Origin of the sequence: Microcoleus sp. K4-B3 (assembly GCF_036704615.1) — a bacterium.
Lineage (GTDB): Bacteria > Cyanobacteriota > Cyanobacteriia > Cyanobacteriales > Microcoleaceae > Microcoleus.
Genome location: NZ_JAUBSF010000045.1, coordinates 1 through 49,793, shown reverse-complemented (window position 1 = coordinate 49,793; position 49,793 = coordinate 1). Strand labels below are relative to the sequence as shown.

At 45.3% G+C, this 49,793-nt stretch carries 33 protein-coding genes and 2 pseudogenes; 18 read left to right on the top strand and 17 right to left on the bottom strand.

The features are described 5' to 3' along the window. Window positions 1-106 precede the first annotated feature (106 nt). Window positions 107-955: a DUF1206 domain-containing protein gene (locus tag QUA78_RS18965; RefSeq protein WP_333301335.1), complete on the top strand. Its 849-nt coding sequence runs from the start codon at window positions 107-109 to the stop codon at window positions 953-955. Between the two features lie 273 nt (window positions 956-1,228). Here QUA78_RS18965 and ftsH3 read toward each other — a convergent pair whose 3' ends face one another. Next, window positions 1,229-3,067, bottom strand: a complete 1,839-nt coding sequence (gene ftsH3, locus QUA78_RS18960; protein WP_172187434.1) for an ATP-dependent zinc metalloprotease FtsH3 — start codon at window positions 3,065-3,067, stop codon at window positions 1,229-1,231. A 629-nt stretch (window positions 3,068-3,696) separates the two neighbouring features. On the opposite strand from ftsH3, the gene QUA78_RS18955 reads away from it, so the two are divergent. The 3 genes and pseudogenes from QUA78_RS18955 to QUA78_RS18945 all read left to right on the top strand — a co-directional run. Then, the gene (locus tag QUA78_RS18955) at window positions 3,697-6,633 is read left to right on the top strand and encodes a glycosyltransferase (RefSeq protein ID WP_333301333.1); all 2,937 of its coding nucleotides are present in this window, start codon (window positions 3,697-3,699) and stop codon (window positions 6,631-6,633) included. A gap of 24 nt (window positions 6,634-6,657) precedes the next feature. Next, complete coding sequence (locus QUA78_RS18950; RefSeq protein ID WP_333301331.1) at window positions 6,658-7,986, top strand: glycosyltransferase family 1 protein; 1,329 nt, start codon at window positions 6,658-6,660, stop codon at window positions 7,984-7,986. A gap of 22 nt (window positions 7,987-8,008) precedes the next feature. Then, a pseudogene (locus QUA78_RS18945) lies at window positions 8,009-12,295 on the top strand (O-linked N-acetylglucosamine transferase family protein); the annotation flags it as partial. A 233-nt stretch (window positions 12,296-12,528) separates the two neighbouring features. Here the strand turns inward: QUA78_RS18945 and QUA78_RS18940 are convergent. Next, on the bottom strand, window positions 12,529-13,422 hold the full coding sequence (locus QUA78_RS18940; RefSeq protein WP_333301327.1) for a CNNM domain-containing protein: 894 nt from the start codon (window positions 13,420-13,422) through the stop codon (window positions 12,529-12,531). A gap of 368 nt (window positions 13,423-13,790) precedes the next feature. After that, on the bottom strand, window positions 13,791-14,876 hold the full coding sequence (locus tag QUA78_RS18935) for a hypothetical protein (RefSeq protein WP_333301325.1): 1,086 nt from the start codon (window positions 14,874-14,876) through the stop codon (window positions 13,791-13,793). A 114-nt stretch (window positions 14,877-14,990) separates the two neighbouring features. Between QUA78_RS18935 and QUA78_RS18930 the strand changes: the two genes are divergently transcribed. The 3 genes and pseudogenes from QUA78_RS18930 to QUA78_RS18920 all read left to right on the top strand — a co-directional run bounded on the left by QUA78_RS18930 (window position 14,991) and on the right by QUA78_RS18920 (window position 18,889). Continuing rightward, the gene (locus QUA78_RS18930; protein ID WP_333301323.1) at window positions 14,991-15,908 is read left to right on the top strand and encodes a YihY/virulence factor BrkB family protein; all 918 of its coding nucleotides are present in this window, start codon (window positions 14,991-14,993) and stop codon (window positions 15,906-15,908) included. Window positions 15,909-16,466: 558 nt separating this feature from the next. Next, a pseudogene (locus QUA78_RS18925) lies at window positions 16,467-17,732 on the top strand (glycosyltransferase). 101 nt (window positions 17,733-17,833) lie between these two features. Further along, window positions 17,834-18,889 (top strand): glycoside hydrolase family 104 protein, encoded by a 1,056-nt coding sequence (locus QUA78_RS18920; protein ID WP_333301321.1) that lies wholly within the window; start codon window positions 17,834-17,836, stop codon window positions 18,887-18,889. 73 nt (window positions 18,890-18,962) lie between these two features. Here QUA78_RS18920 and QUA78_RS18915 read toward each other — a convergent pair whose 3' ends face one another. Together QUA78_RS18915 and QUA78_RS18910 are read right to left on the bottom strand one after the other, a co-directional pair. Next, window positions 18,963-19,679 carry a DevA family ABC transporter ATP-binding protein gene (locus QUA78_RS18915; RefSeq protein WP_333301319.1) on the bottom strand — a complete coding sequence of 239 codons (717 nt, stop codon included), beginning with the start codon at window positions 19,677-19,679 and terminating at the stop codon, window positions 18,963-18,965. A 204-nt stretch (window positions 19,680-19,883) separates the two neighbouring features. Next, a complete protein-coding gene (locus QUA78_RS18910; protein WP_333301317.1) occupies window positions 19,884-20,264 on the bottom strand; it encodes a DUF4915 domain-containing protein in 381 nt (126 codons plus the stop codon). Between the two features lie 285 nt (window positions 20,265-20,549). Here QUA78_RS18910 and QUA78_RS18905 point away from each other — a divergent pair, with 285 nt between their 5' ends. Continuing rightward, window positions 20,550-24,518, top strand: coding sequence for a DUF4347 domain-containing protein (locus QUA78_RS18905; RefSeq protein WP_333301315.1), 3,969 nt, complete (start codon window positions 20,550-20,552; stop codon window positions 24,516-24,518). 306 nt (window positions 24,519-24,824) lie between these two features. Here the strand turns inward: QUA78_RS18905 and devC are convergent, their stop codons facing one another. Together devC and QUA78_RS18895 are read right to left on the bottom strand one after the other, a co-directional pair. Next, the gene (gene devC, locus QUA78_RS18900; RefSeq protein WP_333301313.1) at window positions 24,825-26,009 is read right to left on the bottom strand and encodes an ABC transporter permease DevC; all 1,185 of its coding nucleotides are present in this window, start codon (window positions 26,007-26,009) and stop codon (window positions 24,825-24,827) included. Between the two features lie 64 nt (window positions 26,010-26,073). Beyond that, a complete protein-coding gene (locus QUA78_RS18895; protein WP_333301311.1) occupies window positions 26,074-27,501 on the bottom strand; it encodes an HlyD family efflux transporter periplasmic adaptor subunit in 1,428 nt (475 codons plus the stop codon). Window positions 27,502-27,616: 115 nt separating this feature from the next. Here QUA78_RS18895 and QUA78_RS18890 point away from each other — a divergent pair, with 115 nt between their 5' ends. Next, the gene (locus QUA78_RS18890) at window positions 27,617-28,225 is read left to right on the top strand and encodes a TetR/AcrR family transcriptional regulator (RefSeq protein ID WP_333301310.1); all 609 of its coding nucleotides are present in this window, start codon (window positions 27,617-27,619) and stop codon (window positions 28,223-28,225) included. An 86-nt stretch (window positions 28,226-28,311) separates the two neighbouring features. Here the strand turns inward: QUA78_RS18890 and QUA78_RS18885 are convergent, their stop codons facing one another. The 5 genes from QUA78_RS18885 to QUA78_RS18870 all read right to left on the bottom strand — a co-directional run bounded on the left by QUA78_RS18885 (window position 28,312) and on the right by QUA78_RS18870 (window position 32,053). Beyond that, window positions 28,312-29,496, bottom strand: a complete 1,185-nt coding sequence (locus tag QUA78_RS18885; protein ID WP_333301308.1) for a flagellar assembly protein H — start codon at window positions 29,494-29,496, stop codon at window positions 28,312-28,314. 211 nt (window positions 29,497-29,707) lie between these two features. After that, the gene (locus QUA78_RS18880; protein ID WP_333204125.1) at window positions 29,708-29,944 is read right to left on the bottom strand and encodes a hypothetical protein; all 237 of its coding nucleotides are present in this window, start codon (window positions 29,942-29,944) and stop codon (window positions 29,708-29,710) included. A gap of 40 nt (window positions 29,945-29,984) precedes the next feature. Further along, window positions 29,985-30,167, bottom strand: coding sequence for a hypothetical protein (locus tag QUA78_RS18875; protein WP_333301339.1), 183 nt, complete (start codon window positions 30,165-30,167; stop codon window positions 29,985-29,987). 221 nt (window positions 30,168-30,388) lie between these two features. Beyond that, the gene (locus QUA78_RS32930) at window positions 30,389-30,565 is read right to left on the bottom strand and encodes a transposase (RefSeq protein ID WP_445302341.1); all 177 of its coding nucleotides are present in this window, start codon (window positions 30,563-30,565) and stop codon (window positions 30,389-30,391) included. Between the two features lie 99 nt (window positions 30,566-30,664). Further along, complete coding sequence (locus tag QUA78_RS18870) at window positions 30,665-32,053, bottom strand: mechanosensitive ion channel domain-containing protein (protein ID WP_333398965.1); 1,389 nt, start codon at window positions 32,051-32,053, stop codon at window positions 30,665-30,667. A 1,111-nt stretch (window positions 32,054-33,164) separates the two neighbouring features. Between QUA78_RS18870 and QUA78_RS18865 the strand changes: the two genes are divergently transcribed. Together QUA78_RS18865 and QUA78_RS18860 are read left to right on the top strand one after the other, a co-directional pair. Continuing rightward, on the top strand, window positions 33,165-36,905 hold the full coding sequence (locus tag QUA78_RS18865; protein ID WP_333301304.1) for a PAS domain S-box protein: 3,741 nt from the start codon (window positions 33,165-33,167) through the stop codon (window positions 36,903-36,905). Window positions 36,906-36,910: 5 nt separating this feature from the next. Then, entirely contained in the window at window positions 36,911-38,239 is a 1,329-nt protein-coding gene (locus tag QUA78_RS18860) for a response regulator (RefSeq protein WP_333301302.1), read from the top strand. Window positions 38,240-38,258: 19 nt separating this feature from the next. Here QUA78_RS18860 and hpsU read toward each other — a convergent pair whose 3' ends face one another. Then, window positions 38,259-38,936 carry a hormogonium polysaccharide biosynthesis acetyltransferase HpsU gene (gene hpsU / locus QUA78_RS18855; RefSeq protein WP_333301300.1) on the bottom strand — a complete coding sequence of 226 codons (678 nt, stop codon included), beginning with the start codon at window positions 38,934-38,936 and terminating at the stop codon, window positions 38,259-38,261. A gap of 55 nt (window positions 38,937-38,991) precedes the next feature. Here hpsU and QUA78_RS18850 point away from each other — a divergent pair, with 55 nt between their 5' ends. Continuing rightward, window positions 38,992-39,789: a cation diffusion facilitator family transporter gene (locus QUA78_RS18850; protein ID WP_333301298.1), complete on the top strand. Its 798-nt coding sequence runs from the start codon at window positions 38,992-38,994 to the stop codon at window positions 39,787-39,789. 40 nt (window positions 39,790-39,829) lie between these two features. Continuing rightward, the gene (locus QUA78_RS18845; RefSeq protein ID WP_333301296.1) at window positions 39,830-40,438 is read left to right on the top strand and encodes a hypothetical protein; all 609 of its coding nucleotides are present in this window, start codon (window positions 39,830-39,832) and stop codon (window positions 40,436-40,438) included. Between the two features lie 133 nt (window positions 40,439-40,571). Here the strand turns inward: QUA78_RS18845 and QUA78_RS18840 are convergent, their stop codons facing one another. After that, window positions 40,572-41,489, bottom strand: a complete 918-nt coding sequence (locus QUA78_RS18840) for a glycosyltransferase family 2 protein (RefSeq protein ID WP_333202266.1) — start codon at window positions 41,487-41,489, stop codon at window positions 40,572-40,574. On the opposite strand from QUA78_RS18840, the gene QUA78_RS18835 reads away from it, so the two are divergent. Beyond that, entirely contained in the window at window positions 41,416-41,628 is a 213-nt protein-coding gene (locus QUA78_RS18835) for a hypothetical protein (protein WP_333301340.1), read from the top strand. The genes QUA78_RS18840 and QUA78_RS18835 overlap by 74 nt on opposite strands. Before the next feature lies 1 nt (window position 41,629). Here the strand turns inward: QUA78_RS18835 and QUA78_RS18830 are convergent, their stop codons facing one another. Next, complete coding sequence (locus QUA78_RS18830) at window positions 41,630-42,598, bottom strand: glycosyltransferase (RefSeq protein ID WP_333301295.1); 969 nt, start codon at window positions 42,596-42,598, stop codon at window positions 41,630-41,632. Window positions 42,599-42,784: 186 nt separating this feature from the next. Between QUA78_RS18830 and cobU the strand changes: the two genes are divergently transcribed. From cobU to QUA78_RS18815, 3 genes are all read left to right on the top strand, one after another. After that, window positions 42,785-43,360: a bifunctional adenosylcobinamide kinase/adenosylcobinamide-phosphate guanylyltransferase gene (gene cobU, locus QUA78_RS18825; RefSeq protein ID WP_333301293.1), complete on the top strand. Its 576-nt coding sequence runs from the start codon at window positions 42,785-42,787 to the stop codon at window positions 43,358-43,360. Window positions 43,361-43,637: 277 nt separating this feature from the next. Then, window positions 43,638-44,060, top strand: coding sequence for a hypothetical protein (locus tag QUA78_RS18820; protein WP_333301291.1), 423 nt, complete (start codon window positions 43,638-43,640; stop codon window positions 44,058-44,060). A gap of 271 nt (window positions 44,061-44,331) precedes the next feature. Beyond that, window positions 44,332-46,401: an AarF/ABC1/UbiB kinase family protein gene (locus QUA78_RS18815; protein ID WP_333301337.1), complete on the top strand. Its 2,070-nt coding sequence runs from the start codon at window positions 44,332-44,334 to the stop codon at window positions 46,399-46,401. Between the two features lie 83 nt (window positions 46,402-46,484). Here the strand turns inward: QUA78_RS18815 and QUA78_RS18810 are convergent, their stop codons facing one another. Continuing rightward, the gene (locus QUA78_RS18810; RefSeq protein ID WP_333301289.1) at window positions 46,485-46,880 is read right to left on the bottom strand and encodes a hypothetical protein; all 396 of its coding nucleotides are present in this window, start codon (window positions 46,878-46,880) and stop codon (window positions 46,485-46,487) included. 130 nt (window positions 46,881-47,010) lie between these two features. Continuing rightward, entirely contained in the window at window positions 47,011-48,120 is a 1,110-nt protein-coding gene (locus QUA78_RS18805; protein ID WP_333301287.1) for a hypothetical protein, read from the bottom strand. Window positions 48,121-49,145: 1,025 nt separating this feature from the next. On the opposite strand from QUA78_RS18805, the gene QUA78_RS18800 reads away from it, so the two are divergent. Continuing rightward, window positions 49,146-49,793, top strand: a 648-nt coding sequence (locus QUA78_RS18800; protein ID WP_333301285.1) for a reverse transcriptase N-terminal domain-containing protein, incomplete at its 3' end; no start/stop codon positions are given.

The window sequence follows — 49,793 nt, the reverse complement described above, 5'->3', positions numbered from 1 at the left end:
CTAATTATGAAATGGAACCGAAAGATAAAAAATAAAGGCAACTTAGTTAATGCAGTTTAGATGTTTAACAGCTTACCCAACTCAGTCTAAATTATTGTAGAAAAATATGACCGATCGCAACTCACCAACTGATAGCATTAAACAATCAGTCCGACGCGCCACCTCTGACTCTCGGTTCGAGCGACTGGCAAGACTGGGATATGCCGCCAAAGGCTTTGTTTACTTTATTATCGGTTTTCTAGCCGCCCAAGCAGCTTTTGGGACTGGCGGTAGAACCACAGATAGCAGCGGTGCCTTAAGCACAATTGTCACCCAACCCTTCGGAAAATTCCTGCTGTTTCTTGTGACAATTGGCATTATTGGGTACGTCCTTTTGCAAATTGCTCAAACGATTCTCGACCCGGAACACGCTGGTGAAAAAATGGATGCCAAGCGAATTGCCCAGCGCGTTGGCTATGGTTTTAGTGCGTTAGCTTATTCAGGTTTGGCGCTGACGGCTGTCAAATTAATTATCGGTTCTGGTGGTAACAGCGGCAATGCAACTGAAGATTGGACGGCCCGATTTTTAGCACAACCTTTTGGACGGTGGTTGGTAGGATTGGCAGGGGTAATTGTTATTGGTGTCGGTTTTTATTATCTCTACCAATCTTATAAAGCTAAGTTCCGCCGCCATTTAAAACTCAGTCAAATGAGTCAGGCAGAGCAAACTTGGGCGGTGCGGTTGGGTCGATTTGGTATTGCTGCCCGCAGTATTGTTTTCGTGATTATCGGTATTTTCTTAATTCAAGCTGCCAAACTATCGGATGCCAGTCAAGCTAAAGGATTTGGTGAAGCGCTAGCAATCTTGGCACAACAACCTTTTGGTTCTTGGCTGTTGGGAATTGTCGCTTTAGGTTTGATTGCTTATGGCATATACTCCGCGATCGAAGCTCGTTACCGGCAGATTGTGCGTTGAAAAACTGGTGAATTTTCCAGTTAAACTATATTAAATCCCCACTAAGATTTGGTGGTAGTGCGGTGTTTAGTCCGCCGGTCGGAGCGGACTAAACTCCGCACTACCAACCGTTTTTTATTATGGTAATCAATCGGACACGATCTGATATGATATCACCAGCCCCCAATCCCAAATAAAAATCGGGGCGATTCCAGACAATCCCAGAATCACCCCAATTACCGATTTCAAACTTTAGATTCAATCCAAAATCCCAAATCCAAAATCCAAAATCAATTAGGCAATAGTTGCCATTTTCACATCGCTATTAGCCAACAAATTTTGCAATTCGTCCGAATCCACAGTTTCCTTTTCAACTAGCATATCTGCCAAAGCATTAAGGACGTGGCGGTTGCCGACGAGTACATCTTTAGCGCGGCGGTAAGCTTGCTCTACCAACAAACGCACTTCATCGTCGATCGTCGCTGCGGTTTCTTCCGAGAAATCGCGTTCGGCCATGATATCGCGACCCATGAACATATTGCCTTGTTGGCGACCGAGAGCTACAGGGCCTAGCCGATCGCTCATTCCGAAGCGAGTCACCATTTGCCGCGCTACTCTTGCTACTTGCTGCAAGTCGTTCGAGGCACCGGTTGTCACTTCTTCTTCACCGAAGACAATCTCTTCAGCAATGCGGCCGCCCAAAGCTACCGCCATTTGATTTTGCAAGTAAGAGCGAGAATACAAGCCAGAATCCATCCGATCTTCGCTCGGTGTGAACCAAGTCAAACCGCCAGCGCGGCCGCGGGGGATAATGCTAATTTTCTGCACCGGGTCGTAATCGGGCATCAAGGCGCCGACTAAAGCGTGACCGGCTTCGTGGTAAGCTACCAAAGTTTTGCGCTTTTCGCTCATCACGCGGTCTTTCTTTTCCGGGCCGGCGAGCACGCGGTCGATCGCGTCGTTGACTTCATCCATCGAGACTTCGGTCAAGTTGCGGCGGGCTGCCAAAATTGCTGCTTCGTTCAGCAAGTTCGCCAAATCGGCACCGGTGAAACCGGGAGTGCGGCGGGCAATTTTTTCCAAGTCCACATCTTTCGACAAAGTTTTGCCGCGGGCGTGAACGTTGAGAATTTCTAGGCGGCCTGAGAAGTCGGGGCGATCGACTACAACTTGGCGATCGAAGCGACCCGGACGCAGCAGGGCGGCATCTAGCACGTCGGGGCGGTTTGTGGCAGCAATCAGAATGATGCCAGTATTGCCCTCAAAGCCGTCCATTTCTGTCAGCAACTGGTTCAGGGTTTGTTCCCGTTCGTCGTTACCACCGCCCAAACCAGCTCCCCGCTGGCGGCCTACCGCGTCAATTTCATCGATAAATACGATGCAAGGAGCGTTCGTTTTAGCTTGTTCAAACAAGTCGCGGACGCGGGAAGCACCGACACCTACGAACATTTCCACAAATTCTGAACCGGAAATCGAGAAGAAGGGAACGCCTGCTTCTCCAGCAACTGCTTTTGCGAGCAGGGTTTTGCCAGTTCCGGGAGGGCCGACCAGCAGCACGCCTTTGGGGATTTTTGCTCCGACTGCGGTGAAACGGTCTGCATTTTTCAGGAAGTCCACGACTTCTGCGAGCTCTAGCTTGGCTTGTTCGATGCCGGCCACGTCGCCGAAAGTCACCTGAGTTTGTGGCTCCATTTGGACTCTAGCTTTGGATTTGCCGAAGTTCATGGCTTGGTTGCCGGGCCCGTTTTGGGCGCGCCGCACCAGGAAAAACAGTCCCACCAAGAGCAGGATCGGGAAGAACAGGCTGCTGAGGGCTTTTACCCAAAAGCCTTCGTCGCTTTGGGGCAGAACGGAAATGTCTACGTTGTTTTTGGTCAGGATGTTGATCAGTTCGGGGTCGTTCGGCAGGTTAACGATTACCTTGTTGCCGTCCTGAGCTGTAACCAGAGCTTTGCTGCGGTCAGAACTGATATTTATTTTGTCTACTCTCTTGCCTTCGACTTCCTGAATGAATTGACTGTACTTCCAAACTTCCCTACTTGGGGGCTGTTTGTCAAAAAATGCCGTTGCTAAGGCAATGACTACAATAGCCAGCAGTGCGTACAGGCCAGCGTTTCTCCAGCGTTTATTCACCGAGGTCGATCCTCCTAATTTTTAGTCCCTGTGATTTGGGATTTTTTATTTATGTTCATCAATCTTAACGTAATTGTAACTTGTTTGGGGCCGGCAAGTATCTTGTGAAAGAAGAAGGAGTTTAGTTATATAGGAGAGAGGGCAGAGGGCTGGGCTGGGCTTCGGCTGAAGGCTGAGGGCATTTGGAGAATTCCCGAACAGTCACGGACGATCGCACCGCGGCTTCCCAATAGTGCGCTTGTAGGCTAGATTTAATCTGCGATCGATGCGATCGAACTGTCGATCGACCTCTAAAATCTTAGTTTGTTACACCTAAAAAGTTAGTTTGTCAAGGATGCTGAAAATGTTGTGCGAGTGCGAGCTGAGCGTCACTGCTTTGCCGGATGATGCCACTTATCTTAGAAGAGTGAATCTTTATAGGAGCGATCGCCCGAAAACAAAATTGAAACAAGATCGATGACAAGTGTCTGCTCTGTAGCGAGAGATTGAGCTTAGCACCTTTCCCCATAGGGAACAAGCCAATCGGTACAAGCGTCTAGTCGGTCAAAGCATTTATTGGGTGAAATTAACTCAATCGCCGAACGCATTTTTCTATTAATATACCTTTATTTTTTTACTGGAAATTGTCAATGTCAGACTTGCAAGATACTTTTATTTTCAACGGTCAGCGCCTACAGTACAATCGACTCAAACACAATAATTTTCCTAGTTCTGAGAGAGCCGTAGAAATCCCCATAGCCTGCAATTTTCTTGCCAGATTAAAGGATAAAACCAGACTGCTGGAAGTGGGCAACGTGCTGAAACATTATGAACAACTTATCGAGCGAGATCTGGTCGAAATTCAAGCTAGAAGAATTATAGACAAATACGAAATAGCTGATGGAGTAGACAATGTAGATTTAATGGATCTTGCACCATCTGAGAAATATAGTGCTATAATTTCCATCTCTACAGTAGAACACATAGGACAAGGAGCTGAACCAAATGAAACTTACGGTGAAAAACTAGAAAAGTGCGATCGAGAAGGGCCTTTAAAGGCGATCGCTAAAATCTACGATTTGCTGGCAGATGGCGGCGAAGCATTGATTACAGTACCCTTTGGCAAACTTCTAGAAAGGGGATGGTTTATCCAATTCGATATTGATTACTTGAACCTCTTATTTAAAAAATACAATATTCCGCAAACAGCTATAAATCCAAGTTTTTTAAAGTTAGTCCAAGCCTACTACCGACCTACGCACCGTTCTGTTTGGGTACAAGCGAATCCCCTAGAACTTAGCAACGTAGAATATGATTCGCCTTTTAGTTTTGCCAATGCGATTGCTGTTCTAGAACTCACCAAAGTTCCTTCAAAAATCTCCGACTATACTCTACAAAGCCTTCCGAGAAAGCCCGAAGAACTTTTGATGACCAGCAGGCTTTGTGTATACAAAGATTTCCAAACAGATTACTATCAACACTGGATTTCCCAAATGAGGGAGCCTTTTACTCCTCGCCGCAAACAGTGGGAATTCGTGGCAATTGTCCAAGCTTTGCAAGAAAGAAACTTTCTGGGTAAGGGCAAAAAAGGTTTAGGATTTGCTGTGGGAAATGAACCGTTACCGTCTTTGTTTGCTGCTTTGGGCTGTGAAATTACAGCAACCGATCAAAGTATTGATTCCCTTAGCGCCAAACAATGGGGCGAGACAGACCAACTTTGTAAAGGGAAACAAGCTCTCAATGCCAAAGGCATTTGTCCGCCAGAACAATTTGACAGATTAGTTGAATTTCGGGAAGTAGATATGAACTACATTCCTGAAGATTTGAAGCGAGGACAATTTGATTTTATTTGGTCGTCTTGTGCTTTTGAACACATAGGTTCGATCGAAAAAGGGCTGCAATTTGTGCAAAAATCTTTAGCTTGTTTAAAGAGTGGCGGAATTGCGCTTCACACAACAGAATATAATTGTACGTCGAATACAGGTACGCTAGATTTACCCCATTTAGTATTTTACAGGCGTCAAGATATCGATCGACTAATTGAAGAATTAGAGAAGCAAGGACATTGGGTAGAGCCTGTAAACTATGACATGGGCAATCAAGAGCCTGACTTAAAAATAGCAAAGCCACCTTATACTGAGCCGCATCTAAAATTAGAAATGGGAGGTTATGTTGCCACATCTCTGCTTCTGATTATCCACAAAGATTTTCATAAAAAATCAGAAACTTTCAAATTCTCACCAGTTGGCAGCCAAAAAATAGAAAAACCGCTCAAGATTCTTTACGACATTTCTGTCCTCGGATACGGCCATCACGTAACTCGTTCTCGAACTGGTGTTGCCAGAGTTATCGAGAATATCGCATTAGGTCTACTTACCTCAACAGAATTAGAGCTATCTTTTTGTGCCACTCATTCTATAGGAGCCGTCCACAATACCCTGGATTACTTGGAATCGCAGCCAATTTTTAAAGACATACCCTTTGTACATCCCAGCTTTATTTATCAATTGCGAACCAAGCTAATTGAACTTTACAAAATGCTGGAAAATCAGAGTAAAGTTTTGATAAATAATGGCAGCGAATCAGAGGCTCTGTCTTTGATAGAAAGTTTAAAAAATCCTCTGGTTCAGGCGATGAATCTCACCGCTAATCATAACTCTATCGATTCCAATATTTTGAGCGGAACAGATATTTTTCACTCAACATTTTATCACATTCCCGACCAAGTAAGGCAAATTAAAAACCTGAAAAAAGTGACCACAATTTACGATTTGATTCCCATTGTATTGTCGGATTTATTTGTCGGCAAAAACGACGGCGATTATCAGAGAATGGTAATGTCATTACAAAGCTTAACTCCTGAAGATTCCGTAATCTGCATCTCTCAAGCTACTAAAAACGACCTACTCAATCATGTCAAAAATCTTGACCCAGCAAAAGTTTCCGTTTCCTACCTAGCAGCTAATCCAGATATATTCTATCCCTGCTATGACACCAACAAGATTGCCGCAATCCGAAAGAAATACTCCATACCTGATGCACAATACATCTTGGGTGTAAGTACGATAGAACCTCGAAAAAACATCCAACACGCCATCCGTTGTTTTGCAAAAGTAGTCCAACAGCAAGGTATTAAAGATTTGTACCTGGTATTAGTTGGTGCTCTCGGCTGGGATTACGAACAAATATTTGCAGAAATATCCCACAGCAGTTTATCAAAAGACCGGGTGATTATGACTGGTTATGTAGCTGATGAAGATTTAGCGGCACTGTACAGCGGTGCGCTAGCATTTGTTTATCCGTCGCTCTATGAAGGTTTTGGCCTTCCACCTTTAGAAGCAATGCAGTGTGGCGTTCCAGTCATTACTTCAAATACCTCATCTCTTCCCGAAGTAGTTGGTGATGCAGGAATTACGATCCATCCTCAAGATGCTGACGGACTTTGCCACAATATGCTCAAAATTTATAACAGTCCATCTTTGCGAAATGAGATGTCATTAAAGTCGCTGAAACAAGCTCAAAAATTTAGTTGGGACAGGTGTATTCAGGAGACAATTGCTGCCTACAAAATTGCTTTATCTAGCTAAAATATTAATCGATCAGAACCATATATGCTACCATCAAGCCTAGAGCCAATAAAAGTTATCTACGATATTTCAGTCCTGGGACAAGGACATTTGCATTTGCGCGCTCGCACGGGAATTTTTAGAGTAGTTGAAAGTATTGCTGAAGGATTAACCAGCTCGAAAGAATGCGATTTACTGTTTAGCGTAAATCAGTATTTTCAGTTGCTCGATGCTAGCCTCGATTATCTAGAATCTAATCCTAAGTTAGCAAAAGTTCCCCTGCTGCACTCAACTTTTCCCAGGATTTTTTACAAAAAGCTACTCGATACTTACAATCAGGTTGGGTGTCAAATAAAAAATAATGAGGCTAGCAATCCAGGGGAGGATAAGTTATTTTTAGAGGAAGTGAAAAATCATCTAGAAAACACGAGTAAAATGATTGGGGCTTACTCTAATACTCTTGACTCTCGCAGTTTAGATGAAGTCGATATTTTTCACTCTCCCTACGATGAAATACCTGCATCTGTTAAGAGAGGAAAGAAACCGCAAGTATTTCTCACTATTTATGACTTAATCCCGGTTTTATATCCCCAGTTTCTGCTGAGCGAACAAATCCCTTTACTTTACAAAAAAACTTTAGCAAGCATTTCTCATAAAGACTGGGTGATTTGCATATCGCATTCAACAAAAAACGACCTTTGCAATTATCTAAACATGGACGAGTCGAGAGTTTTCGTAACGCATCTCGCTGCGGAACCGACTGTATTTTACCCCTGCCGCGATGCGGAAAAACTTGCTTCGACTCGGAGCAAATACGGCATTCCAGATGCTCCTTATATTTTGAGTTTGGGTACATTGGAACCTCGGAAAAATCTCGACGGTGCAATTCGCAGTTTTGCTAAACTAATTGAGGAACAAAAGATTAAAGATTTGTATCTGGTGTTAGTGGGTACTCCGGGATGGAAATACGATAAAATTATGGAAGAAGTTTCTAAGCAAAACTTTCTAAAAGAGCGGATAATTTTTACAGGATACGTCCCAGAATCTGATTTGGCAGCGCTTTACAGCAGTGCTTTAGCATTTGTCTATCCGTCGTTTTATGAAGGTTTTGGTTTGCCGCCTCTGGAAGCGATGCAGTGTGGAGTACCGGTGATTACCTCAAATACATCTTCGCTTCCAGAAGTAGTTGGAGAAGCGGGAATTATGGTAGATCCAAGAGATACCGACGCGCTTTGTCATAGTATGCTGGAAATCTACAACAAATCATCGCTGCGAGAAAGTATGTCTTTAAAATCCTTGGCACAAGCTAAACTTTTTAGCTGGCAAAGGTGCACTGACGAAACTATCGCTGCTTATCGAACAGCTTTATCGTAATTTTACAGGAAATGCACCAATCATGAAAATAGTTATTGACGGCATATTTTTTCAAAGCCAGCAAAAAAGCGGGATTGCTCGCGTTTGGCAGTCTTTGATGGAAGAATGGGTAAAAGACGGTTTTGCTCAGAATATAGTAATGCTCGATCGCGCCGGCACAACACCGAAGGTTGCCGGCATTCAATATCGCTCGATTCCGGTTTACGATTACAACAAAACTGATGCTGACAGACAAATGTTGCAGCAAATCTGCGATCGAGAAAATGCAGATTTATTTGTTTCTACCTACTATACAACACCGATTTCGACGCGATCGGCATTTGTCGCCTACGACATGATACCCGAAGTTACGGGAGGCGACCTGAATAATCCCATGTGGCGAGAAAAACATCATGCTATCCGCCAAGCATCTTCCTACATCGCCATTTCCCAAAACACTGCCCGCGACTTAGTAAAGTTTTTCCCCGAAATATCTCCCCAATCAATTACTGTCGCTCACTGCGGCATTCAAAAACATTTTTATCCTTCTAGTATACCAGAAATAGAAGTATTTAAAACTGCACACCGGATTGATAAACCCTACTTTTTAATAGTGGGAGAAAGATTGGGCTTCAACGGTTATAAAAATACAATTACTTTTTTTCAAGCTTTATCGAGACTCAGCAGCAAGTCGGGATTTGATGTTGTTTGTACTAGCGGTCAACCTTCGCTAGAACCTACATTACAACAGTACACTGCTGGTTTAAACGTCCACCTGCTGTATTTGGGCGACGATGAATTAAGAGCGGCTTACTCGGGTGCGATCGCCCTCATATTTCCCTCCAAGTATGAAGGTTTCGGGCTGCCAATATTGGAAGCAATGACTTGCGGTTGTCCCGTCGTCACTTCTCCCAACAGCTCGATTCCAGAAGTAGCAGGCGAAGCAGCATTTTATGTAGGTGAAAATGATGTTAATGCACTGGGAAATGCCCTGCTAGACGTGCAAAAACCGGATATTCGCAGGTCGTTAATTGCTGCCGGACTTGGACAATCCCGCAAATTTTCTTGGTCAAAAATGGCAACAACAGTTAGTTCAGCGTTGATGCAAGCCTGCGGCAGCGGACAGCAAATCCCGGCAAAATCGCCGCAAGCCCCAATCTTATTGTCAAGCATTATCGAGCAATACCAGAAAAATTCGACCGATTTATCCGCACTAGCAAATGTCCGCCAAGCTCGAAAACAAATTGCTGCTATCTGGCTTAATTTACCAGCAGAACAAGTTGCAAGTGCCTTTGCAGGCGATCCAGGCAAACATCACCAAGCGCTGCTGGCCAGCGAGATTAGAGATGAAGCGCTAACCGATACAGAAGAGAGTTTTGTCAGCGAATTAGCCGCCAATGTGGCGAAAGGATTTAACGAGCCAAAAGCCATCAATTACCTGCTCGCAGCCATGCTGTACCGTCGGGCCCACCAATTGCCGCTCAAGTACGATCGCGCTACACTGCCTAATTGGTTCGCCAACGAATATCTGAAATTCATGTTTACTTGTCCCAACCTATTCCAAACCAGAGGAGAAGCAGAGAGTTACTATCAATTCATCCAAGGCTGGGTGGATTACGTCCACAGCAATATCTTCAAAAATCCCGATTCCCAGCTTTGGCAAAATATAGCTTTATTTTTCTCGCAAATTGCTAACTTTATCCCGCTGTACTTTACCACGGCAAACCTGCGCGATATTTACACCAAACGGGCGGAAATTATTGAGTTTGCACTCAAAAATCGCGGCTGTTCAATTGATTGTATCTTCCCGGCGCGATCGCCAAATCGGACAAAAATCCGCCTCGGCATCATCAACGACCATTTCGCGCCGCAAACCGAAACCTTCGCTACAATCCCGGTTTTCGAGCATTTAAACCGCGACCAGTTCGAGATTTACCTGTACGCGCTCAACACCAGCGGCCACCAATTAGAACAATACTGTCAAAGTCGGGCCGACAAACTGGTTGCACTCCCGAAAGACTTTGCATCGCAAGTCCAAACAATTCGCGCCGACGACTTAGATATCCTGTTTTTAGGTACGAATTTAACAGCTATTAACAAACCGCTGACTTCACTAGCAATGCACCGTTTAGCGCGGGTACAAACTACCTCTTTCTGTTCCCCCACAACCACCGGAATCCGGCACATGGATTACTACATCGCCGGTCAATTTACCGCACCGGATGCTAGTTATCAAGAACAATATCGCGAACAGTTGGCTGTTCTCGAAGGCAGCGGTTTTTGTTTCAAATACGCAACAGAGTCGGAAGTAGCTACAGTCAAACCTACGCGCCAAAGTCTCGGAATTTCCGACAAGACAACAGTTTTTATCTCCGGTGCCAACTTCTACAAAATTCTGCCGGAATTGAGGGAGAGTTGGGTAAAGATTCTAGCTGCTGTACCAGATTCCATCTTTATTTTATATCCCTTCGGGCCGGCTTGGACTCGCACTTATCCAGCCACACCTTTTGTCAACAATATGAACGCTGTCTGCGCTAAATACGGCGTGAATAACAACCGCTTGCTGTTCGTAAAACAACTGCCTAGTCGCGCGGATGTGAAAGAATTTTTGCAGCTAGCAGATGTTTATCTCGATTCCTATCCTTACGCTGGGGCAACATCGTTAATTGACCCTTTGCAAGTAGGATTGCCGGTGGTGGTTGTAGAAGGAAATGCTTTGCGGTTCCGCCAAGGTTCGGCGATGCTGCGGGAACTGCAAATGTCTGATTTAATTGCGTATGACGAAGCATCTTACATTCAGCTAGCCGTTACCCTCGGCACTAACCAGCAATTGCGGCAGCAAAAACGGCAGCAAATTCAGCAAAAAATGCAAGGCAATCCGCGCTGTTTTGACAGTGTTGCATACTCTGGGGCGATCGGCAAATTATTCCAAGAACTCTTTGGCAAATGGCAAACCAGCCACCAGGAAGCATCCCGCAGCTTACAAGATAGCATTCCCAAGCAGGCAGATTTGGGCGAGATTCTCTCGAATGCCGTCAAGCTTTACCAAAGAAACTCATCAAACATCTCAGCAATATCTGAACTGCGTCAAATTCGCAAACAAATCGCTGATTTTTGGCTGAACGTTCCCGCCGAAAACCTTGAAACCGCCTACAAAAGCGCTTCAGGTAACAGCTATCAAATCCTGCTCAAGAGTGACTTCCAACGTCAACCGATGATGGAAAGCGAACAAATATTTTTGCAGGAATTAACCCAGATTAGCAAAGGATTAGTGCATCCCAAAGCTATCAATGCTCTACTGGGTGCGATGCTGTATTTCCCACCGGGAACCATGCGAATTCCCGATGCTCGCAACCGTTTGCCGGACTGGTTAATTGCGGATTACGAACAAGTTTTTGAGACGGAAGCTGCCGTCAACTCTGACTCAACTTCTGATTTGCTAGCTCAATACATTCAATCGCCACAATTTGCAAACCAACTGTTAGGATGCGTCAATCTTTACCGCATAGATTCGTCAGACGAATCGGTAGTTTTGGAACTCCGCCAAATCAGAAAACAAATGGCTGATTTTTGGCTGACTCTTCCTTCTGAAAAACTCGAAAATTTTTACCGAGGAGACGTTCGCAGGGGATATCAAGCAATTCTTAGCTGCGGCTTGCAAGCAGAATCAATGACTGAAGCCGAACAAAAATTTTTGCAGCAATTGACCGAAATTAGCAAAGGGTTGGTGCAGCCTCAAGCTATCAATGCTCTGCTCGGTGCGATGCTGTATTTTGTTCCGGGAACAATGCGGGTTCCCGATGCTCGCACCCGCTTGCCGCAGTGGTTGCTTGAAGATTACGAAAAGGTGTTTGAAAGCGCATTTGCGACAACCGAACAAACAGTTGTAAAACAAGATTATCTGCCGCAGTTTCTCAATCAATTAACTGCTGCCGTCAATCTTTATGAAATCGACCCGACGGCTGAATTGGTAATAGCAGATTTGCGGCATATTCGCAAGCAAATTGCCGATTTGTGGCTGAGCGTTTCCGGCGAACAAGTCGAAGTTTTGTACCGGAGCGATTTTGGTAAGGGTTACAAAGCAATGCTGGGCAGCGGGTTTATTAACAAGCCACTGAATGAGAGCGATCGCGAGTTTTTCAACACGTTGGTTGCTGAGTTGGGTAAAGGGTTTGGAACGCCTAAAGCTGTGAATAATTTGTTGGCGGCGATGCTGTATTGTCGCGCTGGACAGTTGCGGGTTCAGGATGCGAATACTTGTTTGCCTCCGTGGTTGTTGGAGGATTACGATCAGTTAGTTGGGGGTGCGGTTAAGGTGGCTGTTGGGTGAAAAAGGGCACACTTTTTGAGATTTGGGATTAGTTGCTAATCTCAAATCTCAAGATTGAAACGATATCAAATCCGGTTGGTTGTAGATGATATTTGTAGGGACACGGCATTGCCGTGTCCGTAGGAGGAGATGGCAGTGCCGTTTCCCTACGAGGATATTCATCTGATTGTCCCGTCAATGACACGGCAGTGCCGTGTCCCTACGGGGATAATACTATTATTAAAAACGGCAATTTAATTCAACACGAGTTCTGGCTGCTTAGTCTCAAACAAAGGACGAGTTACCTGGCGCAAGAGCACTGTTTCTAAACTGCCTTCTACTACATTTTCTGCTTCTATTTCCAACTCGCCCCACAATAGCCGATCGCCTTGAGTGGGCATTTTACCTAAATTGTGGATCACGAATCCGGCGATTGTTTGGTAAGCTGGGTTTGTCGGCAGGTTTAACCCGAGTTTTTCGTTAACTGCTGTCACTTCCCATAGGCCAGAAATCAGTGCCGAATGAGCATCTTTTTGCAGGATAGTTGCCTCGGAAGGTAACAGCAGGGGTTGAGACTTTTTACTGGTAATCCAACCTGTCAGCAGCCGCACGGTACCGTTGAGAATTACTAGCAGCGGCCACAGTAATTTTGAGCAGAGTTCGAGGGCTGGCATCAGCAGCAAAGCAGTGCGTTCTGGGGCGTGGGTTGCTAATACTTTGGGGATTAGTTCTCCTAAGACTATTTCTACGTAAGTTACTAAGATAAAAGCTGCGGGAACTGCGATCGAATGAGCAGTCAGCACGGCCGGCAAATGACCGATCGGCAATTTGTCGATCCACGGTTCGATCCAGTGTACAGTCGCTCCCTCACCCAACCAACCCAACAGCAAACTCCCTGCTGTTGTGCCAGTTTGAGTCACAGACAGGTAATGCGGTATGTTGTTCTGAGCTTGGTGGACGAGTTCGGCGGTTTTAGCGGTTGGGCGATCGTCCAAGTGAGCGAGTTGGCGGATTTGATGGCGATCGGCTGATACTAATGCTAGTTCTGATGCCACAAAAAACGCGATTACAAGTGTTAATCCCAGCAACATTGCTAATCTCAGCATTGTTTGAGCGACTTCTATTTCCAGGCAAGTAAGGTTGTTCAAGATAGATATCTAATACGATAGATGTTTTAAGTTAATTATTTAATTTTAGCTTGGGATTCAGATAGATTGAGCGCCAGACATTGCGGATATCCCCACTACCCGTATTCGTAGGTGCGCATTGCGCACCTTACCCGTAGAACTTGTGAACTCTTTCTCTTGTCTTCCTTCGCGCCCTTCGCGTCTTCGCGGTTCGTTTTAACTGAGATCTTGCACCATTCTCAATGACTTGTTTAGGAACAGGCTTTCCGGCCTGTGAAGCGAGAAAATTCATCTCTTGTGGAACAGGCATCTTGCCTGTTCTTGACAATGATGCAAGATGTGAGTTAAAAAAAAGAATCTAATTCACAAAACCGGAACTCATTGCTGTATCAACTCTCCCTTACTTCCCGGAGCGCATTAATTTCCGTAAAAGTCTGCACCGGATCGGACTTCAACCCGCCTTGAATGTAATTCAACTTCACTTCTTCTAACAAATCCGACAGCAGCGACTGCAATTCCCCGAGAGTTTTCTCATCTTGCAATTCCCGCCGCAAACTTTGATTAAATTCTTGGCTGAAATTATCGAGAATTTTGCGACCTTTATCGTCTTCATAAGTAGTAGCTACCACATCCACAGCCGTTTGAGCCAAATAATTCGCTAGCTGTTCCGTCATCTCAGTAGGCAAAATATTAATCGGAGAGAAAGTTTGCAGGATTTGATAGAAATCCGACTGTTTGATTGTTGTTTCCAAATTGTGGTGCAGCAAATCTTCCAAATCCGGTTGCACCTGCGGCAAAACTTTGTAAATTGTCAGATCCAAAATCCGCTTGATAATTTGTTCGATCGTATTTTCCTGATTGACGTGAAGGTACGGCTGCTGCGCCAGCAACATCTGCGCCGCATCGCCCTGTTCGATCGAACTTTTAGCTTGATTGATAAACCGCACCATCATGTATTCCGACATCGTATTGGCTAAATAAGCCACCGGTTCGTAGGTAACTTGAGCAACTACGCGATCGAGATTCACCAAACCCGACTTGTGCAGCCGCACCAATACCGGCAGAATCCGCCACCCCTGCCAAATCGGTATCACCAGAAACACCTCGTACCAGCGCCTCAGCACAAAATCAAACCAAGTTACCCCCGGTTTGCGGCGGGTGTGGAACAGACTTTTAATCAAAAATTCCGCCCCAAAAAAACCGATAAAAAACGTATCAATTCGCCAAAACTGGTCGGCGCTTTTCAAATATTCGGGATTAGCTAAACTCGAATCAATGCCTTTAATCGGGTCGTATATTTTAACTAAACCCGGAAAATAGCTCTGATAAACAGGGCGCAACTGAAGGTAACTGAAATGGAAAAGTACCAGCAAAAAATTGACCACCGCTACTAATGCGCTCAGTTTGGCCCAAGAAATTGCTTTTTTGGACAACTTTACATCGGTGCTGTTAACAGTTGTGTGGGAATCTGACATAAAAGTAATTTTCCGAATTTGCTAATCGATAAATCTATCTTGTGGCCGACGCTAAAAAACTCTTAACCTATTAAAATCCCTTGGTGGACGACAAGTATAAGGAAACCAAATGCCGTGAACATAAAAACAGTCATATCGCTGCTCAAACAAACTTTTACTGAATGGCAAGAAGATAAAGCGCCAACCTTAGCCGCCGCCCTAGCCTATTACACAGTTTTCTCCCTTGCCCCGCTGCTAATTATCGTAATTGCGATCGCCGGTTTAGTCTTTGGTCCAGACGCAGCCCAAGGTCAAATCGTCGCCCAACTCCAAAGTTTAATCGGCAAAGATGGTGCCCAAACCGTCCAAGAACTAATCCTCAAAGCCTCCGAACCAAAGTCGGGAATGATTGCTACTCTAGTCGGCATCGCTACACTTTTGTGGGGTGCTTCCAACGTGTTTACTAATCTTAAAGAAGCCCTCAATACTATTTGGAATGTTTCACCGCCCCCCGGACGCGGAATCTGGGGATTTTTGCAAGACCGCGTATTGTCTTTTGCGATGATTTTAGGCATAGGCTTTCTACTGCTAGTATCTTTAGTAATTAGTGCCATTTTAGCCGCCGTCAGCTATTGGTTGAACGGCTGGCTGCAATTACCAATCAACATTTGGCAGATTGTGGACTTTGCTATCTCCTTTGGCGTAGTTACGCTGCTTTTTGCCTTAATTTACAAACTTTTGCCCGATGTCGATCTTGCCTGGAATGATGTGTGGATCGGTGCCGCCATCACCTCAGTGCTATTTACGATCGGCAAATCCCTAATAGGAGTTTACCTCGGAGGTAGCGGTATTGCCTCTACCTACGGTGCTGCTGGCTCGTTTGTGATTATCCTGCTTTGGATTAATTATTCCGCTCAAATTCTCTTCTTAGGTGCCGAGTTTACCCAAGTTTGGGCTAACAGATACGGATCTCTAATGCAAGGTTCGCGAAAGAATATCCTCAACAGCGAAAACGGGGAATCAGTAGCGCGCAAACATCGGAAGAACTCTTAACATTAGACAAACGGGAAATTTGAGGTTAAACTCGCACTCCTGCTTTGACAGAAGAAGGCAGAAGGCAGAAGGCAGAAGGCGGAAGGAAGGAAAGAAAAATTTTGAATGCAGTAATTTTGCTTTTTTTTCTATCGCCTATAACATTCTGTCTTTGGGATAACCTACTTCTGCTTTCTCCAAAGCCCTACCTATCGATCCAGAGGAGTAAAAGTTCTACCTTCGACTGACCTGGCATCTCTAGCAGCAAGCTGAAAGCAGGCTCTAGTTAGATATTGCTAGGAGGTGCGAGTTTGACACCGGGCAGAATACGGAAAATTATTCCCTTCACCCTCGTTCATTTATATTTAGATTATCTAGAGTTTGAGCTGCTGCACGTCTCTGTCAGCAGAAGGAAGTCGTCTTTCAATTTTTCCCTACAACTTATCCCTGAAGGATGATTGCTCGCTCCCGCCTTTTGACTTTAATAAAAATGAGCTAGAAGATGCGAGTCCCGGCGCCGCAGCCAAAATTACACTTTCAATCTTCTCCTGAAATATTTGTAATTTTTGGTAAACAATCATGATTTCATTTACTAAAAAACGCATCGCTCTCATCTCCGTACACGGCGATCCGGCTGTGGAAATTGGCAAAGAAGAAGCGGGCGGGCAAAATGTTTACGTGCGTCAAGTAGGGGAAGCTCTGGCGAAACAGGGGTGGCAAGTTGATATGTTCACCCGCTCATCCGATCGCCAACAAGCAAGAATTGTAGAGCACAGTCCGAATTGCCGGACAATTCGGCTAGTCGCAGGGCCACAATAATTTATTACCCGCGACGAAATTTACGGATATTTGCCAATCTTTGTTCGATAATTTCATAAATTTCAGTTAGAGTCAGGCTTTCAACATCCGTTAGTTCACACGAATTACTGGCTGTCTTCTTGGGTGGGAATGGAGTTGAAAAAATCGCAACCTCTGCTGCAAGTTCACACTAATCATTCTTTGGCAGCAGTTAAATACAAGTCGGTTTCGACAATTCCGATGATTGCCAAAACCAGGCTGCAAGTCGAAAAAACACTTTTGGAAACAGCCGATCGCGTGGTGGCTACCAGTCCCCAAGAAAAAGAACACATGAGGTCTCTGGTTTCCTCAAAAGGCAATATTGACATCATTCCCTGCGGTACCGACATTGAACGGTTCGGCTCGATCGCGCGATCGACCGCCCGCCGCGAGTTGGGAATAGCCCCCGAAACCAAAGTCGTGTTGTACCTCGGCAGTTTCGACCCCCGATCGGGCATCGAAACCTTAGTCCGCGCCGTCAGTCTGTCGGCCGTGCCCAAAGCCGATTTAAAGCTCATAATTGGCGGTGGGTGGCGTGCGGGGGAAAGCGACGGCAAGGATCGCGATCGTATCGGCAGCATAGTTGAAGAACTCGGCCTGAGCGACATTACCAGTTTTCCGGGCAGCTTGAGCCGAGAACTTCTCCCCGCCTACTACGCCGCCGCCGATGTGTGCGTCGTTCCCAGCCACTACGAACCCTTGGGTTTAGTCGCCCTGGAAGCAATGGCCTGCGGCACGCCCGTAATCGCCTCCGACGTGGGAGGGCTGAAATATACTGTAGTGCCGCAAGAAACAGGTTTGCTCGCGCCGCCGAAAAATGAAGCAGCTTTTGCCGATGCGCTCGATCGCTTGTTACTTGACTCAGTATGGCCCCAGCAACTCGCACACACAGGCCGCCAGCGCGTCGAAACCTATTTCAGTTGGGACTGTATCGCCTCCCAACTCAGTCAACTTTACACTCAACTGCTCGAACAATCGGCCCTTCAGCTTGACCCGGTGAGCGCTTAGTAGTATCACTTAGTATGGTTGAAGCCTGTTTCCCTCGATCCCCTGTCCCTCATCCCTTCTCACTGGGAACCTTCAACTATTAGTGATATCAGGAGGTACTCTTGTACGCGCCAGAACATCTGGGAAGCCATCTGCAACCCATTTCAGACATCGAGCTAATTCGCTTGTGGGTGGAGCGAAAATCCCCCCGCAGCAAGCGCTTTAGCTGGCAGGCGGCCAACCGTTTTCGGCTGTTTGTGGAAAAACCGCTGGCAGAAGTGACTCTGACAGATGTCGAGACTTTCGCCGCAGCCATGAGATCTCGCAAACTTGCACCCAGTTTCTACAAGCAAACCTTGCTAGCGCTGAAATCGCTTTTCGCCTTCGGCCAGCAAACCGGAATCTTGCCCGCAGCCATCCCCCTGCACGCGTGGCCAGTGCGACAGCGCAGGCAAGTGTCCAAACGCCTCCGTTTTAAACTTTCATGGGGTTTGTGCATCTGTTTGTGCTTTTTTTTGGGTCGAATGACGCCGAGACTTTGGGGACAATCAGTCTGGGCAGAAAGCTCGCCCGCCCCGAAACGCCTGCCGGAAGTTGCGGCCCTCGATTCACCAGACAAAGGAGAGGATAACATCGAGCGCGATCGAGCACCCGAAACTCCAACCCTGAATTCACCAGATCCCAGACAGGATAGCAGACTCGATAGCATCGGCCCGGAACTTCGAGTCAAAGCCTTTCTCGACACGATTGCCGCCGCCGAAGGAACCGCTAGCCCTGACGGCTACCGCACCCAGTACACCGGCACGAAATTTGTCAGCTTTCAGGATCATCCCAGGGAAATGAGGTGCGGCCGCCGCTATGGCAAAAAACTCTGTTCCGACGCAGCAGGGCGGTATCAGTTTCTGAGCACCACTTGGGACAGATTTGCCAAAAAATTTGGCGTCCGCGATTTCAGCCCAGAAAATCAAGATTTGATGGCTATAGAGTTGATCCGAGAAAAAGGTGCATTAGAAGATATAGAAGCGGGTCGATTGGAGTCAGCAGTCAGAAAACTCGCTTATATTTGGCCTTCTTTTCGCCGTTATGGCGGTTCTGTGGAATCCTCTATGCCGAAACTAGAAGCAATGTATCAGCAAAATTTGGAGCTCGATCGCCAAGGATTGGTTGTTAGCAATTAGTTCATTGTTATGGGTTATTTGTTATTAGAACCAACAAATAACAACCAACAAATAACAACTAACTAATAACTATTTATGCTAATTTTCCATCTTCCATGTGAACGATGCGATCGGCAATATCCAAAATTCGGTGATCGTGGGTTACTAACAAAATAGTACAACCCTGTTCTTTGGCTAGTTGCTGCATCAAATTCACCACTTCGCGACCGGATTTGCTGTCCAGCGCGGCTGTCGGTTCGTCAGCTAAAACAATTTGCGGTTGACTGACCAAAGCGCGGGCGATCGCAACTCTTTGTTTCTGTCCTCCCGACAAGTCATCTGGATAATAGTTAAGCCGCTGTTCCAGTCCTACTAACTCTAGCATTTTTGCAGAGCGATCGCGCATTTGAGAACGCGACAAATTGCCGTGAACTTCCAAACCCATCTGCACGTTTTGCAGCGCCGTCAAACTGCGGTGCAAGTTGTGCGCCTGAAAAATATAGCCAATTTTGCGCCGCGCCTTTACCAATTGGTCTGCACTTGCTTTGCACATTTCTTGACCGAGAATTTTGAGACTTCCCGATTGACCGGATCTCAGTCCGCCAATCAAAGTTAAAAGCGTGGTTTTTCCCGAACCGGAAGGTCCCGTCATCAGCACGATTTCACCTGCATTAATTTCGAGATTAATGCCAAAAAGTACCTGTTTTCGCAGTTGGCCTTGACCGAAGTAGTGGTCGAGTTGGTGCAGAGAAATTACCGGCTCAGAAATCGGTAATTTGTTAGTTGTCGTGCTGATCTTAGTGGATTTCATAAGTTAAAAGTGAGGTTGGTAGTGAGGACTAAAGTCCTCAATCAACATTTATCTGCGTTAATCTGCGTATATCCGCTACCATCTGCGGTAAAAATTCCCAACTATGCCATCTGCGGTAAAAATTCCAACGTAACTAACTGAGCAATTTCTTCCGTTGGAAAACCTAAAGCCATTGGTTTTTGCGCTGCGGGAATTATTTGCACGTCATAGAGTAATGATTTGGTTATTTTTATCTACTGCGATATCGTGAATGTCGATATCTCCTGTAGTATAGCCGATTCTTGGAATATATAGGCGATCGTAACCTGGATGTTCCCCACCCGCAGCTAGCACATTGTCTAGCCAAAGTTGATATTTTGAGCTTAAATAGAGGGGTTCGTACAGTAAAGCCCCATTGTGCGATCGAAGATTCGCCAAACAGCCTACATTCTGTTGGTTTCTGGCTGAGCACCTATGTTTTGCTCGCATTGAGAAAATCCGAGAATTAATCACCGCACCCAGCCACCAACCGCTCCCTTTCCCTCCGGTGCGATCGTCATTGTTGAACACCAATGGATTAATATTTACAAAATCTTTTAAGATCATTTAAATTTCATTAATTTAAGTAAACAAATCACTATTGATTTTGTAGTAAATGCTTGAATAACAGTATAGGATAATTATTTACTGAGTCGGCAAAAGTTGTGAAAGATTGGATAAAATTATCATCCGGTAAGCAAAAAGTTTTGCCGTGAATGAGTTAGAACTTACGCACTAATCCGAGATTTCGTTGTTCTCGGCTTTTGGGATCACCAAAAGCCTCATCTATTGTTGGTAATTGCGCTGAATGCTTAAGTCCTAGAATTAACAAAAACCAATAAGGTGATTAGCATGAACAAGGAAATCATTTTCGTTGACTCCTCTGTACAAGATTATCAAAGCCTGATTCAAAATGTCAATTCCGCTCAAATTGTCCTTTTAAATGAAAATTCGAGCGCGATCGCACAAATTACTCAAGCCTTGACAGATCAAAAAGATCTTGCAGCCGTGCACATCCTTTCCCACGGTAGCGAAGGTAGTTTAAAACTCAGTGCTGACATACTCAATGGGAACAACCTAGAAAATTTCAGCAGTCAGATAAAACAGTGGGGAAATGCCCTAACTGAAAACGGCGATATCCTATTTTATGGATGCAATGTCGCCGCAGGAGAAACTGGCCTCAATTTTGTCAAGCATCTCAGCGAAATAACAGGCGCAGATGTAGCAGCTTCTAATAATATAACTGGTTCTGCGGCCTTTGGCGGCGACGTGGAGCTAGAAGTGAAAGTTGGGGAAATTGAAACCCAACCCCTGAATTTTGCCAATTATAACTACACTTTAGCCGGACTCACTGGCACCGCAGATAGCAAAAGCATCAATTTTAGTGCTACCCCTACTTCCACCGCGATCGATGTTTTAGCGAACGACACGGGAACCGGCAGACTCAGTGTTGATAGTATCGTCACCGGCCCTGCCCACGGCACCGCGACTATTGGTGATTCGATCTATGTCGCTGGCGGCTACCGTATCCGCGACCTGCCTCCCACCGGCCTTATCAAGTTAAACTCTGACGGGGCTGTTGATACTACCTTTAACCCAAATGCGTATACGTATAGTGAGGTTGTGATCGCTCTCGATAGCAGTGGCAACCTCTATGTCGGTAGTAGCGGATACATTGCGAAGTTAAACCCGACTACTGGGGTTGCTGATACTACCTTTAACCCAAATCCGAATGGTTATCGTGTCTCTGCGATCGCCATTGATAGCAGTGGCAACCTCATAGTTGGTGGCAACTTCACCAGCATCGGCGGCCAAACTCGCAATGTAGTTGCGAAGTTAAACCCGACGACTGGGGCTGCTGATACTACCTTTAACCCGAATGCGAACCAAAATATGCCAGCTCCGGGGACACCTTATGATAGGTATGGGAATCATGTCTCTGCGATCGCCATCGATAGCAGTGGCAACCTCATAGTCGGTGGCGACTTCAACACCATCGGCGACCAAACTCGCAATTACATTGCGAAGTTAAACCCGACGACTGGGGCTGCTGATACTACCTTTAACCCAAATGCGAGTGGTTATGTCCATGCGATCGCCATCGATAGCAGTGGCAACCTCATAGTCAGTGGCGACTTCAACACCATCGGCGGCCAAACTCGCAATGTAGTTGCGAAGTTAGACCCGACGACTGGGGCTGCTGATACTACCTTTAACGCAAATGCGGATGGTTATTTCAGTAATGTGCATGGTTATGTCTATGCGATCGCCATCGATAGCAGTGGCAACCCTTATGTCGGTAGCTGGTTCTCGGAGGCCGGGCAAAAGAGCATTGTGAAGTTAGACCCGACGACTGCGGTTGCTGATACTACCTTTAACCCAAATCCGAACACTTCCGGCGGGTTTATGAATTCTGCTCGAATCAATGCGATCGCTATTGATAGCAGCGGCAACCTCATAGTCGGTGGCTACTTCAACACCATCGGCGGTCAAACTCGCAACCATATTGCGAAGTTAAACCCGACGACTGGGGCTGCTGATACTACCTTTAACCTAGATCTGGATGCTCCGGGTATGGTCAGTTCGATCGCGATCGACCCGAAAAGAAACATCCTTTACACCCCTAACGCCAATTTCAAGGGCGTAGACACCTTCACCTACACCGCCAAAGACAGTAGCGGTGTCAGCACTCCCATCACCGTCACCGTCAACGTCCTCGTCAACCACTCCCCCGTATTAGATAACAGCGGCACCCCCGCCCTCACCGCCATCAACCAAGGAGACAGCACCAGTACCGGCACACCAATTAGCACAATTATCGCGAATCTGGGGGGAACAAAAATCACCGACAGTGACACCGATGCCAAACAAGGCATCGCGATCACCAACTTAGACACAACTAACGGCACTTGGCAATACACCACCGACGGCACTACCTGGATAGATGCCCCCTGGCAAAATGCCCCCTGGCAAAATGCCACCGACCGCACTGTGATCTCCAGAGTTAGTGCCACAAACGCCTTACTTCTGGCCAGTGATGCCAACACCAAAATCCGGTTTGTCCCCAATGCCAGTTACAATGGCACAGTTAATAATGCCATCACCTTTAAAGCTTGGGACCAAATCACCGGCACTAACGGCGGCACAGCAGACGTAACAGCAGACTTAACTGCCAACGGTACATCAAGCGTTTTCAGCACCGCCAACGAAACCGCCAATATCACAGTTAACCCCACATCCGCCCCCGCCATCACCAGTGTCAGCGCACCCACCAATAGCACCTATGGAGTTGGAAAAAACCTGGACTTTACCGTTACCTTCAACGAACCGGTAACCATCACTGGCGGTGCCAACTTACCCATTACCCTAGATACTGGCGGCACTGTCAACGCTACCCTCAACGGTACAGGAGCCTCTGCCACCACCCATACCTTCCGCTATACTGTTACTTCTGGCAACCTAGATACCGAGGGCATCACAGTTGGTACGGCCTTAACTTTACCCACGGATGCTACCATTCAAAATGCCACCAATGCCAACGCGATCCTAACTTTAAATAGCGTCGGTAGCACCACAGGTGTATTAGTCGATGGGGTTGCTCCCATCGTCACCATAAGTCCTGTTGCTGATATTACGACAGCCGGAGGAACCAGTCAAAGTTTGACAGTTACTTTCAGCGATAATAATGCTGTCGATGTTTCAAGTTTGGACAGTTCTGATATTTTGATAAATTGGTCTGGCGGTGACATTCCTGCAAAATTTGTCAGTGTCGATACTAATAGTAATGGTACGCCTCGGACAGCAAATTATTCGTTTATTCCGCCTGGGGAAAGTTGGGATAATACTGACAATGCAACTTATACTGTTAAGTTGCAAGAAAGTCAAGTTAAAGATAGTCTTGGCAATTTCAATGTTGCTGGTAGTTTAGGGACTTTTAACGTTAATATTGCGGTGCCGGTTCCCAAACCAACGCCAATTCCAATTCCACCGGTAACACCGACACCAACGGTGACACCAACTCCCACAGAAACACCGACAACACCAACGGAAACACCAACACCAACAGAAACACCGACACCAACACCAACGGAAACGCCGACACCGACACCCATAACGATCGCCATTAACACGCCATCAGTCAGTAATATCGATCGCGGTGAACCAACTAATTTGCCACAAAATCAAGAAGTAGATGGCAACTATCTACTGACTGATGAAGATGATACCAGTATCCCACAATCAGCCTTTGGCAAACCGATATTCGCGTTATCAGGGAATGATAACTTGACGGGAAGTGACGGTAATGACACGATTCATGGTAACAGAGGCGCTGATACCATTGATGGTGGTAATGGGAACGATAACTTGTTTGGGGGTAAAGAATCCGATCAATTGTCGGGTGGTAATGGTGATGACTTCTTGAGTGGAAATAATGACAATGATACTCTCACTGGTGGCAATGATAATGATCTCTTACACGGGGGGAAGGGAAATGATGTCTTGATTGGTGGGAATGGGAATGATGAGTTATGGGCAGATAAAGGTTTCGATGTACTCACCGGTGGCTTGGGGAATGATACCTTTGTGTTACAATATACCGCTACTAACCCATCTCAAGCTGATGTGATTACTGACTTCACTTCCGACGATAAAATCAAGTTGATTGGTGCCACTTTCAGTCAACTTACCTTTGAGTCGGTTAATGTCATCTTAGATGGGGTGATGCCTCTAACTGCAACGGCGATCAAATCTGAGAATGACTACTTGGGATTGGTTTATAATGTGAATCCAACTGCTTTTAATAGTGGCTATTTCTTGTAAGATTGCTGGGGAAGAAACTATAGGCTAGGCCATCACAGGGAGGCGATCGCACTAACCGGAGGTTTGAGCTTTGGCCAGTTAGCAATCACTCAAAATAATCAGGGAACAATTATCAAAAACCTCTTGACAGGGGAGGAGTTAAGTGTTATGATTAGAGTGACTGCGAATCTTCACATATCAACAAATTTTAGGCTTTAGAGAAGGAAAAAAAGGGCGATCGCCTTAGTCCCCCTCGGCTCAGACGAAAGTTTGTGTAGAGGGCAATCGTTGCCCCGATTTCAATCGCAGAGTTATCTATGAATCCGATTAAAACATATCTGCCGGGTCTGCTGCTTGCAGTTTGCGAGTGGCAATTCCTCCTGAAATAGTGCACATAATTACGTTCAAAAGTAATACTATAAATGCTCTAAGCAGCGTCATATAAAGGGGTAAATTTGTGGCTTGGCGAGTTAAAGAGTAGAGTCCGACAGAGACTCCTACTCCGGGCAAAAAACCGAGGACGGAAAGAATTAGAGCTTCTTCAAAAACGATGCCGAGTAAATAAACATTGCGGTAGCCCATCGCTTTGAAAGTAGCATATTCTCCCATGTGGTCACTGACATCGGTTGAGAGAACTTGATAAACGATAATTACTCCTACTACAAAACCCATGGCTACGCCTAAATTAAACACAAAGCCGATCGCAGTATTCTTAGCCCAATAGTTTTTCTCAAAATCGATAAATTCTTGTTTGGTTAGTACCTTGACATCCGGCGGTAAATATGCTTTCAAAACTTGTTGGACTTCCACGGGGTCAGCACCCGGTTGCAGTTGAATTAATCCGGCATTAACACTCGCGGCGTTTTGTCTGGGAAACAGGCGCAGGTAATTTTGATCGCTAGTCATCAAAATACCGTCGGCGGCAAAAGATGCTCCAACTGTGAATAAACCGCTGACGTTAATCGTGCGTCGCTCTACCTCAGCTTTAACGGCTTTGCCTTGAGCGACTTGCGCGATCGTCCCTTGGTACTCTCCCCTAGAAGCTCGATCGAACAGCACAGTATCCGGCAATTTAATCGCGCTCAAATTTTGGTTGACTTCGGGAAGCGCAAATGCAGGGCGATCGGGATTGAAACCCACCACCATCAGCGACGTTTCGCGCCGAGTTTCGGGATTTTTCCAGTTAGCAATTTTCACGTAAAGCGGCTCGGCTGATTTCACACCCGGTACGTTCATTGCTTGATACAATCTGCGCCTGGGGAAGGAAGACAAATTAATCAAATTTCGCGCTTGGGGATGAATTAAAACTAAGTCTGTTTGCAAGGTTTGGTGCAGGCGCGTATTGCTGGTGTAAAGCGCATTTTGGAAGCCCAACTGCATGAACATCAAAACGTCAGCAAAGGCAATTCCTGCTACTGCAACCAGCATTCGCCCTTTGTCGTGACTCAGTTGCAGCCATCCGAGGGGAGTTCTGCGTCTTAACTGTTCTAAGGGTTTTATTAGTCCAATCATAGGATTTTAGATTTTAGATTTTGGATTTTGGATTTAAGAAAGCGACTCTGCGGTTTAAGACTTCTTAATTTTTAATTTCCCCGATCGCCACTTTGACTTGCAAATTGGTTAATCCAGCTACTTTCTGGCTGGAAGCTTCATCTAAGCGCACTTTTACTTCCACAATTCGACCATCAATATTCGCAGAAGGATCGGTGTTAACAATGTTTTGCCGCTGCACTTGCAAACCAATATGTTCGACAGTTCCTCGCAATTCGCCGGTCAAAGCATCGCTAGTAATTTTGGCGCTTTGTCCGAGGCGTACTTTGTCTACATCGCTTTCGTAGATTTCCGCAACAGCCAGCATCTCGCGAGTTTGTCCGAGTTCGACAATGCCGTCGTTTCCTACCCTTTCCCCCGGATGCGTGTGAATTTTCAGGACTTGGGCGTCTATTGGAGCACGGATGTAAGCTAGATCCAGATTGGCTTTGGCTTGTTTGGCGGCTGAAGCGGCGGAACTGACTTCGGCGGCGGCTGCTGCTACGTCAACGGGACGCACTTCGGCGATGCGATCGAGATTTGCTTTAGCTTCATTAATCTGCTGTTGTCGAGATTCCTGAATTTGGCTGAGTTTGGCTTGGGCTTCGTTAATTTGCTGTTGGCGGGATTGCTGAATTTGATTTAGTTTGGCTTGGGCTTCGTTAATCTGCTGTTGGCGGGATTCCTGAATTTGATTCAGTTTTGCCTTTCCTTCGTTGAGTTGCTGTTGAGTTGTTTCGGCGGCTAGTTTTTTGCTGTCGCTAGTTGAGGCGGAAATTGCTCCCTGTTCATAGAGTTGGGAGTAGCGCCGATCCTCGCTTCTGGCGTTGCGGAGTTCGGCTTGTAGGCGGGCAATTGCGGCTTTTTGAGTTTGAATTTCCCCTTGCTGTTCGGCCCTCAAGCGAGCAATTGTGGCTTGTTGCGCTGCGATTTCGGTGCTGCGATCGACTTCTAGGCGGCTGACGATCGCCTGTTGCGCTGCGATCTCGTTACTGCGATCGGCGGATAAACGGCTAATAGTTGCTTTTTGGGCTTGAATTTCGCCGTTTTTAGCTCCGGCTTTCACTTTTGCTAGATTTGCCTCGGCGACGCGCACTTGTTCTTGAGCTTGGTCGAGGGCGGCTTGCAGGCGATCGCGGCTGTCCAAAATTGCGATCGCCTGACCTGTTTTCACCCTGTCTCCCTCTTTGACTAAGAGTCGATCGATCCGGTTTCCTTCCGCGGCACCGGAGGCGGAGACTTTAATTACTTCTCCTCTGGGTTCGAGTCGCCCCAAGGCTGTAACTGTGGTTAATTGGGATGCTGTGACGGCTGCTGCTGCGGCTACTGCGTTGGGATCGGGTATGCGCGATCGCCAGATCGTGTAGCCTGTGGTTCCCCCTGCCCCCAGGGTTGCTACTGCTGCTACAACTAGGAGTTGTTTAACTAGGGATGGAGTTGAGGATAAGCCGTCTGCTGTTGGTTGGTGTACCATGACATACCTCTTTTTGAGAAAATAAAACTAAACGGTTTAGTTCTGATACGTTTTAATACTAAACCGTTCAGTATAATGATGTCAAGAGCCCAAATAAAAATTACAGAAGCAAGGTATGGCAAGGACAAAACCGATCGAACCAGACGCAGCAGGAGGTGACAAGAGCGAGCAAATCCTGCAAGGTGCGATGCAAGAATTTTTAGCCCACGGCTACGCGGGGACGAGTATGGACAAGGTAGCGAAGACGGGGGGAGTTTCCAAAGCCACGGTTTACAGCTATTTTGCAGATAAAGAAGGATTGTTTGCGGCCTTGGTACAGCGGCTGGCCCAAAAAAAAGTCAATTTTACAGTTCTGGATGAAGAACCGGCCGTAGCGCTGCGATTCGTTGCCACAACTATATTAGAACAGGTTACCCAGGAACCTGAATTTCTCAATTTTGTGAGGTTAGTGATTGCGGAGTCGGGGCGTTTTCCCCAGTTAGCGCAGACATTTGTGAGAAACTTAGCTAAACCGGGTATCGATCGGCTAGCGGAATATTTGGCATCGCATCCAGAGTTAAAATTGCCCGATCCGGAGGCAACAGCGCGGATTTTTATTGGATCTTTGGTATATTTCCAGTTAACGCAGGATATGATGCACGGCAAAGAGATTCTGCCAATGGAGCGCGATCGACTGATCGAGGGTCTGCTGCACTTAATTTTATCCCCGCAGTCCAATTCCTAAGTGCGATCGACAGAATCTAGGAATTTTATGTGAGAATTATCGCAGCCATAAAGAGCGAGATCCCTTTATGGCTGCGATCGCAGGTTTTAGTCAGGTGTTTTTCCTAACCGTTCCCTCAATTCCTCAGCCGATAACTGCGGCAGTTGTTCTACAAACAAGGTCAATTCTGCCACAGGCAATGCCAATAAATTAGTAACGACTGTAGGCAGAATATCGCCCAATTCAGGCGATCGCATTTGCAAAACACTTTCAGCCAACAATTTCACTGCTGATTCCCGCCCAGATTCATCAACGGTCAGCATCGATATTGCCAGCAACAGCACTGTAAATTCCGCCGCCGCCAACTTGGATATTGGAGATAGAAAAACTGTCATTTTTGGGCTTAATTCTCCAAATCTAACTTGCAGAAAGTTTTCTAAGATTAAGCGCTGTTGTTCTTGTCTGCCTCGTTCTAGTCCTTGTTCTAGTCCTTGTTCTAGCCCTTGTTCTAGTCCCCGTTCTAGCCCTCGTTCTAGTCCTTGTTCTAGTCCCTGTTCTAGTCCTTCTTCTCTAGCTTGTTGCTGTGCTGCTTGTATTTGTTGTTGAAAAAGTGGTGCAATGGCCATAATTAACTCCCGCTCTTCTGGCTCTAATTCTTGTGGCGCATCGGTTACTAAATTTGACTGTAACCGATACAGCAATTCTAGCGCGATCGTCCGTAACGGATCGTCTGTTGCTAAAGCGCTCAATTGGGAAATAGCCCTTTGCTGCACTCCCCCTTTGCCCAAAATCCTCAACCACAGGGTTTCTGGAGTTTCTGGCAACTGGTGAATCGCCACAATTGCAGTCCGCAAAGATTCCCCCAAAAAATAGATTCCCTGCATCCAATTCTCTGTGTCTGGTATCGCATTAAAGCTATCTACCAATGCTTTCGATGCTGTGGGCATCAAAATCCACAGTTTGGGTAACTGAGCATCATCATAGCGAGTATTTTCTCTCCTAAATTTTCGCTCCAATTCACCTCGCACGTCCAATAACTTGCCCAGACAGCTACAAATTTCGCTAACGTTTGCCGGATTGCGAAACGGTTCAAAAATTGCTGTTGTGTTTGCCATTTTTCCCAACAATCCCAGGGTTTCTGAGTATTCTGGAATTGCGGTGCTGGGAGTGAAGTAAACATCGATTTCTCGGACTTCGGAAGTCACATCGCGACCGATATTAACCGTTCCGATCGGCGAAAGCAATTCTTCCAGAAATTCTTTGGCAAAGCGATCGTGAATAAATCGCGTCATAGAAATTAGGATGAGTTTTATGAGTGAATCCTAGCATACCTACACGCTTTTGATTTAGGTGAGTAAGCCTAGGCGCATCTAAATTTTACAGTCAAGTTTGATTAAATTCTTGTGAGGTGAGATCTCGTAGGCCGCCCGAAAAATACAACGCAAGGTGCGGGACAGCTTATGGTAAGGTGCGCATTACGACCCTACAGAACCCATTTGACATCTAAGAAGAGGGTGCAAGTCTTTTAATCATCAGCCTAATAAAACAAAGGTTGAGCTTGGCAGTCGCATTATCCAAAGTCCTCTCAAAGTTCTTGACTAAAATTTTACATCTTTCCATCCAAGAATTTGAGCGTTCAATTACCCACCTTACTTTAACTGGAACAAATCCTGATTTGCCTTGCGCTTCTTTTTGTGCTTTCGATGGTTTTGCTGAAAGCTCAAACTTGATTTTTGTCATAATCTGTGGATAAATTTTCTCTAACTCTTTTGTGAGATGTTCACTCCTGGTAGCCGTTATCTAGTAGTATCGTAATTTGGGGAATATCCAGAGGTTTAGACTTGAAATAATCCATGTTTAAACTCAACATTTCAATCAAACCAGCATCGTCTGATACGTTGGCTTTCGTGCAATGAGTAAAGAAGGGAAACCCAAGCGTATCAACGGCTAAGTGTCTTTTAATACCATTTGTAGATTTGTAGAAACAAAATCCTTTTGATTCAATACTAGCATTACAAGTGTTTTTAACTGAAGAGTGAGTCTACGAGCATCAACGTAGTCCATTTGCCTTTTTTTTGACCTGTTCGCGTACTTGGCAATGTAATACTCTCATCAGCTCTTCTATTACTCCCTGTGTTCGCCACTGCTTGTAATGCCAATATATCGCCCTTGTAAGGTGGCAAGTCACGCAAGTAAGTCTTGCCAATTGCAGCCATTCTTGAGTTGATAGAAGATGCCATCTAAGATTTCTCTTTTTGTCCAGTTGGATGGTCTAGTTCGCTTTTTTGTAGGTAGTATATTCTGTAGTATGGGTTCAATTATTTCCCATTCTGAATCCGTTAAGCTGCTAGAATAAGGCATGGCTGTTCGATAGTGCTTTTGCGGTCACGCTACCACAAGACCGTAAAAGATGTCAAACGGGTTCTACAGAATTAATTGATGCGTCCAGGAATGTTTAGGTTAATTTTCACTTTCCACACTAAATAGATCTTTGAGCCGTTTCCTTACCCACTCTATAGGATTTTCATCGTCTTCCGCTGCATCTACCAATTCCATTTCTCGAAGTTGCTGTTGCCTCTCGCTTAGTTCTTCTTTGTGTTTCACTATCTCTTGAATAATTTGTTCAGATAAATCCGGCTGTTCTGTTAAAATTTTTTGGAATCCTTCTTTATTGATAGCAAACAAAATTGTTTCTTCCAAAGCTCTCACCGAAGCAGTTCTAGGGATTCCCAACATCAAAGAAAGTTCCCCCAAAAACTGACCCGTACCGAGGTTATTCAGATGTTTGTCAATAGCTTCCACAAAAACTTCGACTGAACCTGAAAGAATCATGTAAAAAGCATCTCCAGGGTCGTTTTCGCGAAATAAAAATTCTTGCGATCGCAGCCGTTGGCGGTATCCAACTTCAATCAATTGCCGCAATTCGAGATCCGTCAGATTTTCAAAGTATTCCACCTCTCGCAGCAAACAGCTAAGGGACGATTGCTTTTTCATTTCCTCTGCAATAATCGGCATTTTTTGCTTGTTTTCTGAGGAAGTGTTCGTGATGTCAATTCCACTTTTTTTGTTGTTGAACATTGACAAAATAACTTCGGGATTTTGCAAATAAATTTCTCTGTCGTTGAACGGAAATTCTATTTTATGCTGGCGAAAATTGTACTCAATCGCAAAATTCAAAGAACTTTTAATTACTTCTCTGTCTGTCGGCCTGTCCGTCCAAACTAAAAGTTCAAATTTAAAACTATCATCGCCAAACTCGACAAACAATACTTTCGGATTCGGTTTGTACAAAACTCCTGCTTCCGCGTAAGCAATATTTAACAGAGTTTCTGTCACTAACAGCGGGTTACTATTCTCGGCTACTTCTACGGGAACTCGCAGACAGAGTAGCGAGTTTTCGTAACTCCAGTTAATGATTTTGTTGCTAATCATTTTGCTGTTGGGAACTATGACGCTGGAGTCGTCATTGGTTTGGATGATGGTCGATCGAATCGAGATTTTTTTGACTATTCCCATTAATCCTTCTAATTCCACAAAGTCTCCGACTTTCACAGGTCTGTCTAAAAGCAGCGTTAAGCCGCTGACGAAATTAGTTGTTAAATCCTGGATTCCAAAACCAATTCCAACTCCCAATCCCCCCGCAACTACTGCAAAAGAAGCGAGGTTGAAGCCTATACTTTGGATGGCGACGATCGCTCCGAAAGCTACTATTAAATACCCAATAATTACTGCGATAGCTTCCCGGTTTCCCTCGTCAATTCCCAGTCGAACTAGCAAGCGTTCCTTAAGAAAGCCAGTAAAAGAACGCGATATGACGAGGATAGCTATGAACAATACAATCAGTTCCACAAGTGACTGCAGCGATACAGGATTCTCACCTATTGTAAATAAGGTCGCTGTAAACATTTGGGATATTTTTATCAATAATTCTTCGGGTATTGTAGTCAATTTAGTTCCAGTTAATAATAAGTTTATTAAAGGTTAAACCTTTGGAACTCAGGACTTTAGTCCTGAGTTCCAAGTAAAAAAAAGCATAATAAAAGTCTTTTTTACGAGATTTTTATTTGTTTTTAGTATCCGAACAAACTGATTTTTTTACAGAGAATAGATATGTGGTTATTCAGACTACGCCATTATGCGTCTTGCCCATTTCTCGGATATATTGTCTTCCCCTGCCTGCGGTTAGTGTGTCACTTTTTCGCAATAGCGGAATCATCTATTATTCATGGGAACCCTCTACTAGCTTTAGTCAACTTTAACTGTCTTGGATTTTATCATACTTTCCGCTGATTTTTTGTTTAAGTCCCGTTATAAACTTAAGCAGGGAGTATTCAATGACTATTTAAGTGGACAAGTCAAATATCCCAGTATTACAATGAGTTTAACTGGTGGAAGAGATATTCATATCACTGTGCCAGTTGCGTCCGTCTTGTGTATATCTAAGAATGTCTAACTGAAAACTAAACGGATTTAGCTAAAATTGAGAACGTTCCAAGAATACTTGGCATTATACCGACATTGGAAAAAAATTAAAACTTAATGGCATTTGTCAATCAGTAAAATTACTGAAAACACTGCTTGTTTAGGAGTGGAAAATGCGCGATTTGGGGGTGGGTGGGCATAAATATGGCGTGAGGCATGACTCCTCGATAGCCCAAATCTAAGTTCTCCACCCAAAATCTGAGTAAATGCTGAGCATAATTGTTGATTGACAAATGCTTCCCTAGCTTAAATTGTCAGCAAGGTTCTAGCGATAGGATCGATCGGCAACAGAACTGCTTGGCGATACATCCGAAGAATTAAGGGAAATAGTGTCGCAAGGGGTATAAATATCGCGTTGAAACCCTAATGGTCGCGCTACTGAAGTTTGCTTCAGTACCCAAATTGGAGGCAACGAAAACCTTGCGATCGCACAATTGGAAAGAAGTTCTAGAATTATAGCTGAAATGCACGAGCCAACATGAGCAAATTCCCACCAGATAAAAACCAACCGCCACAGCAAGAGAGCACAACAGCACAGGTATTGCGACAGGCTCACTTCGACGCTTTTTTTGCAGGTGCCAACGCCGGAATGCTGATTTTTGACCGCCAACTCCGGTATGTCCAAATTAACGAAGTTCTGGCCCAGATGAATGGCGTTTGTGTGGCAGACCATATTGGTAGGTCAGTGCGTGAAGTGCTGCCAGAATTGGCTCCGACTGTGGAACCAATTCTGCAAGGTGTTTTGGATACGGGCAAGCCCATTCTCGACTCTGAATTAGTGGGTGAAACGCCGAAAGAACCAGGAATCGTGCGCTACTGGCAGGCATCTTACTATCCTTTGCGGGATGAAAATGGCAAGGTATTTGGTCTTGGTGGCATTGTGATTGAAGTTAGCGATCGCAAGCGGGCAGAACAAAAGCAGGCACGACTGACGGCAATTTTGGAAGCAACTTCCGACTTAGTAGGAGTTGTGGATGCGACTGGGCATAGCGTCTACCTCAACAAAGCCGGACAGGAAATGCTGGGGATGTCCCCAGAGGAAGCACGATCGCCGTTTACTATAGATTCTGTATTAGCTCCCTCGGCAAGGGCAAAATTCCACAACGAAATAATTCCCACCGCCTTGCGAGAGGGTAGTTGGGCTGGTGAAATCCTATTTTTGTCACGCGATGGGGAAGAAATTCCAGTCTCCCAGGTTTTGATCGTTCACAAAACCGAAGCGGGTGAAGTCGAGTTTATTTCCACTATTGTGCGGGATATTCGCGATCGCAAAACCGCAGAAGATGTCCTCAAACAAAGCGAAGAACGATTTCGTTCTTTGATGGAAGCTAGCGCTCAAATTATTTGGAATACCAATGCTGAAGGCGAACTCGTTAGCGAACAACTCGCTTGGACTGCATTTACAGGACAGACATTTGATAATTACAAGGGATGGGGCTGGCTAGACACGTTCCACTCAGACGATCGCGCTCATGTTGCTAGCGTCTGGTCGGCTGCCTTGGCCAATCGATCGCTCTATCAAGTTGAATTTCGTATGCGCCGCTATGACGGGGAATATCGCTACATGAGTTGTCGTGCTGTACCAATTCTGAACGCGGATGGTTCAATTCGGGAATGGGTTGGGGCTAATACAGATATTACCGATCGCAAACAAGCTGAAGAAGCTCTGCGCGAACAGCAAGCTGCGCTGCGCGATCGCAACGTCTTGCTGAGCTCTATTTTGGAAAGTACCCCAGACATAATTGTGGTTAAAGACCGGGAAGGCCGATATGTTGCCCTTAATTCCTTTGTGGCAAACTTGTTCTTTTACGGTAAACCCATAGAGGAGATTGTGGGTAAAGATGATTCGGAACTGATGCCCCCTGCTGCTGCCGTTCCAATAATGGCAAAAGACCGCGAGATTATGAAAGCAGGCACTACTGAAACCTACGAAGAAGAAATTTCTAATGGTGAGGGCAGCAATTATTTTTTAACCACAAAAGCCGCTTGGCGGGACGGTCAAGGCAATATTCTCGGTATTATCGCCATAGCACGAAACATTAACGATCGCAGACAAGCTGAAGCTGAGCTGCGCGATCGCAATGCACTGCTAAACTCTATTTTGGAAAGTACACCAGACATCATTGTTGTTAAAGATCGACAAGGGCGTTATGTTGCCCTTAACTCCTATGTGGCAAACTTTTTAGGCAAGCCAATTGAGGAAATCATCGGCAAAGATGATTTAGAATTAATGTCGCCTGACAGTGCTCGTGAAATTATGGCAAAAGATCGCCACATCATGGCAGCAGGAATCACTGAGAGTTACGAGGAAGATATCTCTTCTCATGATGAAAGCCCTACGACCTTTTTAACTACAAAAGCTCCTTGGCGGGATGCTAATGGTAATATCCTGGGCATCATCGCCACAACACGAGATATTACCGATCGCAAACAAGCGGAAGATGCGATCAAACAAAGCGAAGAACGCTATCGTTCGCTAATCCTTGCTACATCCCAAATTGTCTGGACAGGCGATTCTGAGGGGCGATGCCCGGATATGCCGACTCTGAGAGCTTACACCGGACAAACCGTAGCTGAGGTTGTTGGTTTTGGCTGGTTAGATGCAATTCACCCGGACGATCGCGAACGAACGGCTCAGGTGTGGATGGAAGCAGTGCAAACGAAAAGCCTGTATGACATAGAATATCGAATTCGCGCAGCGGATGGAAACTATCGTTATTTCCAAGGTAGAGGGGTGCCAATTCTAAATGAAGATGGCAGCATCCGGGAGTGGATTGGCACTTGTACCGATATCCACGATCGCAAACAAGCAGAATTTCTAATGGCAAAAGCCAAGGAAGCAGCAGAAGCTGCTAGTCGGGCGAAAAGTGAATTTCTTGCTAACATGAGCCACGAATTGCGGACTCCGCTTAATGGCATCATGGGATACGCGCAGATTCTTCAGCGTTCCAAAGTCTTGAAGGAAGAAGAGCGATCGCGCATTGATGTCATTTATCAGTGCGGTTCTCATTTACTGACGTTAATCAATGATATTCTCGATTTATCGAAGATTGAAGCACAGAAAGTGGAACTCATGCCCACCGATTTTCATTTCCCGGCGTTCCTGCAAGGTGTCGCAGAAATGTGTCGTATCCGAGCTGAACTAAAAGGAATTCACTTCCATTTTCCCTCAAGCCCCGAACTCCCGATCGGTATTCGTGCGGATGAAAAACGCTTGCGACAAGTGTTAATTAATCTTTTGAGCAACGCTATTAAATTTACGGATGAGGGCAGTGTCACTTTTATAGTCAGTTTTGCAACAGAAGAAAAAATTCGCTTTGAAATACGCGATACAGGTACCGGCATTGCCCAAGATCAACTCCAAGCTATCTTTCAGCCCTTCGAGCAGGTAGGAGATCGCAGGCGGCAGACGGAAGGTACGGGATTGGGACTGGCAATTAGCAAAAGGATTGTAGAACTAATGGGCAGTACCATTCAGGTTCAAAGTGAGATGAATGTTGGCAGTATTTTCTGGTTTGATGTCAATCTATCTCAAGCCGATGAATGGGTGAAAACGTCTCAAATCGACCATCGCGGGCAGATTGTCGGCATCAAATACCGCAAACCTAAGATTGTGGTTATTGATGACAAATGGGCTAACCGTTCGGTAATTAGCAATTTGCTCAGTCCGATCGGCTTTGAGGTGTCTGAAGCCAACGACGGGCAGGAAGGCTGGGAAAAAATTCTGGAGGTACAGCCAGATTTAATCGTTACCGACTTACTAATGCCCGAACTAGATGGCTTCGAGCTAATTAAGCGGGTTAGAGAATCGGAAAATTTCAAAGACATCATCATTATTGTCTCTTCTGCCAGCGTATTTGAAATCGATCAATACAGAAGTTTAGAAGCAGGAGGCAACACTTTTATTCCCAAACCTGTTCAAGCCACGGAACTCCTGCAAAAATTACAACAGTATCTTGATTTGGAATGGGTTTATGAAGCTAATGAAGATCCGCTGGCGATCGCCTCAGACACCAACGAGCTAATTGCCCCGCCTGCTACAGAAATGGAAATGCTATACGAGCTGGCTATGAAAGGAAATTTCCTAGAAATAGTTAAGCAGGCGGTATTACTTGAAGAAATAGACCCAAAATACATTCCCTTTGCTAAAATATTGCATCAGATGGCAAGGGACTTTCAAGACGAAGAGATTTTAACGTTTATTCAGTCCTACAAGTAAGGTTTATGAATCCAGAAATTCAAGCAAATGGTACGATTCTTATAGTTGATGACAATTCAGCTAACTTAGGTGTCTTGTCTGATGCCTTAAGCCAAGAAGGATTTGAAGTTCGGGTTGCGAAATCTGGAAAAATGGCACTAGAGCGAGTTAAATATGCTCTACCAGATCTAATCTTACTAGATGTCATGATGCCAGAGATTGATGGATTTGAAACCTGTCGTCGATTACAGGCTAATCCAGAAACTAAACAGATTCCCATTATATTTATGACGGCTCTCTCGGATACGGCTAATAAAGTTGAAGGGTTTAAGCTTGGGGCTGTAGATTATATTACCAAACCCTTTCAACAGGAGGAAGTATTAGCTCGCGTCAAGCTGCATTTAAAGCTTCATGTTCTTACTGACAAATTAGAGGAAAAAAATACATTATTGGAGCAAAAAGTTGTAGAAATCAGCCAAGCCTATGATGCTTTGCAACAAATGCAAATTAAGTTAATCCAAAACGAGAAAATGTCGGGATTAGGGCAAATGGCGGCTGGGATTGCTCATGAAATCAATAACCCGATAAATTTCATCTCTGGCAATCTGGGTTATGCCCAAGAGTACGCTCATAACTTACTAAAAATCATACACCTCTATCAAGAAGATTATGTAAATCCCACCCCTCGGATTCAAGCAGCAATGGATGAAATAGAACTGGATTTTTTGGAGGAAGATTTTATAAAAGTTCTTAACTCAATCAACTTAGGAACGCAGCGCATCCAGGAGATTGTCAAGTCTATGCGAATTTTTTCTCGCCTGGATGAGGCAGACGTGAAAGCAGTAAATATCCATGAAGGAATTGATAGTACACTCACCATCCTGCATCATCGTTTAAAAGCAAAACCAGAGCATCCAGAGATTGAACTAATAAAAGAGTACGGTCAGCTTCCACAAGTAGAATGCCATGCCGGACAACTCAATCAAGTGTTCATGAATATTATTTCCAATGCCATTGATGCTTTGGATGAATCTAATCAGCAGCGTTCCTTTGCAGAAATCAAGCAACACCCGAACCGCATTCGGATTTGTACAAAATTAATTGACGAGAATTGGGTTGGTATTTATATTAGTGACAACGGTCGGGGAGTTTCCGAAACCTTACAAGCGAAACTATTTGACCCTTTTTTTACCACCAAACCTATCGGTAAAGGAACTGGCTTGGGGTTATCTATCAGTTACCAAATTATTGTTGAAAAGCATGGGGGCAGATTATACTGCCAGCCTATAGCAGGAAAGGGAATAGAATTCGTCATTGAAATTCCAATTCGGCCACAAGCTAGTCAAGCTGCTTAGTTTCCCGGTGCAATGTCTCTTACGAACTTTGGTTAATTTCTCGCCGATCGCGCGGATGACAGGGATTACCCGTACAAACAAAGCCGGCAGGCATATTTTTAAAGACGCTACTGCGAGCTCCAATTAAAGCGTTGGCACCGATTTCGACACCAGGGCCAATGAAGCAGTCGGCGGCAATCCAAACGCCGTTATTAATGATAACAGATGCTGTTATTAAGCCAAAGGCTGGGTCTTGGGGGTCGTGAGTGCCGGTGCAGAGGTAACTTTTTTGAGAAATGACGCAGTGTTTGCCGATCGCAATTCGATCGAGACTGTACAATACAACATCATCTCCGATCCAACTGTAGTCGCCGATTTCAATTTTCCAAGGATAGGTAAAACGAGCCGTAGGGCGGATAATCACACCACAACCTATTTTCGCTCCAAATAACCGCAGCAAGCCGCTTCTGATGCCGTTAAAAGGGTGTGGAGTGAGGGAAAATGCAACCGCCTGCACGAACCACCAAACCAAAATTAGCCAACCAGGCTTTCCCCGATCGAAATTTGATTGGTTGTACAGCCGCAAATCAACTAAAGATTCCCCAGTCAAAGTATTTAGCTGATTGTCGCTAATTGGACGATCGTTTATTTCAGGATTTGGGGAATTTGCGATCGGCTTTTCCGGTTCTTGGTTCGGATTTGGTATATTATAAGTCATTGATAGTTAATTTAATGTTTAATTAAAAATCGAGTTTAACCTGAAGGACTGCTGCATGACATTTCCAGTTACGAACAATTTTGACTCTGAAAACGCCAAGGATCTCGCACAATGCGAGAATACAAATCCCAGAATTGGCAAAGTGCGGCTTTTACAAACAGCATTGATACTGCTTAGCAGCTTTTTTATCGCAGAGTTAATTGCCGCGCTTAATTCTCATAGTTTGTCCCTATTAGCAGATGCGGGTCACGTCTTTTCAGATGTAGCAGCTTTAGCAATAACTTTGACCGCCACTTGGTACTCCTCAGTCAAACGCAAAAGTAAATCCGTAGATTGTACGATCGCACAATCGCCAATCCCTGAACGAGGAGAAATCATTGCTGCTTTAATTAATAGTATCAGTTTAGTAGCGATCGCCCTTTGGATTGCGGCAGAGTCGATCGCCCGCTTGCTGTCTCCAACCCCCGAAGTAGAAGGGCTCCCGATGTTAATTACCGCCATAGTCGGTTTAAGCATCAACTCAATCAATGCTTGTTGCTTGCATTCCTGCTGTCACGGCGACTTAAACCTCAAAAGCGCCTTTCTGCACGCAGTTGCCGACATTTTTTCGTCGGTTGGAGTAATTCTAGCTGCGATCGCCGTGGCGTGGCTGCACTGGAATTGGGCGGACGGCTTAATTAGCTTGCTAGTTTCGGCATCTATTATTTTATTAACCCTACCCCTGCTAATCGAAAGCATCCAATTGCTGCTAGGAAAAGTATCAGCAATATCCGCAACTCAACAACCTTGCGACTGCGAAAAAGTGAGCGCAGAAAAATTGCTTTTTCCATCCCTCGAAGAACTCATCAAATAATATCTCTTCATCTGCCCTCAACCATAGAAATAGATAACTAATGTCCTACAGTGATTTTACTTTAAATCGAGTTGCTAAAGAGTTTAATTTAACCATTTCCGAGCGCTCTAATATTTTCACAGAAATTCCAAAATTAACACCAAGCGATTTTCTCCAAGAAACCCTGCGCGATAATCTACCTTTAGCCCTTGGTAGCAATACGGAAAAAGCGCGGTCGGAATTAATTATTGCTCCTATTCTAGTCGAACTCCGAAAACAATTAAATTATCAAATTAGCTGGTTTTCGGGTATTGACTTTAGTGTGGATGCCAGTAAAGGATTAAACGGCAGTTGTGATTTTATCATCAGTCAATCACCTGAACTTTTATTTGTTAGTGCGCCAGTTATTACCGTCGTAGAAGCTAAAAAAGAAAATATTTTAGCTGGTTTGGGACAATGCGTAGCGGAAATGTTGGCAGCGCAAATTTTTAATGAAAATGAAGGCAATGAAATTCCTGTGATTTACGGTACCGTTACCACAGGCACTAACTGGAAATTTCTGAAATTAACAAAACAGACGATCGAAATTGATTTAGTCGAATATTTTATCAACGATTTAGGTAAAATTTTAGGTATTTTAGCTAGTGGCATTCACTCAAGTATTAATTAGGTAAAGAAACCCGGCGGTTGAAATCGCGTCTTGTCAAACGAAGTCCCTCTGTAACAGACTAAGAGAGACTCGGCGGTTGAAACCCTGTCTGCACAAACTTTCGTCCGGATGGTGCGCGGACTGAGAGGGACTCTCACGGCAATTTCACTTCTGTCTCCTGACTGATAACTACTGGCGGCGACAAAGGCGGCTGAGATTCTGCCACATTCAACTGACCGCCACAACAACGCAACTCGTAAAGTTTGGCATTAATTTGATACTCGTATTGACTCAATAGCCTTGCATAAATATAGCCAGCTTTTCCATCCAAAAAGCCTAACTGAATGAAGTAAAATAAAATAAATCTGAGCATTGGTTTAAAAGGCAGCCACACCCAAACTTTTTTGAGAAATCGCTTCCGCTGTACGGCATCTCCAAATAAGTTAGCACCAATAGTGCCGCTGTCGTCGCGCCCTTCAATAATATTGTAATAAACGCGAGCTTCCCAATTAGAATAGCGGTTGTGCCGTTCTATCCAGTGAAATAAATCGCGGTAATCTTCGTGGATCATGTCATTTTTTAAGTAGCCGACTTGACCGGATAAAATGACGTGTTCGTGAACTTCGTTGTCGCCAGTATTGGGGACGGATTCAGTGCCGAGATTTTCGTAACGGCCTTTTTGATGCTTGAACAAACGCAAATTCCAGTCGGGATATCGGCCGCCGTAACGCAGCCACTGACCTAAAAATAAGACTTTGCGGTTGAGGTAGTAACCGTCAAAATTGGGGTCTTCGATCGCCCGCGCGATTTCGTCCCAAAGTTCCGGCGGAATGCGCTCGTCGCAATCGACAATTAATACCCATTCGTTGCGAAAGGGTAGATTGTCTAAAGACCAATTTTTCTTTTTCGGCCAGCGTTTGTCGAAGTAGAATTGCACTACTTTTGCGCCGCTACTGATGGCAATTTCTACCGTGCGATCGCTGCTTTGGGAATCAACCATGAAAACTTCATCCGCCCTGGCAATGCTGGCCAGACACGCAGGTAGATTAAGTTCTTCGTCTTTTGCCGGAATGAGAACTGAAACCGGAATCTTGGATGAACTAGATGTCATAATCGAGTGCTTGAACCTGAATGCGGTAGAGTTTTTGTGGATGAAATGCGATCGGCACAGCCGCGCCGACGACTTGAGCAGCGAGGGATATTGCCTATAGCCTAATGCCTAGTGGTCGATTTCGGTGCAAAAATCAGGCCGCGGATGGCTGCGCTCAAATAACCGATTTGACCCCAGGCAAAAACGAAATTTTCAAAGCGCAGCGCCGGATCTCTAATATATTTAAAAGACTTCCAGACACCCCTCAAGATTCTTTCACCCCCTCGCCCAAGCTGAGCAATACCGGCTCGATCGGACAATTGTTCCCGATAACACTCGCTGATGCCTTGCCACCACCCGCGCTCTAGAAACCAAGCTTTGTTGAGCCGTTCTGCAGCGACATTGTGAAGCACCACGGCCTCCGGTAGATAAACTACTTGCCAACCTAACTCTAAAGCTAATTCAGTGGCCCGCAACTCTTCATTTGACAACAATTTTGTGCCGACTCTACCGAGTTTGACATCGAAGCCGCCAATTTTTTCGAGAAACGTGCGCCGGATCGAGTAGTTTACACCCCTGGGAGTCAAACCGGCAGCAGTCACGTAAACGCAATTTTCCCCCAAATCGTAAACTCCCAAGTTCTGGGCCAATCCCGGTGACAGCCATTCGGGCGGGGAGACTCCACAAGGCCAGAGCAAGTTGACTTTGCCGCCGGCTACGGCTAGTTTTTGATTGCTTTGATAAGCCGCGTGCAGCACCCTGAGCCAATTAGGGTCAGCAACAGCGTCGTCGTCGAGATAAGCTAATATTTCGCTGCGAGCTTCTGAAGCGCCGGTGTTCCGGGCTACTGACAGACCGATTTCGGGTTCCCAGACGTACTTGAGGCGGCGATCGCCCAGTCTTGCTTCTACCACCTCGCGGGTGCGCGAAGTGGAACTTTCCGGGCTCGCATAATCGCTAGAAGCGTTATCCACTACTACTACTTCAAAGTTGTCGGGAAAATCCTGTACCAGCAAGCTGTCGATCGCCCCCCCTAAATAGGCGGCGCGATTGTGGGTGCAAATAATCGCTGATATCTGAGGGTCTGGCATAAATAGCAGCTTGGGAAATACTGGGGTTCTCGATCGACTTACTGTGAAATTGTCTCAACAATGCTATTATCGCTTAAAAAGCATTTGGTAGTTGGCAGTTTAAATCATAATTGGTAATTGGTAATTGGTAATTGGTAATGGTGTTTAATCCTTTGTATGTGACTAATGACTGCTGACTAATGACTAATGACTAACTCACAACCCCCGGCATCCAGACAATTAATCTTAGTAACTGGGCCGGCCCGAAGTGGCAAAAGTGAATGGGCCGAAACTCTGGCGGCGGGTTCTGGAAAACAAGTAATCTATGTGGCTACCGGTCGGGTTGATGAAGCCGATTTGGAGTGGCTTCGTCGCCTCGAACAGCACCAAAATCGCCGTCCTGTTGATTGGACAACTCTAGAAGTGCCGATCGAATTATCGGCAGTTGTGCGAGCCGGCAAGCCCTCGGATTGCTTGTTGATTGATTCCCTGGGAACTTGGACGGCGAATCTTTTGGAACAAGAAGCGGCTGTTTGGGCTACTGCGCAGCAAGAGTTGCTGGCTAGTTTGAAGTCGGCGGCGGCTGATGTAATTTTGGTAGGGGAAGAAACCGGCTGGGGCGTTGTGCCTGCTTATCCGGCGGGGCGGCTGTTTCGCGATCGCCTCGGCACTCTCGTGCGCCAGATCGGGGCGATCGCCGATACTGTTTATCTCGTCACCGGAGGTTACGCCTTGGATCTGAGCGTTCTGGGTACGCCGCTGCCGCCTGCTGCGAAAAATTAACAGCCGGAGTCCCCATTGACAAGGGAGAAAAAATCTCGGTTTCCCGACGGACAATTTTAACTAAAAATCAGGTATAATTTTAACTGAGATTGAAAACTCAAGACTAAGATAAATTAGTCAAAAAACATACTCCCTCGGGCAACCCGCACAACAATTTGACACGAGGAATAGCCAAATTTTCAAATAATGTAAAATATAAAATGTCTCTTGAGAAAGAGTGCAAATTTCAAAGTGAAAGTCTAAAATCACCAATTAGTTGACAGGTTGACTAAAAATTATGGCATCAGAGAGTGAAGTGAGAAAATACATTGCTTACTGGTTTCAGTTAGGCAAAAAAGTATTAATTCGCAACGGTTCCGAAGCGCTGCTGCCCCAATCGGTAATTGCGGGCGATCGCTACAGCAGCGAATTTGAAGACTGCTGGCAAAAAATCATTTCCCCCGACAGCGGAGACTGCTACCTGCAAGGCACAAACGAAACAATTTCCCAACTGCTGACACCAGCATGGGACATCAGCCCCTGCGCGCGCTGCGCGATGCCCGTAGTGTTCCAACAAACCGGAATGCCCCCGGAGTTCTGTCCCTGTAACGACTTACCGAACTGGCCCGATACCGAAATGCCACAACCTCGATCGCCAGTCAGCACAAAATCGCAACTGTCAGGAATTCGCGATCGACTCCTCAAAGCTGGCGGCGAATAAACGAATGATATTGTAGTGCGTTCACGTGACGCGATCGAGTGGACGCACGAGTGACCAGAAAGCGGGTTTTTGGCGAAAAGACGCGTTGCAACCCCCAGATCCAGTAAAAAACCCGCTTTCTGTGGTCCTAGTGCATAAGTCTTGGACTGTTGGCTAGTGACTAACCCCTAAGGACTAATAACTTCTGCCTTCGGTTTTATGCCTTAAAGCAGTGGTGAGAAGGCGACAAATTGTTACAATGTCTTTACAATGCTTCACAGGTCTGAGTTTTATGGATGTCAAGACGGTATCGCCAGCCTCCCCGCTAACTTACTCAAATTCAGGGACTCACGCTGCACTCGGCAATCTCAAAGAGGTAGAAACAGTTCCCCTGCAAGCTGTACAAGTAGAACTAGAGACAGTGGCGGTCACTCCCGAACCGCTCAAATCAGCCAGAGACATAGCTTATGAGTTGGCAGGAGATGCTGTGCGCTACGATCCAGTGGCGATCGCAGCGCAGTACCGAAATCGCCCCCTGCAAGTCTGGGGACGGCTGTCGAGCGTTGTTTGGACATTTTTTAGCTTTGCCCTAAGTTTATGGTGGGACGGCAAAACAGGCAACACCGCCAGGAACGAAAAGCGTCGCGCCGCCAGACTGCGAGAAATTCTCAGCCAACTCGGCCCCGCTTTCATCAAAATAGGACAAGCACTCTCAACACGGCCCGACTTAGTACCGCCCGCATATTTAGAAGAACTAACAACGCTGCAAGACCAATTGCCAGCATTTCCTAACGAAGTAGCATATCAATTCATCCAAGAAGAATTGGGCGCCCACCCCAAAGAAATCTACGCAGAAATTAGCCCCGATCCGATCGCCGCAGCTTCTCTCGGACAAGTCTACAAAGGCAAACTCAAAACCGGGGAAACAGTCGCCATCAAAGTGCAGCGACCAGGTTTAGCCGAGAACATCGGCTTAGATATCTACATCCTGCGGCGCGTTGCAGTTTGGGCACAAAATAACTTCAAAATAATTCGCAGCGACCTCGCAGGCATTATGGACGAGTTGGGCGAGCGAATTTACGAAGAAATGGACTACACCCACGAAGGTCAAAATGCCGAACGGTTTGCCCAACTATACGGTCACATCAAAGACATTTACGTTCCCAGCATCTACTGGGAATATACCCGCCGCCGCGTCTTAACAATGGAGTGGATCACCGGCGTCAAACTCACTAATTTAGAAGCAGTTAAAGCTCAAGGAATCGACGCTCCTTACTTAATTGAAGTGGGGGTGCAGTGTTCTCTCAGACAACTGCTAGAACACGGTTTCTTTCACGCTGACCCGCATCCCGGCAATCTTTTGGCAACTCCTGACGGTCAGTTGGCTTATCTCGATTTCGGCATGATGAGCGAAGTTAAACCTTATCAGCGATACGGCTTGTTAGAAGCTGTGGTGCATTTGGTGAACCGCGACTTTGAAGGTTTAGCAAAAGATTACGTGAAGTTGGAGTTTTTAACGCCAGACACCGATTTAACGCCAATTATTCCAGCTTTGGCCGGCGTATTTAACAATGCTTTGGGTGCTAGCGTTGCCGAACTGAATTTCAAAAGCATTACTGACGAGCTTTCGGCGGTGATGTACGAATATCCTTTCCGAGTTCCAGCTTACTATGCTTTGATTATTCGATCGCTCGTCACCTTAGAAGGCATTGCCATCAACGTTGACCCCGAATTCAAAGTGCTCAGCAAAGCCTATCCTTATGTCGCAAAACGGCTGTTGAGCGACCCCGCACCGGAACTGAGAGCATCCCTGCAAGACTTGCTGTTCAAACAAGGCGAATTCCGCTGGAACCGCTTAGAAAACTTGCTCAACAATGCCCGCGAGAGCGACGATTACGATGTCAGCAAAATCTTGAACCAAGCATTAGAATATTTATTTTCCGAAAGAGGAGATTTCATTCGCGATCGTATTGTCCTTGAATTAGTCAAAAGTCTTGACACACTTTCCAGCAATGCTTTTGCTAACGCCAAAGCTGTAGTCGGCGAATGGTTTGGAGTCAAGGCAAATCAACCTGTGGTTTCACAAACGGAACAAAAAAACTTAGAGCACATCAAGCGGATTTGGGATATTTTGCAATCAACTCCCGGTTTTGACGGGATGAAAGTATTGCAGCTTCTTCCGCAGTTGTTGGTGAAACCGGAAGTGCAGAATATGGGCCAGAAAGTAGTCGGCGGTTTAGCTCAAAGAGCAGTTGCTAGGGTTATTCGCGAGTTTTTGCTTTCGCAGGAACCGGCTGCGATTCCCGATAATGGAAGCTATGCTAAAACTTCGCCTCAGTTGTCTTTACCTGCTGCGAAGTAGTTTGATTGGGCGTTTTTTTGACCGCAGATATTAGCAGATAAACACAGATGAACGCAGATGAAATTTCGTCTGCGTTCTTTTAATTAAGCTAGTGCTGTAGCTGCTGGTAAAGGTTCAATTTCTTCGGGCTTGGCGTGACGGCGGGGGTCATCAAAACCCCAAGCAAATAGCCAATCGGGGTCAACGTTACCGCACCCGATCGAATATATTTGGCTGTATTTGAAATGCTTGAAAAATTCCTGACATTTTTCATCGGTCATTAGCGATTCATCTAGTGGCAAGTCGTGAATTAGGGCGTATAAATCAAATTCGTTTCGCTCTGGATTCCATTGATAACGCAATTCAGGAGTGTAACCAAGTTCTAGCAGTTTTGTCAATGCTTCATCAGGGTTTTTATAGCTGTCTAAGTGAACGCGGTTCAGGGAAACAACTACTTGTACGTGGTGGTACTTTGCGGGTGTTAATCGATATTCGGTCATCGGTTTTTCCTTTTTTTCTCATCACAGGTGTAATAGGTTCTTCCGGTTGCATCGGGGTGTCTTGTTGCTACGTTATGATACTCGCACAAACAAAAAACGGCAATTCCAGATTTACTGGGAACTCCAAGAACTACTGAAGCTTGAATCCTTTAGCGGCTAATTGCTGGCGGAGACTTTGAATTATTACGCGATCGAGAGTATTTTCACCACTATTGGTACTAGATTGGCGCTGTTGTTCAATATATGCTGTACGCTTTTGAGATAAGTCGCGGATCGTCTTTTTAATCGCTTCTCTTTCGGTTTTCTTTCCAGCAACATATGCTCTCTTTTCTGTTAGCGTCATCCCTCGCATGATTTCTGGTAAATTATCATCTGATATTGCCTCTAGTTTAACTGTTCCGTTTTCGAGAGCATCCAGCAAGTCCCAAGAAGCATTATCATAGTATTCAGAAGCTTTGGACGCACTACGCAAAACCGTATTGCTGCCAGCATTACTATCTTCAACTGCTTGACGTTGTTGTCCTACTCTTCCTTCTCTACCGTAGGGAATGTAGGTTTGATTGAGTTTAGTATTCCAAGTAGAAATTTCGTCGTCGTAAGGGGACTTAATTACCACAATTTGTTGGTTTTGATTAATGTTGAAGCTACTGCCTTTTGCTAACTCTGCTCCTGATGCCCAAAGTCTTCGCTCCTGACTTTCGGCTGAACCACAGTAGATTGTATTAACGAGTGTATCTCCTTTGACAGCGAGATTTACAGATTGATTCCAAACTATTGGGCCTTGATCGAATGGTTCATTACCCGCAATAAAAATCACGCGAAAATCTTCCTGATTTTTACTCCAGTTTAATTCTTGCATTGCCGAACGAATTACCCAGCCAGCATATTCTTGACCGCCGTTGGTTTTGATACTAAATAGCTTTTCGGAAACTAAATCTAATTCAGGAGTAAACCCAGTTAATAATCTCACAAAACCTTCCGAGGAAGGTAAGCTGTCATTACCATAATGGTACAGAGCAACCTCTAACTCTGGTACTTCGCCATCTTTGGTTACTTTAGTTAAAAAATTAACAATTTGCCAAAGTTGAGTACGAGTCTGGTCAATCAATCCATCCATGCTATTACTAGAATCTAAAAGGATGGCTATCTGAATTTTTGCTTTTGCGAAAGCTGCTGTGGGAGAACACAAGATACTTAGGGTTAAAGCTGTAGTGAATAAAATTCTAGTTAGTTTCTGCATGGAATTTCCCCTACAAATTTATTTTTTACCCAATTATAGTCAGTGATAGTATAGATTTAGTTCCTGGTGTCAAGCCAGTTGTAACAAAATTTTACATTTGCGATTAATTCAGTACAGGACTTACGCACTCCGACGGAAGAAACCGGGTTTTTTACCTTGGGTGTGGACTGCAAAGTTCTAGCAGTTTTGTTAATGCTGCATCAGGAGTTTTATAGTTTTCTAAGTTAACGCGGTTTAGGGAAACAACTACTTGTACGTGGTGGTACTTTGCGGGCGTTAATTGATATTAGATCATCGGTTTTTCCTTGCTTTTCGTCACAAGAGTAATAGGTTTTTCCGTTACATCTTATTATGGGTTAGAGTTGCTTTTGGGAAAATAAAACAAATTTACTTAATGAACTGCAATGCTCACCCTGCTTGTCCGTGCGTTATCATAGAAGGAGTCGTGCGATTCGTTTAATCTAAATGGATAGAAATATCCAGGGACGGTTAACCTAACCCACTGGTTAGTATAACTAAATATACATCTAGATGCAGGATTCACAAGTCCCTAGTTCTAGTCCGCAAGTGCAGCGGTAAAAGCAAATCCCCTATGTTATTGAATAGCAACCAATAGGATAAAGCGGGGATAAAAGGCAGAACTACTGGTAGCCGAAACTGGTAACTGTTGAGCAAGAGTTCATGTGTAGCGAAAGCAAAGATGTATCTGAACCATCGTAACTATTGATGGTCTAACGGCTGATTAAGACCAAGCCAAAAGGCAAGGATAGGGAGTAGGCGATTTACTCTTCGACCTATAAGCACTTCCCATAAACCCGGTGGATAGCATCACACTAAAAACTCCATCAATGTATATTTGGAACGAAGTAACTCCCATGTGTTTCTGGAAAACAGGTCGTTTACCCAGTAAGTAGCTAACGAATAACATATGAGAGAGGGATTGTATCAAAAGCCAATGCTCTGTTGTAATGACAGAGATATGCAGACAGATACACGGTAACTTCAAAGATAGGAACCCATTAGCAATGAATAAGTCTAAAACGCGGGACAACCCGACGGTGGAATGGAACCAAGTCAATTGGCGAAAAGCCGAAAGATTGACGTTCAAGTTGCAAAAACGTATCTATCGAGCAAGTGAGCGTGGCGATGTTAAAGCAGTTCGCAAGCTTCAGAAGACCTTAATTAATTCTTGGTCTAATAAGGTGTTAGCGGTACGACGGGTTACACAAGACAACACTGGCAAACGTACAGCAGGAGTGGATGGTATAAAACTACTAACCCCGAAGCAACGAATTGAGCTAGTAAGTCAACTCAAAACAACTGGTAAATCACAACCGACACGTCGGGTAATGATTCCAAAACCAGGCACTAATGAGTCAAGACCATTAGGAATACCCACAATGTACGACCGCGCCCTACAAGCAGTTGTAAAAGCAGCTCTTGAGCCTGAATGGGAGGCTAAATTCGAGCCAAACTCTTATGGTTTTAGACCAGGTAGGTCATGTCACGATGCAATAGGAGCTATCTTTGCCAGTATTGCGGTAAAAGCCAAATATGTGCTTGACGCTGATATTGCCAAATGCTTTGACCGCATTAATCACAAAGCGTTACTTGACAAAATCAATACCTATCCACGACTCCGAAAACAAATTAAGTCGTGGCTCAAAAGTGGG

Coding starts and splice junctions, on each gene's coding strand:
- QUA78_RS18830 (WP_333301295.1), bottom strand. CDS start 42,598: ATGCCAGACCCTCAGATATCAGCGATTATTTGCACCCACAATCGCGCC.
- QUA78_RS18835 (WP_333301340.1), top strand. CDS start 41,416: ATGAAAACTTCATCCGCCCTGGCAATGCTGGCCAGACACGCAGGTAGA.
- QUA78_RS18905 (WP_333301315.1), top strand. CDS start 20,550: ATGAACAAGGAAATCATTTTCGTTGACTCCTCTGTACAAGATTATCAA.
- QUA78_RS18810 (WP_333301289.1), bottom strand. CDS start 46,880: ATGACCGAATATCGATTAACACCCGCAAAGTACCACCACGTACAAGTA.
- QUA78_RS18915 (WP_333301319.1), bottom strand. CDS start 19,679: ATGAAATCCACTAAGATCAGCACGACAACTAACAAATTACCGATTTCT.
- devC (WP_333301313.1), bottom strand. CDS start 26,009: ATGATTGGACTAATAAAACCCTTAGAACAGTTAAGACGCAGAACTCCC.
- QUA78_RS18815 (WP_333301337.1), top strand. CDS start 44,332: ATGGATGTCAAGACGGTATCGCCAGCCTCCCCGCTAACTTACTCAAAT.
- QUA78_RS18950 (WP_333301331.1), top strand. CDS start 6,658: ATGCTACCATCAAGCCTAGAGCCAATAAAAGTTATCTACGATATTTCA.
- QUA78_RS18865 (WP_333301304.1), top strand. CDS start 33,165: ATGAGCAAATTCCCACCAGATAAAAACCAACCGCCACAGCAAGAGAGC.
- QUA78_RS18845 (WP_333301296.1), top strand. CDS start 39,830: ATGTCCTACAGTGATTTTACTTTAAATCGAGTTGCTAAAGAGTTTAAT.
- QUA78_RS18965 (WP_333301335.1), top strand. CDS start 107: ATGACCGATCGCAACTCACCAACTGATAGCATTAAACAATCAGTCCGA.
- QUA78_RS18890 (WP_333301310.1), top strand. CDS start 27,617: ATGGCAAGGACAAAACCGATCGAACCAGACGCAGCAGGAGGTGACAAG.
- QUA78_RS18880 (WP_333204125.1), bottom strand. CDS start 29,944: ATGACAAAAATCAAGTTTGAGCTTTCAGCAAAACCATCGAAAGCACAA.
- QUA78_RS18805 (WP_333301287.1), bottom strand. CDS start 48,120: ATGCAGAAACTAACTAGAATTTTATTCACTACAGCTTTAACCCTAAGT.
- QUA78_RS32930 (WP_445302341.1), bottom strand. CDS start 30,565: ATGCCTTATTCTAGCAGCTTAACGGATTCAGAATGGGAAATAATTGAA.
- QUA78_RS18850 (WP_333301298.1), top strand. CDS start 38,992: ATGACATTTCCAGTTACGAACAATTTTGACTCTGAAAACGCCAAGGAT.
- QUA78_RS18895 (WP_333301311.1), bottom strand. CDS start 27,501: ATGGTACACCAACCAACAGCAGACGGCTTATCCTCAACTCCATCCCTA.
- QUA78_RS18935 (WP_333301325.1), bottom strand. CDS start 14,876: ATGTCAGATTCCCACACAACTGTTAACAGCACCGATGTAAAGTTGTCC.
- cobU (WP_333301293.1), top strand. CDS start 42,785: ATGACTAACTCACAACCCCCGGCATCCAGACAATTAATCTTAGTAACT.
- QUA78_RS18820 (WP_333301291.1), top strand. CDS start 43,638: ATGGCATCAGAGAGTGAAGTGAGAAAATACATTGCTTACTGGTTTCAG.
- hpsU (WP_333301300.1), bottom strand. CDS start 38,936: ATGACTTATAATATACCAAATCCGAACCAAGAACCGGAAAAGCCGATC.
- QUA78_RS18955 (WP_333301333.1), top strand. CDS start 3,697: ATGTCAGACTTGCAAGATACTTTTATTTTCAACGGTCAGCGCCTACAG.
- QUA78_RS18910 (WP_333301317.1), bottom strand. CDS start 20,264: ATGATCTTAAAAGATTTTGTAAATATTAATCCATTGGTGTTCAACAAT.
- QUA78_RS18885 (WP_333301308.1), bottom strand. CDS start 29,496: ATGACGCGATTTATTCACGATCGCTTTGCCAAAGAATTTCTGGAAGAA.
- QUA78_RS18860 (WP_333301302.1), top strand. CDS start 36,911: ATGAATCCAGAAATTCAAGCAAATGGTACGATTCTTATAGTTGATGAC.